Origin of the sequence: Noviherbaspirillum pedocola (assembly GCF_016632335.1) — a bacterium.
In the GTDB taxonomy this organism is placed as follows: domain Bacteria; phylum Pseudomonadota; class Gammaproteobacteria; order Burkholderiales; family Burkholderiaceae_D; genus Noviherbaspirillum_A; species Noviherbaspirillum_A pedocola.
In genome coordinates this window covers 229,759-285,260 of sequence record NZ_JAEPBG010000008.1, presented here as the reverse complement: position 1 = coordinate 285,260, position 55,502 = coordinate 229,759, and the positions used below count along the sequence as shown (strand labels likewise).

Genomic DNA, 55,502 nt, shown 5'->3' with positions numbered 1-55,502 from the left:
CGCTGAGCTGATGGCGGTCCATCATCTTGCACAGCGCCGCCGCCTCCAGCGTGGAAGGGACTTTCGGATTGACGGTCTCCATCGCTGACAGCACCGCGACGCGAACCTCCGGCAGCGTCATCGCATGCGCGAGATCGATCGCGTTCTGCACGATGTCGATCTTGTCCTCCAGCGTCGGCGCGATGTTGACTGCGGCATCGGTGATGATCAGCGGATCGGGATGGCCCGGCACATCCATCACGAAGCAATGGGACACGCGCCGCCCGGTGCGCAGACCGGAGTCTTTCTTTACGACCGCTCGCATCAGTTCATCGGTGTGCAGGCTGCCCTTCATCAAGCCCTCGGCCCGGCCTTCGCGCACGAGCTGCACCGCGAGTTCGGCGGCCGCTTCCGAGAAAGGCGCGTCCATGAGCGGGTAATCCGCGATCGACAACCCGGCTTCGCGCGCCGCTGCTTCGATGCGCTCGCGCGGGCCGACCAGGATGGGCGCGATCAGGCGCATCTGCGCGGCTTCGATTGCGCCCGTGAGCGAACTGCGATCGCAGGGATGCACGACTGCGGTCGGCAGCGGCGGCAGGTTCTTGCAGTAGTCGATCAGGCGCTGGTATTTCTGGTGGCGGGGTGTATCCATCGAAGACTCCTGTGCGGTTGCATTGATGTGTTTCAGGCTTGCCCTATCGCTTCCAGCCGCCGCTCGCGCACCGGCCTGCCGCCGAGCACGGCGCGCACCCGTTCCAGCATGGCCAGTTGCTCGGCAGTCGGCTCCACACTCTGCACATCCCTGTCCGCCATCAGCTTGTCGAGCAGCGTCAGCAGGCGTTCGCGGTCAGCGGCGTTATCGAGAAGCTTGGGCAGCGTGTCGAAGGCAAGTTCAGGGTCATAGCGGGCGATGATTTCCTGCTCGCCGCGCACGCGGCGCCACTGATCCGCCTCTACCTTCGGCAAATATTCGGCATAAGCCTGCTTCTTTTCCTCGCGCATGATCAGGCGCGCGACCGGCAGCGGTTCGCCCTTGCGCGACAGCAGATAGGCCACGCGGGCGAAGGCTTCGGTGTAACCGCCCTGGCCCGCCGAGGCCAGCGCTTCCTTGACGAAAGGCAATTCGCGCGGATCCGTGGTGACGGCCGCCCGCTTGACCTCGGTCTCATGCTTGTCGGCCAGGTACAGCGAAAAGACATTGGCGTAGATGCCGAAGAAGGTGGCCTCGGTGGCCGCATCGCGCAGGCCGCGGTACAGCTCGAGCGTCGCGCTGATCATTTCCGAGCCGGCCGTCTCGAGCTTGCGTTGCGGCGTATCCGCGTCTATTGCCTTGCGGTTGGCACCGACCCATTGCGCCGTTGCGGGCAGCCACCAGGTCCAGGGATTGAGCTGGGACAGCGACCAGCGCTGCAGGCGCAGCGGATGGAATTCGCGCAACAGCTTCGCGCTGAATTCGTTGGCCGTCGATTGCACCGTCGGCTGCGCGAAAAGTTCATAGGCGCGCTGAACGAAGTCCGAGATCGTGACGACCGCTTCGAAGGGCTTTTCATCTTCGCGCTGGAAGCGGTTCAGGCGCGAAGCCACTTCCTCCAGTTGATGCTCGCGGAAGACGACGTCGTACACCGGCTTGCCGTTCTCATCGCTGTGCTCGGTGATTTCCATGCCATACAAACCGGGCGGCAGCATTTCGATCTGTTCCAGCACCGACACGATCTGCGCATGCTCTTTCTTCGCGACCCGGCCCGAAACGAAGATGCCGAGATGGCCGATGTCCTGGTGCAGCAGGCCGACGATGACCTGGCCGCGCACCTTGATTTCATCGGTCGATTCATAGATGTCCAGTACCCAGTTGAAGGCTTGCTGCGGCGGCGTGATGTTGTCGCCCATCGAGGCAAACAGGATGATCGGCGCCTTCAAATCACGCAGATCGAAGGCCTTGCCGGCGCTGCTCTTCACATCGCCGGAGAACAGCTTGTTGCCGACAAAGAGGTTGCGCGTGATCCATTCGATCTCTTCGCGGTTCATCAGGTAATAGCCGCCCCACCAGCGTTCGAATTCGAGAAAGCGCTCCGGCTCGGTATCGATGTTGCTGTACAGGTGGTACCACTTGTCCCACAGCGAATTGGCCGGGTTCAGGTTCTCGAAGTTCTGCACCAGGTGCGCGCCGTCGAACTTGCCATTGCCGAGATCGGCGGTGAGCGAGGCGAGCCAGGTGCCGCCGAGTATGCCGCCGGCGTAGCGCATCGGATTGTCGCCTTCACCTTCGCTCCACGCGCCGCCCCAGTAGGACATCGGCGCGCCGTTGATGACCACCGGCCCGGTCTGCTCGGGATCGGAAGCGGCAAGCATCATCGCCGCCCAGCCGCCCTGGCAGTTGCCGATGATGGTCGGTTTGCCGCTCTTCGGATGCAGGCTGCGCACCTTCTTGACGAACTGCTGCTCCGCCGCGCACACATCGAGCATGGTCTGGCCCGGTTCGGGGTCGCGAAAGAAGATGACGAAGTAGACCGCGTGGCCGGCGCGCAGCGCCACCCCGACCTGCGAATCGTCCTTGAAACCGCCGATGCCGGGACCGTGGCCGGCGCGCGGATCGATGATGATGTAGGGACGCTTTTCCGGATCGATGACGACCCCGGCCTGCGGCTTGATCTTCAGCAGCGCATAGTTGACCGGACGGTCGAAGCCGCGGCCATCCATCACCATGTCGTAGTCGAAATGCAGCACCGGCTTGAGTCCGGAGATGGCGTTCTGCACGAATTCATCGCCGCGCTCGCGCAGCGTGTTCCAGAACAGGATCGAACGTTGCATCGCATCCATTGCGTAGGCGGCGTTGCCCCATCCATCCGCCATGCAGACCGCGGCGCTTGCCAGCGGCCTGGCGCCGTCGCTCTCGGTCAGCGCCTTGAGCTTGTCCGTGAACTTTTCGTATGCCTTGGCGCAGCGTTTGCGGTACAGCATCGCAATCTTGATGCCGGTCTCGTGGCTGCGCGCAATCTGTGTTGCTTGTTCCATGTTGAGTCACCTCGGTGCATGCGGGAAAGGGCTGTGCTCAGGATGGGCCGTCCTTGCCGCGGGGAGCGAAACCTGTGAAAAGTCATCTTCAAGCCGGGGGGCAGCGGCGACAATCAGACCAAGGTCCAATCCCGGCGGCATGCCGCGCCGCGTCAGCATGCGCATGCGGTGCAGCCGGCGCCGGCGGACCTTTTGTCGATGAAACGAAACGGGACTTTGCCAACATGCTCGTCCATCCGCGTCATGCGCTGCGCCATGTCGTTGCCATCGTTGCGATGCCGGCGGCGTGCGCCCTGGCGCAGGAAATGGAGCCGCGCGCCTATTCCGCGTCTCCGGTGGACACCAACTTTGCGCTGGTCAATGTCACCCGCCTGCATGGCTCGGTGCTGCCCGACCCGTCGGTGCCGATTACCGATGTTGCGGCCAGCATCGACGCGCAAACCTTCGGCTATGTGCGCACCTTCGGCGTCGGCGGCCATGCGGCTTCGCTCGGTGTCGCGCTGCCCCTGGTGCAGGGCGATGTCAGCGGCAATGTGGTCGATGCGCCGACCGCGGTGCATCGCGCAGGACCGGGTGACATGCGCGTGCGCTTCGCCCTCGGGCTGATCGGCTCGCCTGCATTGAGCGCCGCGGAATTCGCGCGACGCACGCCGGAAACGTCGCTCGGCGCGAGCCTTACCGTGATTGCGCCCACCGGGCGCTATCGTCCCGAGCGCCTGGTGAATGTCGGCAGCAACCGCTGGGCGATCAAGCCGGAGCTCGGGCTATCTCAGCCACTGGGGAAATGGTTCGTCGAAACCAGCCTGGGCGTGTGGCTGTACGGCGAGAACGATGAGTATTTCGGAGGCAGCCGGCGCGAGCAGGATCCGCTTGCGCTCGTGCAATTGCATGCCGGCTACAACTTCCGCCCCGGGATGTGGCTGGCGACGGATCTCTCATTCAGCTCGGGCGGACGCAGCCGCGTCGACGGTCTGGAGAAGCAGGACCGGCAGCAGAATTCGCGCTACGGCTTAACGTTCTCGCTGCCGCTGGGCAGCGGCTGGTCGATGAAGTTCGCATGGGCGCGCGGGCTGGTCACGCGCGTAGGCGGCAACTTCGAGAGCGTAGGGGTGAGCCTGCAGCGCGCCTGGGGCAGTCAATAAGGTGTACTCGACCTGACTGGCCCTGCGACGCCCATGCTTCGCTCAGCGCGATACCATTCCCGTCAGCGGCGCTCCCCTTTCGCTCGTCACCGTGTGCTTCACCAGAATGTCCACCGGCTTGGCAGGCGTGCCATAAAAGGCCCGGTTGCCCAGATCGTCGGCTGAAATCACCGTGCCGTTCAGGTTCAGTCCGCCATACAGACCCTTGGCGCGGGTATAGACCACCATGTCGGCCGGGATCGGGGCGCCTGTGCCGGCGCCGACCGGGCCGGCCGCGATGCTCACGTCGCCGCCAAGCTTGAAGCTGGTGGAGAGCAGGGAATCCATGCCCTTGTCCGTCATTACCAGCCCCACCATTTCCGCTGCTTCCGCGCCCGCCTGCAGGCCGATGCTGCCGCTGCCGATCTTGTAGAAGGCCGGGCCATACCAGCGGGAACCGTCGCGCGCAATCACCAGCAGATTGCCGCCCGAGCCGCCGATGACGAAGCCGGCCTGGAAAATGCGCGGCGATATCAGCACCGCTTTCGCATGTCCGATGTTCTGCTGCAGCCAGACCATGTCCGGATCACGCTGGAAATTCGATAGCGTGGTTTCCGCTTCGCGCATGGTCTGCTGCGCATCCCCGGAAGACTGCGGCGAGGCGCAGCCGCCGAGCACGGTGAACGCGATGGGCACCACGGATAGGGACAGCGCCAAAGGAACGACGGCAAAACCGCTACGCATTTTTTTATTCAGCATCGAAATCCTCCTGGGGTTGGAAAGGTCGATATGCCCGCTTGCGCCGCGCGCGCAGCAGCCAGGACCAATCGGGGACAGCTTATGGAGCCCCAATAGCGCGGGCGATTAGACCTTGGTGCCATTGTTCTTCCCTCACATGCCCTCCTAGACTTGGCACTCAAGGCGGTGTGGATTCATGACCGCGCAATGGAGGCTGATATGAAAAGCAGGGCAAGCGTAGCGGCAATGCTCGTTGTCGCTCTTGGCGCGTACGGCGTCGCATCGGGGGGCGCGCATGGCGCGGAATGCGCAAGCAATGCGCGCGGCCGCACCGCGTGCGGCAACGGCAACGAAGGCGCGATGGTGAATCGCAACACCGGCAATGTGGTGACCACCCAGAAAGGGCCTTACGGGGCCAATACCACAGAGAGCAGCCGTGGCGGCAAGGCGGTCACGAAGAACGGTAAGGGTGTCTATACCGCTCCAGGCGGCACGACGTGCGTGAGGACGGCCAACGGCCAGGAATGCAGGTAGAGGCGCTGATGACCTCTGGCATACAAGCCCGGTTAATGACGTGGAAAAGGAAGAAGAACATGAAGATGAACAGGCTCGACAGTTTTCGCTGGCGGCATGCGGGGTGCGCATGGATGGGTGCCGCAGCGCTCGTGCTGTTCGCCGACGCGGCGTCGGCGCAGTCCGAATCGTTTCCGATGATGGACAAGGTGGCGGAGCGCGTCGTTGCCCAGTACCAGAATTCCAGCTGCCAGCAGATCATGGCGAAGAAGATGACGCCGCCGTCGCCGCAGCAGATGCAGATGGAACAGAAGGCGGTGCAGTTGCTGCGCACCGATCCCGCGATGCGTCAGCATTTCATCAACAGGGTTTCCGCGCCGATCGCCAACAAGATGTTCGAGTGCGGCATGATCCCTTGAGCGCCGGAGCGCCGCCCGGTCATGGGCGGCGCAATGGCAGCGGCATGGAGTAGCGATGAAGACGGTGAACAGGTCCTGGCACGGCACAGTCCGCGTCGGCGCGGTGCTGGCGACGGCGTTGCTCGTGGCGCACGGCGCGCTTGCGCAGACTTCCCCGCCGCCAGCCGCGGAGACGGAGAGTTCGGCCGCGCAGGAACCCTCCCAAAAGACGGCGCATGAACTGCTGATGCGCATGGCGCGATTCCTCGCCGGCGCGAAGCAATTTTCCGTCACCGTGCTCGATGGCTACGATGCGGTGCAGGAGTCCGGCGAGAAGATCGAATTCGGCGCCCGCCGCAAGCTGCTGCTCGCCCGGCCCGACCATCTGCTCGTGGAAACCGAGCGCAGCGATGGCTTTCGCAGCGCGGCGGTATTCACCGGCAAGGAAATCGTGCTGACGGATTTCGTCAGCAATGTCTACGCGTCGACGCCGCAGGACGGCAATCTCGACGAAGGCATCGTGCGCCTGGTGCGCGACCTCGGCATACACCTGCCGCTGGCGCTGCTGTTGACGACGCGCGCGCCACAGGAGTTCGAAGCGCGGGTGCGCAGTATCGAGTACGTCGAAAAGACCAACCTGCTCGGCACGCCTGCGCATCACCTCGCCGCGCGCGGCGATTCGGTGGATTTCCAGGTCTGGGTCGCCGATGGCGACAAGCCGGTGCCGCTACGGATCGTCATTACTTACAAGACCGAGCCGGGCCAGCCGCAGTTCCGGGCGCAGCTTTCAGACTGGAATCTCGATCCGAAAGCCGGCGATGCAGCCTTTGCGCCCAGGGTGCCGCCAGGCGCGCAGAAGATCGCCTTTGCCGCGCAACTGGCGAAAGGTGCATCGGATACGGCGAAGGCAGCGCAGGGAGACCGGCAATGAATACCACCAGGGCGGCGTACCGCGCCGCGGCAGTCCTTGCCGCGGCTCTTGCATTGCAGCCCTTCGGCGATGCGCAGGCGCGCATCGGCGGCGGCGGAGGGGGCGGCCGCGGTGGCGGCGCGGGCGCGGGCGGATTCTCGCGCGCCGGCGCCGCCTCTTCCGGCGGTTTCTCCGGCAGCGCGGCGCCGTCCAGGAGCGCTGCAGCGCAGCCTGGCGCCGCGCAGGCGCAGCGGCAGCAGAGCGCGAGTGCGGCACAACAACAGCGCCAGCAGAGCGCAAGCGCGGCTCAGGCGCAAAGGCAAACGAACGCGAACACTGCGCAGCAGCAAAGGCAGCAGAGCGCAAGTACGGCGCAACAGCAGCGGCAGCAGAGCGCGAGCGCGGCGCAGACACAGAGACAGACCTCGGCAGCGAATGCGCAAAGCAATCGGCAGAACGTCTATGTCAATAGCGGCGGCTGCCATGACTGCAATGACTGGGATGGCGGCTCGGCGGCGGCCGGCTTTGTCGCCGGCGCGATGGTGACCGGGGCGGTGGCAGCGGCAAGCCGACCAACCTATGTCGCACCCGTGCCCGTGGTCGCTACCGCGGTGCCGGTCGCGGCCGCCCCGCCGCCGCCGGTGGCGCCACCGTGCAGTGTGGCTGCGACCATGGTCGATGGCGTGGCCTACTATCGCTGCGGCAGCACCTGGTACAGCGCCGGTTACGGCAGCGGCGGCGTGGTCTACATGCCGGTAGCGGCACCCACCGGATATTGACGCGGTAGGCAAGCCGCTGCATGCCGGAAGCCTTTTGCGCGGCCGAAAGGCATATGCGACGACGTGGCATCGCATGCCGCGCCGGCTTTTCTTTTGGTTGTCTTTCTCTCGAGCACCGACGGTAAACGGTGTAATCTACCGATTGTCTCGTTCGAATAGCGACCAACTATCTATGCGAAGCCGTTTTTATCTTCCGAGAAACATCGTTTCGGGCATGGTCGTTGCCCATCTTGCCATCTTCGCCATCATCTTATTGTCCGGAACACTGGCGCTGCACAATGCGCAGATCCAGGAAGGCGCGGCACGCAGATACATCGAGGCGGAACGGGTCGTCGACCTGATCGAACTGATTGAACAAGCGGTTACCCATGCCGAAGCCGGTCAGCGCGGCTACCTGCTGACCGGCCAGCGCGACTACCTGGAGCCGTATTGGCAGGCGGTGGACGGCAGTGCTCAATCTTCAACACATCCTCCGATCAGGGTGTTGCTGGGCGAGCTTGCGCGTTCAGCGCAAGCGCACGCACAGCTCGGCGAAGAGTTATCTACGCTCAGCGCGCATATCGACGCCAAGCTTACGGAGTTGCAGCGCACCGTCGAGCTGTATCAGGCCGGAAGGGAAAAGGAAGCGCTGGCGCTGGTGCGTTCCGGCACGGGCAAGGATGCCATGGATCACATCCGAGCCGGTCTGGCGCGCTTGAGTCATGCCATGGACGTCGAACTGCGGGAACTGGACAGAAAGCGGTCGGAAGTGGCCGCTCAGGCATATCTGTCGGCAGCCATCATTTCTCTGCTTTCCGTTGTCGCGCTTTTCGCGCTGCTGCTGGCCACGCGCAAGGTGAACCGGCGGATCGCCCAGGCACAGGCACGGGTTGGTCATTTCTTCGAATCGGACCTGTTCGGCATTACTCTGTCCGACGCGGCCGGCGGCATCGAACGGGCCAATGACGAATATCTGCGCATCATTGGCTACAGCCGGGACGACCTCGAGAACGGCGGCTTGCGCTGGGATACCATCACGCCGCCGGAGTGGCTGGAAATCGAAAGGGGCTATATCGACGAGGCGCGCAAGACCGGGCGTGGCCGGCATTACGAAAAGGAAATCGTGCGCAAGGATGGGAAGCGGGTGCCCGTGCTTCTGGGCTTGGTGTTCACCGATGAAGCGCGCCATCATTTGGTGGCCTTCGTGCTTGACATCACCGAGCAGAAGCGCAGCCAGGAGCAACTGCGGCGTCAGGAAGAAGAGCTGCAAAACGAGAATCGCCGCAAGGATGAATTCATCGCGATGCTCGCGCATGAGCTCAGAAACCCGCTGGCGCCGATCCAGACCGGCCTGGATCTGATGAGGATGTCGCCGTCCTCGTTCCCGGGCTTCGAAAATACGCTGACCATCATGGATCGCCAGCTCGGCCACCTGGTGCGGCTGATCGACGATCTGCTGGATGTCTCGCGCATCAATGCCGGCAAGCTGGAACTGCGCCTGGAATGCATCGCGGCAGTCGATGTGGTGAATGCCGCGCTGGAAGCGATCGCGCCGCAAATGGCCGAGGCGAGACAGACGCTAGACCTTGATCTGCCTGAGCACGAGCTCTTCCTCCATGCCGACCTCGTGCGCCTGACGCAGGTGCTGAACAACCTGTTGAACAATGCCGTCAGGTATACGCCGCAGGGCGGCCGGATCCGGCTCGCCGTCAGGCGCGACGGGCGGAATGCGGTTTTCGAAGTGAAAGATAATGGCATCGGTATCGAGCCGGAGATGCAGCCGATGGTGTTCGACATATTCGCCCAGGCCGGCTCCGGCCGCCGGATGCGCAGGGACGGCCTTGGCCTGGGCCTGCCGCTGGCGAAACGGCTGGTGCAGATGCATGGCGGCAGCATTGCATTGCATAGCGCGCCGGGGCAGGGCAGCAGCTTCATCGTCAGCATTCCGGCCGTGGAGGCCATCGCGCCGGCTGCCACAGAACCGGCCGGCGCGAGCGCCGCGCATGCCGAAGAAGCCGTGCCGGCGTGGCGCAGTCCCAAGCGCATTCTGGTGCTCGACGACAACGTCGATGCAGCCAATCTGCTGGGCACGCTGCTTGGCGCGCAGGGCCACCAGATCGGTTATGCGCATTGCGGCGCGGACGCCATCGCGCTTGCCGGCGAATTGCAGCCCGATATCGCATTTCTCGACATCGGTCTGCCGGATATGAGTGGGTACGATGTTGCGCGCGAGCTGCGCCGCATGCCGGCGCTTGCGCGCACCAGGCTGGTGGCACTGACGGGCTGGGGCGCCGAGCGCGACAAGCAGGCCAGCAGAGAGGCCGGCATCGATCTGCATCTGACCAAGCCGGCGCGGATCGAGGAGATCCGTGCGCTGATTCCGGAACTGGACAGCCGCGTTGCGCTGGATTGACGCAAGACCCGTGGCAAAGGACCAGAGCCATACCTACCGAGTAGCGGCGGCCTGCGAGCGGAGCGGCATTCACTGTCGCCGGTCAGGCTGCGCTCTCGTCATAGCCGCGGATCGTAAATAAATTGCCGCAGCACTGCCGCCACCAGGCGCTTTGCATCCGGATGCGCCGGATTGATCAGCACATTGCATTCTTCCGGCACCAGTACGGAGGGCACTTCAAGCAGCGCCGCCGAGCAATCCGCCAGCCAGGCATTGCCGAACTCGATGGTGCTCATGCCTGGCGGCTCGGCGCGCCAGGTCGGGTCGAGATCTTCCGACGCGATGTATTCGCGCCGCCTCCATACCGCCTGCGGCACGTCGATGCGTACCAGAAATGCGTTCCTGATCGCGATGTCGTCGCCAAGATGGGCCAGGGTTTCGAGCGTCGCCAGCGCAATGCTGCGGCTGGCATAGACGACCGCCCGGCCCTTGCCGTTCCAGCGGCCGCCAACCTTTTTGGCGCCGCCGCCGGAGAGGTCGTCGGCGCGGTAGTCGGGAGTGTGCTTGGCTATGCGCCACAGCGCCACGCTTGACGCCATTAGGAAATCACGCCGTGTTCAATGCGGCCCAGCGTGTCGAGCACCAGTTCATAGCCGGCCTCGGTGTCGAGCAGCGACAGCGGCGATTCGCCGCCGAGGGACCGGTTCTCGCGGATGATCCAGTTGCGCGCGGCTTCCTCGTCCTCGAGCACTTCATTGGCGCGCTCAAACACGCGGTTGACACGGTAGATGCGGTCCTGCTCTACCGCGGCCAGCGGCTGGCCCTTGCTGACACGGCCCTTCAGCGTGCTCTTCGGCAGGCGTAGCCGCTCGAACAGCTTGTCCTGGCTGATACCTAGCCGTTCAGCGACGCCGGAGACGATGTCGGCCGGCGCGCCCAGGCGCATCGCGCGAATGACTTGCGTGGCATCGCCGCCGAAAGCCGCGACGTCGCGGCGCTTGCCGCTGCGCATGGAAACGGTTGGCGCAGTTGCAGTGCGCTTGATGCGGCTTGCGGGGATGGACGCCCGGGAGGCGGGGGAGACGTTGTCGGTGGCCATGGCATGTCCAATTGAAGACAAAAATTTATCCAATTATAGACGAACCCGGTCGTCAGCCACCTTTCCTGCTTACCGCAGACTTCTACACCCCGAGATAGCGCGTCAGCGCCGCATGATCCGCGGCCAGCTGCGCCGACACGCCTTCCAGCACGATCCGACCCTTCTCCATCACCACCGCGCTGTCGGTATGCGCCAGCACCATGCGGTAATTGCGATCGACGATCAGCGTGGAAATGCCGGTCTCGCGCACCTGGCCGATCACGCGCCAGATTTCCTGCACCACCAGCGGCGCCAGGCCTTCGGTGGCTTCATCCAGGATCAGCAGCTTCGGATTGGTCATCAGCGCGCGGCCGATCGCCACCATCTGCTGCTCGCCGCCGGAAAGCTGTCCGCCGCCATGGCCCAGCCGCTCGGCCACGCGCGGAAACAGCGACAGCACGCGATCGAAGGTCCAGTCGCGCCTGCCATCCGGACCGGGGCGCGCGCTCATCAGCAGGTTTTCCCGCACCGACAGATTCGGAAAGATGCCGCGCCCTTCGGGCACATAGCCGATGCCCAGCCGCGCCATCTTCTCCGGCGTGGTGCCGCCGACATCGCGCCCCTCCCAGGCGATACGGCCATCGGCCAGCGGCACATAGCCCATCAGCGTCCTGATCAGCGTGGTCTTGCCCATGCCATTGCGGCCCAGAAGGCCGACCGCGCTGCCCGCAGCAATCGTCAGGCTCGCGCCCTGCAGGATGTGGCTGTCGCCGTAATACGTATGGACGCCGGAAAGCTCAAGCATGCATGGCTCCATCGGAGAAGGCATCGCCGAGATAGGCGAGCTGCACATCGGGATTGCTGCGGATCGCTTCCGGTGCGCCACTGGCGATGACGGCGCCGTTGACCATGACCGTGATGCGGTCGGCCACGCGAAACACCGCATCCATGTCGTGCTCGACCAGCAGGATTGCGTGCTCATTCCTGAGCCGCTCGAGCAGCGCCAGCATGCGCTCGCCTTCTTCCGGGCCCATGCCGGCGAGCGGCTCGTCGAGCAACAGCACGCGCGGCGCGGTTGCCAGGCACATCGCAATCTCGAGCTGGCGCTTCTGCCCATGACTGAGGCTGCCGGCCGCGCGCGCCGCATGCACCGCCAAGCCCGCGACTTCCAGCGCCTCATGCGCGATGGCCATGCTGCGCGCGCAAGCCTGCGCCGCCTGCCACACCTGCCACGGCCGCTGCAAAGCGGCCTGCGCGGCGAGGCGGCAATTTTCGATCACGGAAAACTGCGGAAAGATGGTGGTGCGCTGATAGCTGCGGCCGATGCCGGCGCGCGCGCGCTTGGGCTGCGACCAGCCGGTGGCATCGATGCCATCGAAACGCAGCCGTCCGGCAGAGGGCGCGATCTCGCCGGAAAGCATGTTGATCAGCGTCGACTTGCCGGCGCCATTGGTGCCGATGACGGCGTGCAATTCGCCCGGAGCCAGCGTGATCGACACCTCCTTCACCGCGGTCAGGCCGCCGAAGCGGCGCGTCAATCCCTCGGCTTCGAGCAGTGCGCGCGAGCTTGTCATTTCACTTTGCATGGCCTTCTCCTCGTTTCGCGCTGAAGCGTCGCCTGATGCCGATCAGTCCCTGCGGCAGCAGCGCCACGAACAGAATCATGGTCAGGCCCAGCGTCAATTGCCAACGCTCGGCGAGCGCGCCAAAGATCGCGGAGGACGCATAGAACTCCTTGAGCAGCACGAAGGCCACCGCGCCGATCACGGCGCCGCGCAGGCTGCCCAGGCCGCCGAGGATGATCATCATCAGCACGCCGCCGGACTCATGCCAGGACAGCAGCTCGGGATTGACCGCGCCATTCTTGGTCGCCATCAGAAAGCCCGCCACGCCGGCCAGCATGGCGGCGATCACGAAGGCGGCAAGCTTGTACAGATAGGTCGCATAACCGGCCGCGCGCATGCGCTGCTCGTTGACGCGTATGCCAGCAAGCGCATGGCCGAAGCGCGAGCGCAGCAGCAGCGCCAGGAAGCCATACACGGCGACCAGGCAGGCGAGAACGAAGTAATACATGTGCGGTCCGCGCTCCAGGTCCAGCAGCACGGTTTCTCCCAGTTTCCATACCGGGCGCATGGTCAGAAAGATGCCATCGCTGCCGCCGCCGACCGGCGTGTCATGGAACACGAAATAGGCCATCTGCGCGAAAGCCAGCGTCACCATGATGAAGTACACACCGCGCGTGCGCAGCGACAGCGCGCCGACCGCGAGCGCATAGATGCCGGCGCACAGCATTGCCGCCGGCAGCAGCCAGGCGATCGATGCGGCATCGTCGCCGGAAGCCAGCACGGTCACATATGCGGCGATGCCGAAGAAGCCCGCATGGCCCAGGCTCACCAGGCCGGTGGTGCCGACCAACAGCTCGAGGCTGAGCGCGAAGATCGCGTAGATCATGATGCGCACCACCAGGTCGGCGCTGTAGCTCGACAGCACCAGTGGCAGACCTGCCAACAGCGCGGCAACGATCACTGGCGTGCGCCAGGCGCGGAACCGGCTACGCGCGGGACGCGGCATCGGAAGGGCGAATTCGGTCGTCTGCATGATCAATAAGCCTTACGCAATCCCTCGGGACGCCATACCAGGATGAGCGCCATGAGCAGGTAGATGCTGATACCGCTGTACTGCTGGAAGAACACCTTGCCGAAGGTGTCGACGAAGCCGACCAGCAGCGCCGCGATCAGCGCGCCCGAGATCGATCCGATGCCGCCGATGACCACGACCACGAAGCAGATGATCAGGATCTGCCCGCCCATGCCGGGATAGATCGAGGCCGACGGCGCCGCGATCATGCCGGCCAGCGCGGCGAGCGCAACGCCGGCGGCGAAAACGATACGGTACAGCAGGCGGATATTGATGCCCAGTCCGCGCGCCATGTCGCGGTTGCTGGCGCCGGCGCGGATCATCATGCCGAGCCGGGTGCGGTTCACCACGAAGTAGAGCAGGATCGCCACGACGATGCATGCGCCGGATGCGAACAGGTTATAGACCGGATAGCTCATCAACCCGCCAAGGGAAACGCCACCCGAGAGCCACGGCGGCGCGGTTATGCCATGCACGTCGTTGCCGAACAGGATGCTGCGCACTTCCTCGAACACCAGGATCAGCGCATAGGTCATCAGCACCTGTTGCAGATGATCGCGTCCATACAGATAGCTGAAGAACAGCCATTCGAGCACGTAGCCGAGCAGGGCGGCCAGGATGACGCCGGCCACAAGCTGCAGCAGTAATTGCCCGCCGAACATCGGCGCCAGCGCGAAAGCCATGTAGGCGCCGATCATGTAGAAGCTGCCATGGGCGAGATTGATCACCCCCATGATGCCGAAGATCAGGGTCAGGCCGCTGGCGACCAGGAACAGCAGCAAGCCGTACTGGACCGCGTTGAGGCACTGGACGAGGAAAGTGGAGAGGTCCATGGTGGGGAAGTATTTTTCGTAGGGTGGGCGCAGCCCACGCGTGCCTCGCGACCGGACAAGCGCGTGGGCTGCGCCCACCCTACGCATTGCGCATTACATCCTGCAGCCCTTGGCCGGATCCGCCAGGCCCTTGACCGCCACGTTCTTCACCTCGTTCAGGTTGCCCTTCACCTGGCGCAGATAGATGTCCTGCACCGGGTTGTGCGCCTTGGACAGCTTGAACGGGCCGCGCGGGCTGTCGACCTGTGCCGCTTCCATGCCTGCCACGACCTTGTCGCGCGCTTTGATATCGCCGCCGGCCGCCTTCAGGCCCGCGGTGAGCAATTGCGCGGCGTCATAGCCCTGCACTGCATAGACGTCCGCATTGGTCTTGTAGGCTTTGGCAAAGGCCAGCCGGAACGCGTTGTCGCGCGGTGTGTTCAGATTGTCGGCGTAATGCAGCGTGGTCAGCATGCCCTGCGCGGCATCGCCCTGCGCCTCGAGCGTGCCGTCGGTGAGGAAGCCCGGGCCGTACAGCGGGATGGTCTTCATCAGGCCAGCCGCGGCGTAATCCTTGACGAACTTGACCGCGCCGCCGCCGGCGAAGAAGGCATACACCGCATCCGGCTTCTGCGCGGCGATCTGCGTGAGCAGCGCCTGGAATTCGACGTTCGGGAACGGCAGGCTCAGCGCCTGCGTCACCTTGCCGCCGCCGGCTTCGAAGCCTTCGGTGAAGCCCTTGACCGATTCATTGCCGGCCGCGTAATTCCAGGTGATCGTAACGGCCTTCTTGTGGCCGCGATCGGCCGCGACCTTGCCCATCGCATAGGCCGGCTGCCAGTTGGTGAACGAGGTGCGGAAGATATTCTTCGCGCACATCGGCCCCGTGATCGCGTCGGCGCCGGCGTTGGGCACGATCAAAAGCGTATTCGATTCCTTGGCCGCCTTGGCCATCGTCATCGCCACGCCGGAGTGCACCGTTCCCACCAGCACATCGACCGCATCGCGCTTGATCAGCTTGTTGACATTGTCGGCGGCCTTGGCCGGGTCGGATTCATCGTCGACCTTGAAGTACTGCACTTCGCGTCCCGCGAGCTTGCCGCCCTGTTCCTGCACCTGCAGCTTGAAGCCGTTCTCGATCATCGTGCCGAGGTTGGCATAGGTGCCGGTGGCCGGCAGCATGAAGCCGACCTTGATCGGCTCGCCTTGCGCATGCGCCGCGCCGGACACAGTGAATGCGGCAAAGGCGGCCAGCGCAATGGCGCGCGGAAGGAATGAACGGGTGCTTCGCATGATGTCTCCTCAAAGGCTTGTTGATATCGTTGTATTGCGTGGTCATGCTACCCGGCCGGGGCCGGCGTGATGCGGGTTCTGGCAAGTTTTTTTGCTGCGTCCTCAGCCTTCCATCGCGCGCAGCTTGAAGCGCTGTATCTTGCCGGTGGCCGTCTTCGGCAGGTCGTCGACGAAGATGAATTCGCGCGGGTACTTGTGCGGCGCCAGGCGCGTCTTGACGAAGGACTTGAGCTCGATGCACATCGCCGCATCGCCGTTCTGGCCGCCGCGCAGCACCACGTAGGCCATGGTCTTGGTCAGGCCATCCGCATCCGGCTTGCCCACCACGGCGCATTCCAGCACCGAAGGATGGGCAATGAGCGCTGACTCGACCTCGATCGGCGACACATACTGGCCGCTGACCTTGAGCATGTCGTCGCTGCGGCCGGCATAGGTGTAATAGCCGTCGCGGTCCATCACGTACTTGTCGCCGCTCTTGACCCATTCGCCCTGGAAGGTGACCCGGCTCTTGTCGCGATTGGTCCAGTACATCAGCGCCGCGCTCGGGCCGCGGATGTAGAGGTCGCCGACATCGCCGGCCGGAACCGGCCGGCCATCCTCGTCGCGCAGCTCGATGTCGTAGCCCGGCACCGGGCGGCCGGTGGTGCCGTAGCGGATGTCGCCGCTGCGATTGGACAGAAAGATATGCAGCATCTCGGTCGAACCGATGCCATCGAGAATGTCGGCGCCGAAATGCGACTTGAAGCGCTCGCCGACTTCGCGCGGCAACATTTCGCCGGCCGAGGCGCAGATGCGCAGCGCGGTATCTTCGCGCGCCGGCAGCTCGCTTGACGCCAGCATCGACACATACAGCGTCGGCACGCCGGCAAACACCGTCGGCTTGTGGCGCACCAGGCGCTGGAACACTGCCTGCGGCGTGGGCCGCTCGGCCATCAGCACCGTCGTGGCGCCGACCGACAGCGGAAAGGTCAGCGCATTGCCCAGGCCATAGGCGAAGAACAGCTTGGCCGCGGAAAACACCACGTCGTCCTCGCGCACGCCCAGCACCGGCTGGCCGTACAGCGCCGCGGTCCAGTACAGGTTCGCATGGGTATGCACCGTGCCCTTGGGCTTGCCGGTGGAGCCGGAAGAATAGAGCCAGAAAGCGATCGCATCGCGATGGGTGTCGGCATTGCCATCCTCGGGCAGCGGCCGCGCTTCCAGCAGCGCGTGGAAATCGATCGCCCCGGCCGGCAGCGCATCGCCGGCGCCGGAAACGATCAAGCGCGCGCTGCTGCCGGCATGCGCCAGCGCGCGGCTGACGCAATCGGCCAGCGGCGCCGACACGATCACGGCGCGCGCGCCGCTGTGCTGCAGCATGTAGGCATAGTCTTCCATCGGCAGCAGCGTGTTGACCGGCACCGGCACGATGCCGGCGAACAGCGCGCCGAGCAGGGCGACCGGCATGTCTACGGTGTCGTGCATCACCAGCAGCACCCGTTCTTCGAGCCGCAAATCCTGGGCGAGCAAGCCCGCGGCGCAGCGGCGCGCGCGCAATTCCAGCTCGGCATAGTCGAGGCTTTCGCGGTCGTCGATATAGGCGGTCTTGTTCGGGCGGGCGCGGTTGATGTCGAATAGGTGCCGCGCGAAATTGAAGCGCTCGGACGGGCTTTGAACTCCGGTTTCCATGCTGTCTCCTCGATAGGTCTACATGCTGTCGAGCCGCTGCGTTCGTTTCGTCCCATGCGGGTCGGCGCGGCGCGGGATGGCGACTGCCATACGCCGCCGAATCAGTTTTGCGCTCGAGCGGGCATTCATGCTGCAAGTCGATACAACGCGCAATGCGCAGGAATCAGGCTGCTCGGGTAAATTCGATCGCGCCCTGCGGCAACAGGTACAGCACCAGCGCGCGGCCTTCGGAAACAGTGGGACGATGCGCGCTGCCGGGGCCATAGACGCACCAGCCGGCTGGATGGCCATCGAAGCGCGCGCCGGGTGTCAGCGGCATGATCAGGTCGATCTCGCCATGCGGATGCACATGGTGCGGGCCGGCAAGGTCCTGCATGTCGACCACATCGACGGAAAAGCCGTGCGTCGCGTCCGTGGCCTTCAGCACCCGGCCGTAGCGGATACCGCCGCCTTCGCGATTGCACAGCCAGCCATCGCGCACGCCTTCGCGGCAGGCGGAAAAGAGGGCTTCATAGGCAGGGCTGCCGGGACCGTACTCCGCGTTCAGGCGCGCGGCCAGGGCGGTATCCAGCGGCTGGCCGGCGATGGACGAAGAGATGCCGGCGATGAGCTGTTCAAACTGGGGAACATCCACGAAAAGTCTCCTGAGACATCGCCTTTTGTTTTGCACGGCGCTTTTGTTATGCTTCGGAACTGACTTCACTGCATATGCGGCTCAGTGTAAATGCATTATCTTGCAACGGTCAAGAGCGCAAGTCATACTATAGTTCATTGCCATCAAGCGCTTTCCAGCGGTTGCAACTCCGAAGGCCACTCCCTCATGACAGACTTGTCCGAACCGATCAAGGATCCCTTTCTCGCCCAGCTTGGCGAACATGTGAAAGCGCTGCGCGCGCGGCGCGGCATGACGCGCAAGGCCTTGGCGCGGCTGGCCGAAGTTTCCGAGCGCCATCTCGCCAATGTGGAATCCGGCGTCGGCAATGCGTCGGTCGGCTTTCTGCGGCAATTGGCGCAGGTGCTCAATTGCAGCCTGGCGGAAATGATCGGCGATGAAACCGCGTCCTCGCCGGAATGGCTGATGATCCGCGAAATCCTGCGCGGCCGGCCCGAAACCGAGCTGGCGCAGGCGCGCGCGGCGCTGTCCGAACTGTTCGACACGCCGACCTCGGAAGCCGCGCGCCGCCAGCGCATCGCGCTGATCGGGCTGCGCGGCGCCGGCAAGTCCAGCATCGGCCGCATGCTCGCCGATCTGTGGATGCTGCCTTTCGTGGAACTGAACCGGGAGATCGAAACTCTGGCCGGCTGCAGCATTCCGGAAATCCATTCCCTGTATGGCGCCACCGCGTACCGGCGCTATGAATTTCGGGCGCTGGAAGAAGTGATCCGGCGCCTGCCCACCGCGGTGATCGCGACGCCAGGCGGTATCGTCTCGGACCCGGCGAGCTTCAACCTGCTGCTGTCGCATTGCTATACGGTCTGGCTGAAGGCCTCGCCGGAAGAGCATATGGCGCGGGTGCTGGCCCAGGGCGACAAGCGGCCGATGCTGGGCAACCGCGAAGCGATGGATGACCTGAAGAACATCCTCGCGAGTCGCGAAGAGTTCTATTCCAAGGCAGACCTGGTATTCGATACGAGCGACATGGCGCAGGAAGCCGCCTTCCTTGGCCTGTCCGAGCGGCTGCGCGGCAAGGTGTTGACGTCCTCGCGCGCGGCAGCCTGAGCCAGAACCAGAACGCCATCCCTGCTGCGCCGCCCGGCGCGGCAAGCCGTCATCACGGAAAACTGCAATGCATTTCAGTTCTTGACTCGCTTCGATTCATGCAATATAGTGCTTTCACCGTAACGTCACTGCACCATATTGCCTTCGAGGATGCTTCCGATGACTACCCAGCAGCAAGTGAACTACCAAACCTCCCCGGAACAGTACAAGCACTGGACGCTGGCCTGCGAAGGCCCGGTGGCCACGCTGACGATGCATGTCAATGAAGACGCCGGTCTGCGCGAAGGCTACAAGCTCAAGCTCAACTCCTATGACCTGGGCGTGGACATCGAACTGCACGACGCGGTGCAGCGCATCCGTTTCGAGCATCCCGAAGTGAAGACGGTCGTCATCACCAGCGGCCGCGACCGCATCTTCTGTTCCGGCGCGAACATCTTCATGCTGGGCAAGTCCACCCATGCCTGGAAGGTCAATTTCTGCAAGTTCACCAATGAAACGCGCAATGGCCTGGAAGATTCCAGCCGCAATGAAGGCCTGAAATTCCTTGCCGCGGTCAATGGCGCCTGCGCGGGCGGCGGCTACGAGCTGGCCGCGGCATGCGATGAGATTTTGCTGGTGGATGACCGCTCCTCGTCGGTCAGCCTGCCGGAAGTGCCGCTGCTGGGCGTGCTGCCCGGCACTGGCGGCCTGACCCGCCTGACCGACAAGAGGAAGGTGCGCCACGACCATGCCGACATCTTCTGCACCACGTCCGAAGGCGTGCGCGGCCAGCGCGCGGTGGACTGGAAACTGGTCGATGCGATTGCCAAGCCGGCGCAGTTCAAGGAAGCGGTGCAGGCGCGCGCGCAACAGCTTGCCGCGCACAGCGACCGCCCGGCCGATGCGCAGGGCATCAAACTGAATCCGCTGAACAAGACGCAAACCGAAAACGCGCTGGAATATAGCCAGGTCAGCGTCGCCATCGATCGCGCCGCGCGCACCGCTACCTTCACCGTGCGCGCGCCGCAGGGTCAGCAGCCGAACAGCGCTGCGGCAATCGTCGACGCCGGCGACGCCTGGTGGCCGCTGCGGATGGCACGCGAGCTGGACGACGCGATCCTGCACATGCGCACCAATGAAACCGAGATCGGCACCTGGCTCTTGAAGACCGCCGGCGAAGCCGATGCGGTGCTGGCGATGGATGAAGTCCTGCTCGCCAACCGCGGCCACTGGCTGGTGCGCCAGACCATCGGCCTGCTGCGCCGTACCTTCGCTCGCCTCGATGTCTCGTCGCGCTCGCTGTTTGCACTGATCGATGAAGGCTCCTGCTTTGCCGGCACGCTGCTGGAACTGGCGCTGGCCGCGGACCGCAGCTACATGCTGGCCCTGCCGGACAGCCCGGAGGCCGCGCCAAGGATTGCGGTGTCGGAAATGAATTTCTGCCTGCTGCCAATGATCACGACGCAATCGCGCCTGGCGCGCCGCTTCTACGATAGCGCCGCCGATGTCGCGCGGGTGCGCGAAGCGCTGGGCAGCAAACTCGATGCGGACGCGGCGATGGCGCTGGGCCTGATCACCGCGAATCCGGACGACATCGACTGGGCCGACGAGATCCGCATCGCCGTGGAAGAACGCGCCAGCATGTCGCCGGACGCACTGACCGGCCTCGAAGCCAACCTGCGCTTCAACGGCCCGGAAACCATGGAGACCCGCATCTTCGGCCGCCTCTCGGCCTGGCAGAACTGGATCTTCATCCGCCCCAATGCCGTCGGGGAAAAGGGCGCGCTCAAGGTCTACGGCAGCGGCAACAAGGCGCAGTTCGACATGAACCGCGTGTAAGCGCTCAGCATCAGGCAGTCAACGCATAGCCAACAGTCAACAGTCAACACACAGGGGACTACAGTGAGCACGATCAATTACAGCGAAAAGATACCGAACAACGTCAATCTCTCGGAAGACCGCACGCTGCAGCGCGCGCTCGAGCACTGGCAGCCGAACTATCTGCAATGGTGGCGCGACATGGGCCCGGAAGGCTCGGTCGACTTTGATGTGTATCTGCGCACCGCGATCAATGTCACGCCGGAAGGCTGGGCCAATTTCGATTACGTGAAGATGCCGGACTATCGCTGGGGCATCTTCCTGGCGCAGCAGGAAGGCGGCCGCAAGGTCAACTTCGGCGAGCACAAGGGCGAGGAGGCATGGCAGGAAGTGCCGGGCGAGCATCGCGCCAATCTGCGCCGCATGATCGTCACGCAAGGCGACACCGAGCCGGCATCGGTCGAGCAGCAGCGCCACCTGGGACTGACCGCGCCGTCCAACTATGACCTGCGCAACCTGTTCCAGATCAACGTGGAAGAAGGCCGCCACCTGTGGGCGATGGTCTATCTGCTGCACAAGCATTTCGGCCGCGACGGTCGCGAGGAAGCCGAAGCGCTCTTGCAGCGCAATTCCGGCGACCAGGACAATCCGCGCATCCTCGAGGCCTTCAACGAGCCGACGCCGGACTGGCTGGCTTTCTACATGTTCACCTACTTCACGGACCGCGACGGCAAGTTCCAGCTCAATGCGCTGGCCGAGTCGGGCTTCGATCCGCTGTCGCGCACCTGCCGCTTCATGCTGACCGAGGAAGCGCATCACATGTTCGTCGGCGAATCGGGCATCTCGCGCGTGCTGCAGCGCACCGCGCAGATCATGAAGCAGCATGGCATCGAAGATCCGGAAGAAGTGCGCCGCCATGGCGTAATCGATCTGCCGACGGTGCAGCGCTACCTGAACTTCCACTTCAGCGTGACCATCGACCTGTTCGGCGCGGACCAGTCGTCGAATGCCGCGACCTTCTACAGCTCGGGCCTGAAGGGCCGCTTCGAAGAGACCAAGCGCGATGACGATCACCTGCTGAAGAACAATCAGTACCGCATTCTCGATATCGCCGACGGTAAGCTGACCGAGCGCGAGGTGCCGATGTTGAATGCCCTGAATGAAGTGCTGCGCGACGACTACATCCGCGACTCGGTGGCAGGCGTCGGCCGCTGGAACCGCGTGCTGGAAAAGGCGGGGGTGAATTTCCGCCTGAGCACGCCGCATAAGGCCTTCAATCGCCACATCGGTACCTTCTCCGGACAACGCATCTCGCCGGATGGTCGCGTGATTTCCGAAGCCGAATGGCAGGCCAATGTACGCAACTGGCTGCCTTCCGAGGAAGACCGCGCCTACGTCGCTTCGCTGATGGGCCGCGTGGTCGAACCGGGCAAGATGGCCAACTGGATTGCGCCGCCGCCGGTGGGCATCAATCGCCAGCCGATCGACTTCCAGTACGTGCGCTTCAACTGAGACGGCGGGGTGGGCAAGCCATGCGTTGCTTCAAACAACGCGTGGGTTTCGACCATCCTTCGTAACGGAACCTGTAGGGTGGGGAAAGCCCACGCGGTCTTTCCCTGATCGACCGGACGCGTGGGCTGCGCCCACCCTACGCAACATCGGATTTTTCAAGCAGGTTGCCATGAACGCTCCCGAAACGATGACCCTGATCCGCCAGCATGTAATCGATCCCGAGATCTGCATTCGCTGCAACACCTGCGAAGAGACCTGCCCGATCGATGCGATCACGCACGACGACCGCAACTACGTGGTCAAGGCGGACGTCTGCAATGCCTGCGGCGCCTGCATATCGCCGTGCCCGACCGGCGCCATCGACAACTGGCGCACGATGCCGAAGGCCCAAGCCTACAGCCTGGCGGACCAGTACGGCTGGGATGATCTGCCGCCGGAAAAGACCTTCGAGCAAAGCCTGCTGGACGCGGTGGGCGCCGAGCATGCGGCCGAAGCCGAACAGGAAGTCGTGCAGGAGAATGCCGCGGCTGCGCGCTCCTCGACCTGCCCGCCCTGGTCGGCCGCGCATCCGTATGTGAACCTGTACACGCTGAAGGAGCCGATCACGGCCACTGTTGCCGGCAACTACCGTCTGACCTCCACGGAAACGCAGAGCGATATCCATCACATCGTGCTCGACTTCGGCACGCAGCTCTTTCCGGTGCTGGAAGGCCAGTCCATCGGCATCATCCCGCCCGGTGTGGATGCGAGCGGCAAGCCGCATTACCTGCGCATGTATTCGATCGCCAGCCCGCGCAACGGCGAGCGCGAAGGCTACAACAACCTGTCGCTGACGGTGAAGCGGGTGGTGTCGGATCACGAGGGCAAGCCGGTCGCGGGCGTGGCCTCGAATTACCTGTGCGACCTGCAGAAGGGCGACACGGTGCAGGTGACCGGTCCCTTCGGCGCGAACTACCTGATGCCGAATCATCCCGGCTCCAACATCCTGATGATCTGCACCGGCACCGGCTCGGCGCCGATGCGCGCGATGACGGAATTCCGCCGCCGCCACTTCGTCAAGGGACAGGCCGTGCCGGGCAAGCTGATGCTGTTCTTCGGCGCGAGGACGCCCGAAGAGCTGCCGTACTTCGGCCCGCTGCGCAAGCTGCCGGCCGAGCTGATGGAAACGCACCTGGCCTTCTCGCGCATGCCGGACCAGCCGCGCGCCTATGTGCAGGACAAGATGCGCCAGGCCGGCGCGGCCGTGGCCGAGCTGCTGAAGGGTGATACCTATGTCTACATCTGCGGCCTGAAGGGCATGGAGGAGGGCGTGATGGATGCGATGGCCGACATCTGCAATGCGCATGGCGTTGACTGGGCGGCGCTGCATCCGCGGATGGTGAAGGAAGGGCGCTTTCAGGTGGAGACGTATTGATAATCCGGAAGCTTGCGTGGATTGGGTTCTCATTCCCAGCTTGCTCGCGGCCCATGGACATTTCACGTTGAGTTTTGCAGTTGCAGTGCCTTTGTAGTTACTGTTGCTGTTGTCGTTGCTGTTGCCGTTGCCGTTGCTTTTAACCCCCGTTGATTGCGCCGTGTCGCCGAACCCTGAAGCGGGGCGCGGCTAAACTCGCTACGCTGCGCTTCGCTCAAACAGACGCCGCACCTTATCCGCTTCAGGGCCCGGCGCCACGGCGCGATCAACGGGATTAAAAGCAACGACAACGACAAAAGCTAAAACCAACTGCAACTGCAACTGCAACTGCAACTGCAACTGCAAAGGAAAGTGCTGGCTTCGCAGCTCACCCTACGCCCTCATTGGAGCACACCATGAACAGCATCCCCGTCGACACCGACAACTTCCGCGTCGACATCGACGACGCCGGCATCGCGCATCTGGTATTCGGCCCGGTCGGCGCCATGCCGGTGACAGATGCGCGCGGTCATGCGGCGCTGGCGACGATCTGGCGCCGGCTCGATGAGCACCCCGGCGTGCGCGCAATCCTGGTGCGCAGCGAAGGCAAGGCCTTCTGCGCCGGCGGCGCAATCAGCATGGTGGAAGAGATGCTCGATGCGGCATCAGCGCGCCAGCGCGTCATGCGCGAAGCGCGCGACATCGTCGCCGGCATGCTCGCCTGCGAAAAGCCCATCGTGTCCGCGATCCATGGCGCAGCCGTGGGCGCGGGACTCGCGGTGGCCTTGATGGCCGACATCCCGATAGCGGCGCGCAATGCGAAACTGATCGACGGCCACACCAAGCTCGGCGTGGCCGCCGGCGACCACGCTGCCCTGATCTGGCCGCTCCTGTGCGGCATGGCCAAGGCCAAGTACTACCTGCTGCTGTGCGAGACCGTCAGCGGCGAGGAAGCCGAGCGCATCGGCCTCGTGGCCCGCGTCGTCGACGCCGAGACGCTGCAGGAAGACGCGCTGCAGATCGCGCAGCGCCTGGCCGCCGGCAGCGCAACGGCGATCGCCGGCACCAAGCGCGCGCTCAATGGGTGGCTGCACGCGGCCTGGCCGGCGTTTGAAGCGTCGCTGGCCGCCGAGATGATCGGCTTTGGCGAAACGGATGCGCGCGAGGGCCTGGCGGCCATACGCGAAAAGCGCGCGCCGCGCTTCGGAGGCGCCGCTTGAAGTTCGCCGATATCGTAGCGGGCAGGCGTTTTCAGCTCGGCCCGGTCCGTGTCGAAGAGGAAGAGGTCATCGATTTCGCCAGGCGCTATGACGACCAGTGGTTCCACACCGACCCGGAAGCGGCTGAGCGCGGACCCTTCCAGGGTTTGATCGCCAGCGGCTGGCATACCTGCGCGCTGGCCATGCGCCTGGTGTCGCGCGAGATACTGCAGGGATCGGAATCGTTCGCCTCGCCCGGGCTGTCCCATGTGCGCTGGCCGCATCCGGTACGGCCGGGCGACGAGCTGACGCTGGAAGTCGTCGTGCATGAATCGCGCACCTCGGCTTCACGGCCGACGCTGGGCGTGGTGCGCTGGCAATGGCTGATGCGCAACGGGCACGGCACGCTGGTGCTTGATCTGGAAGCGACCAGCATGTTCCGGCTCGCCGCGGCGTGAACGACGGCCTCGCAATCGGATGCGGCGGCGCCCGCAGCATCCGTTCTGAAACTGGAAGGAAAGCATGCAATGACAGACCACACCCTCTCCGCCGTTGAGGCCCGCGACGCCTGGGTCGAGCATCCTCTGGGCAAGCTGTTCGCCCGCGTCTGGACGCCGACCGACACCCCGGCATCGTCGGATCGCGCGCCGATCGTGCTGTTCCATGACTCGCTGGGATGCGTGGATTTATGGCGCGACTTTCCCGGAGCATTGAGCCTGGCGACCGGGCGCGAGGTGATCGCCTACGACAGGCTCGGCTTTGGCAAATCCGATCCCCGCGGCGACATGCCGGCAGTGGACTTTGTTGCCGACGAGGCACGGCGCTGGTTTCCCGCGGTACGCGAGCGTTTTGGATTAAGTCGCTACATTGCCTTCGGCCACAGCGTCGGCGGCGGCATGGCGGTCAATTGCGCCGCCGCCGAACCGGATGCCTGCGTCGCCCTGATCACCGAATCGGCGCAGGCCTTTCCGGAAGAGCGCACGCTGCACAGCATTGCGGTGGCGAAAGAGCAGTTTCGGGATGACAGCCAGCGCCAGCGGCTCGTGAAGTATCACGGCGATAAGGCGGAGTGGGTGCTCCATGCCTGGACCGATTCCTGGCTGGATCCGGCCTTTCATTCCTGGTCACTGGCTCCGGTGCTGCCGAAGGTGCGCTGCCCGGTGCTGGCAATCCATGGCGAATACGATGAATACGGTTCTTCCATCCATCCCGAGATGATCACGGGCCTGTGCGGCGGCGTCTCGCAAATGGAGCTTCTGGCCGATACCCACCATGTGCCGCATCGCGAGCGCGACGGCGAAGTGCTCGCTCTGGTATCCAGGTTTCTCGCATCCTCGCCCTGAGGCTGAATGGCAACTGCCTCATTGATCGGCTGGCTCAGGGCATGCGGTCCGGGTCGAGCCGCTGATCCAGCGTGAAATAGCCGGACCACGGGTCTTCCCTGCGTTTGGCCATGCGTTGCCGCACCGTGAGCACGGTCAGACTGTCCGGATGCAGCGAAGCATCGAGTTCCTCCCAGGCCAGCGGCGTCGATACCGGCGCATGCGGCTTTGCGCGCGGCGAATACGGCGCCACCGCGGTCGCTTCGATGGCGTTGCGCAGATAGTCGATGAAGATCCTGCCGTCGCGCTTGCTCTTGCTCATGTCCGACACAAAACGCTCCGGCCATCTCGCCTCGACGCGCTCGGCCACCGCGCGTGACCATGCCCTGACCGCTTCCCAACCATGCTCGGGCACGATGGGCAGCACCAGGTGCAGGCCCTTGCCGCCAGTGGTCTTGACGTAGCTTTGCATGCCGCATCTGCGCAGCAGTTCGCGCAGCAGCCGCGCCGACGCCACGGTATCGGACCAGGGCACATCGGGGGCCGGATCGAGGTCGAAGATGATGCGATCCGGCTGCTCCAGGCGCGGCGCGCTCGCGCCCCAGGTATGCCATTCCAGCGCGCTGATCTGTACCAGGCCGACCAGGGCCGCGCTCGAGTTGGCCATCATGTACCAGGTCTGCGCCTGCTTCGCATCCGGCACCGCGATGCGCTCGATCCCATCGGGCAAGGTTTCCTGCGCATGCTTCTGAAAAAAGCAGGCATGGTCGGCGCCCTGCGGGCAGCGCACCAGCGTCAGCGGCCGTCTTTCGATATGCGGCAGGATCCATGCGGCCATGTCCTGCGCATAGCGCGCCAGATCGAGCTTGGTCAGTCCGGCCTGTGGATACAGCAGGCGCTCGGGATGGGTCAGGCGCACGCCGGCGACAGCAGCATCCGGCGCCGGGCTGGTATTCGACTTCATGCGGCAGGCCTCCTCTGCTTGCGGCGCCACGAATGCGGCGTCCGAAGGAGTCAGTATTTCAGATTGCCCGCGGCAGGGGCTTGATCGCGATACAGCAAAGCGCGTCAAGTCACGTGCGTCGCCGTGGCCGCCTGGGCCAGGACCGTCTGCAGCGCAGTCAGATCGAAAGGCTTGGGCAGCGTGGCGTATTCAAACTCGAAACCTTCCGCCATCGATGCCCCATGGCCCGAGGAGAACACGATGCGCCGGAATTGGTGTCCTGCGCGCACCGCACGTCGCGCCATTTCCAGTCCGGACATGCCGGGCAGGGTGATGTCAGTCAGCAGCACATCGACGCTGCGCTCCTGAAGCAGTGCGAGCGCATCCTCGGCATTGCCCGCGCTTTCGACACGGTGCCCGAGCGCCGTGAGCAATTCCACCAGCATCAGGCGCGCATCCCGGTTGTCCTCTACCACCAGTACGCTCAGAGCGGCGGCCTCCTTCGGTATGGCTAGCGTGGAAGCATGATTCGGCACGGCCAGCGCAACGGCATGATTCGGCGCGGCCAGCGCCGAGGCGGCAGTCGCGATGTCGGCCTGCTGTGCCACAGCGGGATATAACGCCGGCTGCGGCCCTCTGCTGCCCAATATTTGCCGGATCTTGCGAGCCAGGTCTTCGCGACGATAGGGCTTGCTGATCAATTCCACGCCCGGATCGAGCCGGCCGCCGTGCACGATCGCATTCTGGGTATAGCCCGAAGTGAACAGCACCGCGATATCCGGGAACATCTGCCTGGCCTGGCGCGCCATGTCGACGCTGCGCACCGGCCCCGGCATGACCACGTCGGTAAACACCAGGTCCACCGGGATGCCGCTTCGCAGAATGGTCAATGCGCTCTGGCCATCGTTCGCCTTGAGCACGCGATAGCCCAGGCCCTGAAGCATGTCGACGACCGTGGCCTGCACCACCGCGTCGTCCTCGACCACCAGAATGGTCTCGTTGCCGCCGACGATCGGCGCGGCGCGGTTGTTTGCCGCTTCGACTTCGGGCTGCATCGAGCGCGGCAGATAGATCTTGATCGTGGTGCCGCTGCCGACTTCGCTGTAGATGCGAATGTGGCCATTGCTCTGCTTGACGAAGCCGTAGGCCATCGACAGCCCCAGGCCGGTGCCTTCGCCTTCGCGTTTGGTGGTGAAGAATGGCTCGAAGGCGCGCGCCATGACTTCCGGCGTCATGCCGCAGCCGGTGTCGGAAATGGCCAGCAGCACATACTGGCCGGGCGCGACATCCGGTTCGGAAGCGATGTAATTGTCGTCCAGCATCGCATTGCCCAGTTCCAGGGTCAGACGCCCCGAGCCCGCCATCGCATCGCGCGCATTGATGGCCAGGTTCAGGATCACGTTCTCGAGCTGATGCGGATCGACCATCGTTGTCCACAACCCGCCGGCGACGACGGTTTCGATGTGGATCGATTCGCCGAGCGCGCGCCGCAGCAGATCGTCCATGCCGCGCAGGGTGCGGCCGACATTGGTCGACATCGGCTGCAGCGGCTGGCGCCGCGCGAAGGCCAGCAGCTGCGCGGCCAGCTTGGCGCCGCGATCGGCGGCGAAGGCCGCGGTCTCCAGGCGGCGCTGCGCTTCCGGATTGCCGGCGAAGCTCATCTGCAGCAGCTGCAGATTGCCGGCGATGACCTGCAGCACATTGTTGAAGTCGTGCGCGACGCCACCGGTAAGCTGGCCCACCGCTTCCAGCTTCTGCGATTGCCGCAACTGCGCATGCGCGCGCTCCAGGTCGCGGGTGCGTTCGGCGATGCGCTCTTCCAGCGTGCCGTTGAGCTGGCGCAGCGCTTCCTCCGCCGCCATCCGCTCGCGCATCTCGCGCTGCAGCGTCGCATTCGATTGCTCCAGCGCCTGCGCCCGTTCGCCGACCTCGGACAGCATGGTGTTGAAGGCATCGACCAGAATGCCGACCTCGTCGTTGCTGCGCTTTTCCACGCGCAGCGAAAAGTCGCGCCCGCTGATCACCCGGTTTGCGGCCGCCGTCAGCGCCAGGATCGGCCGCGTCACCGATCCCTGCAGCCAGCTCGACACCAGCAGGGCGAACAGCAGGCTGCCTGCCATGACCGCAGACAGGATCATCAGATGACGTCCCATCTGGGCGCCGATCGGGTATTGCGCGGTGAGCCAGACATAGCCCAGTGTTTCGCCACCACCGTGGGTCACCGGCTTCATCACGCGGACCGCGCCCATCGACACGCTTGAGCGGGCTCCCGGCGGCAGTTTCGGCGACTCGGCGGCCGCGCCCTTGCGCACATAGCTTGCGAAGGGCTCGCCATCCGGCTTGAGTATCGTGGCGGCGACGATCTGCTGGCGCACTTCCAGCTGCGCCAGGCTTTCCGCGGCTGCCTGCGCATCGCCGAATTCCAGCGCCGGCAGGTTGGCGCCGGCCAGGATGTCGGCCTGCGATTGCAGGTCGTCGAGCCAGCCGGTCTGGTAACTGCGCAAATCAAGCGCCAGCATGGCGATGCTGGCTACCAGCAGCGCCGCGCAGGTGGTAGCCAGCATGGCCAGCATGAACTTGCGCTTGATCGATCCACGGTTTGCTGCTGTGAGCATCAGCGGTTGCCTTTCACGACATTGATTGCCACGCCGAGCAGGCGGGCGCTGAGCTTCAGGCCCGCGCGCTCCGCGGCGTCCAGTGAGACTTCGAAGCGCACCCGGTTGTCGACGATGCGGAAATTGATGATGCTGCCCATGTCGAGCCCGCCTTCGCCCGCCGTCACGGTAAGCACTGGCTGCGTGCGCAAGCGCGCCAGCAGCGCCGTCGCCCCGGCGCGGTCGCTGCGGCCGACGAAGAGCATGTCGATGTCATTCATCGAGTCATTCGCGCCGGGCCGGCTCACGACTATCGGCCTGTTGTCGATGGTCTTGCCCGCGCTGGCCCGCGCCATTTCCTCGGCCACCGCGGCGTCGCCGACTACGGCGATGCGATACGGCGCATCGGGCGCCGGAAACGCGGACGCCGGCCATTCGACGTAATTCAGGAATTTGAGCATGTAGGCCGCCTCCAGCTTCTCTTCGCTGGCTTCCATACCCACCGCCTGCGCATGCACCCACGCGGGTTGACCCAGCGCGCCGAAGCACAGCGCCCACAGCAGCGCCACGCGGCGTGCGCGGGCGAAGCGCTTATGCCGGCGTGGTCGCATGCTGTGGATGTCGGCTGGAGCGCTCAAGGCCGCGCCTCATTGCCGCCAGACCAGCTTCACATACAGCGCGCGCTCATAGAGCGCACGTCCGGGCGCGGCGCCGAATTCGGCATGCTTCGCATCGAACAGGTTCTGGCCCAGCAGCGACAGCTCGAGATCGCGCCGCAGTTTCCAGCCGTAGCGCATGTCGATGGCGGTATAGGCCGGCAGCGCCGGACTCGACAGCGCGCCGACGTGGCGCATCATCACATCGAGCTCCTTGCCTTCGGCGATGTCGATGGATGAGCGCAGCTGCCAGAAATTGCTCGGATCGCTGGTGGCCAGGCCGGTGGTGCCGGTCTGGTCCCGGCTGTCGGCGTCGAGTTCGGTTTCCACGCGCTGCACCACCAGTCCCGCCGACAGCCGCCAACGTGGCAGCGCCTGCCAGTTGCCCCACATTTCCACGCCGCTATTGCGTCCGCGCGCGCGATTCTCGAAGACCAGGCCGGCGCCGACCGGGTTGGGCTCGGTGGTGCGCAGCCTGCGGTACTGGCTGTAGAACGCCGTGACCGAATACGACAGCGTGGCAAGCGGCTGCGCGCGGTATCCGACTTCGAGCACATCGGCCACCTCGGACGCGAAGTTCGGCCCGCCGGCGATGGCATACTGCGGCACGCCGTTGACCGTCTTCGGATTTGTCGGCGAGAAGAGGTCGCGGTCGATGCGCGATGGCGCGCGCACCGAGCGCGACAGCGCGCTCCATGCCAGCGAAGTCGGATTCGGCTTGTAGGCCAGACGCAGCGTTGGCAGGGTTTCGACGCCGGTGTAGTTGTTCCGCTCGAGCTTCAGGCCGCCGGTGAGCTTGAGCTTGTCGGACAGGGCGATCTCATCCTGCGCAAAGATATTGGCCCAGTTCATGTTGAGATCGCCGGGAAGAAAGCCGAAAGCGACGCCGTTGTCGACCCGATCTCGCGCCAGGCGGTAGCCACCGCCCCAGACCAATTGCTGGGCGCTGCCGAGCTGCAGCGCGTGCTGCGCCTGCAGATCAAAGGTATCGAGTCGTTCGGCGAAGGCGAGCGGCTGGTTGCGCTCGGTATGGTCCCAGTAGGCCTGCAGATTCAGCTTCGACCCGCCATCGAGAATGCGGTTGATGCGGCCGATCAGATTCGCGCCCGACACCTGGATGTCCGCCGTTCTGGCCTGGTGCAGCGCGCCGTCATAGGCATCGCCCTGAATCGTGTAGCCGCTGCCGGGATTGCCCCAGTCGGCGCGAAAGCCGGCCTGTTTGCGGTGCCAGCCGGTCAGCGACTGGCCGCCCGCTTCGTTGCGCAGGTCCTCGTTGCTGTCGGCCTTGCCGTAGACGCGGTAGTGGCCGCCGTTGGAAAGTTCGCCGCCATATCGCGCCGCGCCGCTGCGGCTGAATTTGCTGCCACCGACGGACGCCAGCGCGCCCTGCGTATCGGCAGCCGAGCGGGTGATGATGTTGATCACGCCATTGACCGCGTTCGCGCCCCACAGCGTGGCGCCGGGTCCGCTGACGACCTCGATCCGCTCCACGTCCTCGAGCATCACGCTTTGCACATCCCAGAACACGCCGGAAAACAGCGGCGTGTACACGGTGCGGCCGTCGATCAGCACCAGCAGCTTGTTCTCGAAAGGACTGTTGAAACCGCGCGCCGTGATCGCGTAATTGCGCGCGTCCACTTGCGCGATCTGCAGATTCGGCGCCAGGCGCAATGCCTCGGGCAGGGAGGTCGCGCCTGAGCGGCGGATGTCATTGTTCGTGATGACATAAATCGATGCCGGCGCATCTGACAGCGGCTGCGCGCGCTTGGATACCGAGGTCACCTCGATATTCGCCAGTTCTTCCAGGCTCAGGTCGGCAAGTTCTGCTCCATGGGCATGGGCGCAAAAGGCTGCAAGCAGCAGGCCCAGTGGTGCCAGACGCTGCGCGGGTGCGGCGCGCGGCGGAACGGCTGGCCGCACGATTCTGTGTTCGTCTTGGCAAGCGGGCATGATTGTTATGGTTTTCGGAACAGGGAAGGGCGTGTGCCCTGGGGCGCAGCGCGGCGCTGGATATTAGGCCGTGATGCTAGCCCAAGATGCTCGCTTACCACAAGGCAATGATGAAGATTCGTTCCAGAAAAAATATGGATTAACTAAAAGTAATATTTTTGCCGCGCCATTTCTTACTGCATCCGGTGCCGGGTGAACTGGACCGCCAGGAATATCTCGCGCAGAAACACCGCCAGACCGGCGACGAAGGACGCCATCGCGAGGATGAACATCAGCGCGATGGCGAGCGCGAGATTGGCGCCAAGCGCGGCGCTGACAAAGCCCGCGGCAATCAACAGGCCAACGAAGAGCGCGCAGCACACCTCGAAGGCAAGCGCGAGATAGATCAGCCACAGCCGGTGGCGCAAGTTGATGCGCTCGGGCTCGTTGACCGGGTCGGCTTGAGCGCCGGCGCGGCCATCGACTTCATCGAGCTTGCGGCCGCGGTCGACGACGCGCGCGAGCCGGCTGGTCAGCACATTGATGATGCTGCCGACCGCGGTGAGCAGGAACACCGGAGCGATGGCGAGCTGGATCAGGCGGCTGACATCGCTGATGTCGCTCAGCGAGGCGACGCCGTGCAGCGCCACCTCAGGCGCCTTTCTCCCGCACCCGCACGATGGTCATCAGCACCACGCCCTCGCCGCCGTCGCCTTCCAGCTGGTAAGGCGCGCGCGCGGCGACATACATCAGCTTGCCGGGCGCCAGCGCCTGCGTGGCGCCATGGGCGCTGACCCGCACCGCGCCCGACAGGCATTGCAGCGTCATGTCGCCGTCCACGCAGTGCTCGGGCACCTTTTCGCCGGCGCGCAGCACGCGGCGTATGACTTCGATGTCGTCGGTACGGAAAAGCGCGGTCGATTGGCTGTTGGGCACTTCCTGCTGCGGATGGGCCAGATCGAAGACCTCGCCGGGGCGAGCGTGGTGGATTGCCATGGTGTGCCTGTCTTTATCCGTTGTCGATATTCCATAGATCGCGCCGCATGGCCGGCGTTCCATCCTGCGCAGCGTCGCAGGCGGATGGCATCAAGAAATGAGCATTGCCACTCCGGTCATGCAGGAGGCGAAGATGCGCCCGCCCCGCGCTTCACTCGCCATGGCCGAGCCACTCATGCAGCTGCCGCGCAGCGAAGATCAGCGCACAGGATTCCGCCACGGTGCGCGAGCAATGCCGGTATTCGCGGCGCACATCGATCATCAGCAATCCGCCGCGCTCCACGCGGCACAGCACCTGCCAGACGCCGCCCTGCTGCTGCGCGGCGCTGGATACCCGATACCCTTCGATGATGATGGCTTGCGGCATGGCCGGCTCCATGGAACGCTGGATGAAGTCGCATCGACCGCAAAAGTGTGTCGTCATTCGCATTGCGCATGGACGCTTGCGAACACGATCTTGCGCCGGATCAAACGCGCCTCTCGCTGCGCACGCTCGCATGCCGGCGCCGGTTCTGGCAAGGCTGGCGCAAACCGGCTACATTGCTGCTCTGCCAATCACCCAAACAACAAAGGAGACATGAATGCATACCCTCGAAGGCAAGGTCGCCTGGATCACCGGCGCCGGATCGGGCATCGGCCTGGCCGGTGCGAAGGAGCTGGCTGCGGCCGGCGCACTGGTCGTGCTGTCGGGCCGGCGCGAGGAGCTGGTGCAGCAGCAGGCGGCAAGCATCATCGCCGAAGGCGGCAAGGCCGATGCGATCGCCCTGGACGTGGCCGATGCGCAAGCGGTCAATGCGGCGGCGCAAGCCATTCTGGCAAAGCACGGCAGGATAGACATCCTCGTCAACAGCGCCGGCCTGAACGTGCCGAACCGCGCATGGGACCGGCAGACCACGGCGGGCTGGGACCAGGTCATCCGCGTCAACCTCGATGGCAGCTACTACTGCATCGCCGCGGTGTTGCCGGGGATGCGTGAACGCAGGGAAGGCTTGATCATCAATATCTCATCCTGGGCCGGCAAGTATCTTTCTCCCGTCACCGGGCCGGCCTACAGCGCGGCCAAGCATGCGGTCGTGGCCATGAGCGAGAACCTGAACCTCGAGGAATGCGTGAACGGCATCCGCGCCTGCGCGATCTGCCCGGCCGAAGTGGCCACGCCGATTCTGGACAAACGTCCGGTGCCGCCGCCGCCCGAAGAAAGAGCGCGCATGCTGCAGGCCGAAGACCTGGGACGCACGATACGCTTCGTCGCCGAGATGCCGGCGCATGCCTGCATCAATGAGATCGTCATCAGCCCGACGTGGAATCGCAGCTACGTCGGGGCGATTCCGGGACGGGGTTGAGCAGCATCGGCAACACAGGCCGGACGGGCGCGCTGGCAACCGGCGCGTCGTCTTCAATCGCGATGGGATTGTTCTCCCAGGCATTGCCATCAGCAGCTGTAGCTTGATGAGTACAAAAGGCACACAGCGTGATAGCATCGCCACATGAAACCCTTTCGATGGAACGCTCAGAAAAACGAGACGCTCAAAGCTGAGCGCGGCGTGTCATTCGAAAGTATCGTTGTCGCTATCGAAGCCGGCGGTCTGCTGGACATTCTGGCGCATCCGAATTCTGAAAAATATCCAGGGCAACGCATTCTCATGGTTGAACTCTGTAACTATGCCTACCTGGTTCCGTACGTTGAGGAGACCTCGTACTACTTTCTGAAGACGGCAATACCCAGTCGCAAGGCAACACGCGACTATTTGAAACAAGGAGCAGCAGATGACGCCGGCAATGGATGAATATGACGACGATATCCTTCAAGCCTATGAAAAGGGCAAGCTGAAGTCCGTGGCAACAAAGGGCGAGCTGGCAAAACTCAAAGCGGCTGCGCGTGCAACGGCAGTCAAGGACAAACGGGTAAATATTCGCTTGTCCTCGGTTGACCTCACGGACATTCAAGCCAGGGCGCTGGAAGAAGGCATTCCGTATCAAACCCTGATCGCCAGCGTGCTGCACAAATATGTGACCGGCCGCCTCACTGAGCGTCCCGGAAGAAGCGCCAAACCCAGGGGCGGGGCGCAAGCGAAGCGAAACTCCACGCCCTGATTTCCTCGGACCACGAACGTGATTTCGCCAAGGAGAGCTCCATGGAAAAACTGTCACCCGAATCCGCGCAAGCAGCGCTCGCCGATCTGCCCGACTGGCAATACGATGCCGAGCGAAGCGCCATCACCCGGCGCTTCCGCTTCGCCGATTTTGTAGAGGCTTTCGGTTTCATGACGCAGATCGCGCTGGCGGCCGAGAAGCACGACCACCATCCTGAATGGAGCAATGTCTACAACAGCGTGACGATGACCTGGACCACGCATGACGCCGGCGGTCTCACCGAGCGCGACCTGCGGCTGGCGCGCATCGCCGATGCGGCCTATGCGCGCTGCGCGCCGCAGCCCTGAGCGCTGTGGCCCACGAGGAGAATGGTATGGACTTTCAGGACAGAACCGTCGTCATCACCGGCGCGGCCGGCAACCTCGGCAGGGCGGTGGCCGGGGCTTTCGCGCGGCGCGGCGCGCGGCTGGCGCTGGTGGCGCGTGAACGCGAGCAGTTGGCGCAAGCCTATGGCGAGGAGCATGAGCGCATGCTGTTCGCCTCGGCGGACCTGACCCAGCTTGCCGAGGTCGAAGCCGCGGTGCATGCGACGCTGCAGCGCTGCGGCCGCATTGATGTGCTGTGCAATTTGGCCGGCGCCTTTCGCATGGGCACGACGGTGCATGAGACCACCGATGCCGACTGGAATCTGCTGTTCGACGCCAACATGAAAAGCATGCTGCACATGGCGCGCGCCATTGTGCCGGCCATGATTGCCGCGGGTGGCGGCAAGATCGTCAATGTCGCGGCGAGTTCGGCGGGACGGGGCCTGGCGCGCATGGGCGCGTACTGCGCCAGCAAGGATACGGTGATCCGCATCACCGAATCGATGGCGGCCGAGCTGCGGGAAAAGGGCATCAACGTCAACTGCGTGCTGCCCAGCATCATCGACACGCCGGAAAACCGTGCGGCGATGCCGAATGCCGATCCCTCGCACTGGGTGGATCCGGATGCGCTGGCGGATACGATCCTGTTCCTGGCATCAGATGCCGCGCGCGCGATTCATGGCGCAGCCTTGCCGGTGGTCGGGCTCAGCTGACTCAGTTGGAATAGCGGCACTAGCGATTCAAGCGGCTCCGGCCGACTTTGAGCGCCTAACAAAACGCCCCATGTCGTCGTTGCGGCACCTTGCCGTACAAGTTGACCTGTCTGCGGTGCCGCGCCTAGCCCTGGAGCGTTTTGTTAGGCGCTCTTCGACAACACCACCCGGCGCGTGACCTGCGCCGGCTGCGTCACATGGTTCAGCGGCAACGCATGCGTTTCCTTGATGCGCTTCAACGCGATGTTGGACTTCACATTGACCACGCCGGGCAGGCGCAGCAGCCGCTTCATCATGAATTCGGAAAATGAGGCCAGGTCGGTGGCAACGACGCGCAGGATGTAATCGGCTTCGCCGGTCACGGACAGGCATTCGAGCACCTCGGGCATGTCGGCCACGGCCTGCTCGAAGGCATCGCCCTGGGTTTCGCCATGGCGGCCCAGCGTGACCGAGGTGATCGCCAGCACGCCCAGCCCGAGCACTTCGCTGTCGAGCAGCGCCGCGTACTGGCGGATGACGCCGCTTTCCTCGAGGCGCTGGATGCGCCTGCTGACCTGGGACATCGACAGATGCACCCGCTCGCCGAGTGCGCCGTTGGTGGCGCGGCCGTTGCGCTGCAGTTCGGACAGAATTTCCAGGTCGTATCGGTCGACGGTAATGGCGGACATTTCTCGCTCTTGCTGGTTGGATTCAGGAGATTTCTTGCGCAGGCCCAGCAATATAGCGCATAACATGCGCACTCTGTGCGCAGGGCGCGGACTATGATCTTGGGGTCATTCACACCAATCCAGGAGACGCGCCATGTCCGACCTCTTCGACAATCCGATGGGCTTGATGGGCTTTGAATTCGTCGAGTTCGCTTCGCCCACGCCCGGCGTGCTCGAGCCGGTATTCGAGGCCATGGGCTTCACCCGGGTCGCGGTCCATCGTTCCAAGGACGTGGCGCTGTACCGGCAGGGCGACATCAATTTCATCGTCAACAATGAACCCAACAGCGTGGCGTCCTACTTCGCCGCCGAGCATGGCCCGTCGGCCTGCGGCATGGGCTTTCGCGTGAAGAATTCCCACAAGGCCTATGCCTACGCGCTCGAACACGGCGCGCAGCCGGTCGAGATTCCGACCGGGCCGATGGAGTTGCGGCTGCCGGCGATCAAGGGCATAGGCGGCGCGCCGCTGTACCTGATCGACCGCTTCGAAGATGGCAAGTCGATCTATGACATCGACTTCGAGTTCATCGATGGCGTCGACCGTCATCCGAAGGGCGCCGGGCTGAAGATCATCGATCACCTGACCCACAATGTGTATCGCGGCCGCATGGCCTACTGGGCCAATTTCTACGAGAAGCTGTTCAACTTCCGCGAGATCCGCTACTTCGACATCACCGGCGAATACACCGGCCTGACCTCGAAGGCGATGACGGCGCCGGACGGCCTGATCCGCATTCCGCTGAACGAGGAAGCGAAGAAGGGCGGCGGCCAGATCGAGGAATTCCTGATGCAGTTCAACGGCGAAGGTATACAGCACATCGCGCTGTTGACCGACGATTTGATGCAGACGCTGGATGAGCTCAAGATGGCCGGCGTGCCTTTCACGCCGGCGCCGCCAGACACCTATTACGAGATGCTGGAAGAGCGCCTGCCCGGCCATGGCGAGAACGTGGCGGAATTGAAGACGCGCGGCATCCTGCTCGATGGTGCGACCAAGGATGGCAGCCGGCGGCTATTGCTGCAGATCTTTTCGCAGCCGGTATTCGGGCCCGTGTTCTTCGAGTTCATCCAGCGCAAGGGCGACGAGGGTTTCGGCGAAGGCAACTTCAAGGCCTTGTTCGAATCGATGGAGCGCGATCAGATCCGGCGCGGCGCGCTGGTGGTCGAGGAAGCCTGAGGCCTTGCATCGCGGCGCAGTTTGCATGCGCTGCGATGCGTAGCAATACATGAGGTCCAAGAGCAACGCGTATTGCATCGCAAGCGGGAGTAAATCGGGCAAGGTTCATTCGTGCGCGACTGGCGCTGTTCCCGCTTCGCACGCCAGACATTTATCCCAGCACAATATTCCGCCGGATGCCGCTGGTACTGTCGAGTACAAACGTCCTTCGATGAAAGAGCGGCGATATGGAGCAGGCGCGTGCAACAGGTGTCCAGGTGGAGGCCGCACCCTTGGTGCTGCTGGTGCATTTCGGCGATGCGCAGTTCCGCGGCAGCGAGCGCTGCCTGCTGAATGCAGCCAAGGGTATTGCCGAATGCGGATATGAGCTCGTGTTGTGGACCAATCATGCGACGCTCGCTGCCATGGTGGCGCCGCTCGCGCGCGAAATCCTTCTTTCCGATTTTTCCGCGCCGATAGGCTTTGGCGCAGGCAGCGGCAAGGTGCGCAGCGTCGCCGCATTGATGGGATTGATCCGCCAGGCCAGGGCGCTGATTCGCCGCCTGCGCCCGAATCTCATTCTCTGCAACAGCCTGGCGCCATGCCAGTGGATGATCCCGGCGAGCCTGCTCACCGGCACGCCGACGCTGGCCTACATCCATACCAGCTACCGGCCGAAGCTGCGCCTGCTGTCCTTTGCCTACGGCGCTTCTCACCTGATCGGCGTGTCGGCCTATGCATTGCAGAACTTCGTGCGCGACGGCTTTCCGGAAGGGCGCTTCTCCATCGTCTACAACGGCGTCGACGATCTCGCCGAAGCCAGGAAGGGCGCCATGGCAAACATGCGCGCCACCCTTGGCATTGCCGAGAACGAATTCGTTATCGCCAGCCTGAGCGCGCTGGTTGAATGGAAGCGGGTCGACCTCATCGTCGAAGCGTTCAAACTTGCCTCGACAAGCCCCGGCCGGAACCTCACGCTGATCGTCGTTGGCGACGGCCCCTGCCTGCCACGCTTGAAGGAAGCGGCCGGAGGGGCGCGCGTGATCTTCTGCGGCTGGTGCGACGACGTCGCCGCTATTCTCGGCGCTGCCGATTGCGTGGTATCGGCCGCGGAGCAGGAAGCGTTCGCGTTGTCCCTGCTCGAGGCCGCGTCCATGGGCGTCCCGGTCATCGGCGCGCGCGCCGGCGGCACGGTCGAAGCCATCGTGGATGGCGAAACCGGCTTGTTCGCCGAACCGGGCTCGGCCGCCTCCTTCGCCTCATGCATGCTCCGGCTGCGCGATGATCCCGAACTGCGGCAACGCCTGGGAGCCAGCGCACGGCAGGCATTCCAGGAGCGTTACCAGGTGCGGCGCATGCAGCGCGACATCAATACGCTGGTCAACAGCTATTCGCGCCGCGAAAGGCGTCTCGGGGAAGGCATGCTAGCCCGCGCCTGGCGCCTGGCCTGGTACAGCGTCAAGCTGAGCGCCTGGCGCGTGCAGAACGCCTGGCGCGGCAAGCCTCCCAAGGCCTTGACGTAGCGCATGACGTCCTTGCCGGGGTATGCGCATGCTGAACGCTTTCGATTGCGCACCATGCGAGGCAAGCGATGAAACTTCTTTCCGACAAGAGCAAGGCGGCTCTGCAAGCCATTCCCCACGCCGGCATGCCGGCAACCAGGCATGCGCTTCCGGGCTGGTCGCCCGCGTCCTTTCTGCGTTTCACCTGCACATCGCAGCAATTGCATGTCCAGGAAGGCCAGGCATGGATGAAAGCAGAACAGCTGAGCTACGAAGATGGCAGGCTCAGCGTCGAGCGCTTCGAAGGGCAATTGCCGATGGCAACGTATCAGCAGGCAGTGGCGGACGCGCAAAGCATGTCCGCGGGACAGACGATGTTTTTCCTCGAGCAGTGCACCTCGCTGCTGAGCATGTTGCTGTCGAGCCCGGGCCCCCGGGACCGGCAGCGTGATTGAACCTCCGCTATCGGCGCTGCTCCAAACCTGCTCCATGCGGCCGATTCCGCGCATCGCGCGGCGCGGCCGCACCCAGCAATCGCCTTTGCCGGAGGTTCAGCATGATCCCCATCATGGTTGAGATGCCCACCGTGTCGCAATGCTCGGTGCGCGAATGCGCCTACAACACCGAAGATGCCTGTCACGCCCGCGCCATCACGGTCGGCGACGGTGTGCATCCCGGGTGCGATACCTATTTCGGCGCCGAAGCGCATACGCATGCCGCAGAGCGCCGCGCCGGCGTTGGCGCATGCAAGGTGTCGGTATGCCGGCACAACGATGACTATGAATGCAGCGCCGAAAGCATCGTCGTCGGCAAGTCGAGCAATTCCGTTTGCTGCCAGACGTTTTCCCCGCGCTAGGAGCGGTGCGGCAGCGAGCGCTTCTCATGCGGCCTTGATCGCGCGGGCTGATCTCCTATGCTGAACGCGGAACCCTGCAGTTCCGATCGACAGCATCCATACCAAGGAGACAGCCGCAATGAAACCGCAAGCCTTTGTCGTCATGCCCGACGACCACGCCCGCGCATGGAATGTGGTGGGGGAGCGCATCACCGTGCTCGCGCCGAATGCAGCCACTGGGAGCGACGAGGTGTTTCTACAGCAGGGAGAAGAGGGAAGCGGGCCGCCGCCGCATAGTCATGCCTGGGATGAATCCTTCTATGTCACCCGTGGCTGCGTCGACATCAGCTATGGCGATCGGACCGTCCGTGCCACGCCCGGCGCCTTCGTGCATCTTCCCGCCGGCACAGTGCATGGCTTTCGATTCGGCCCCGGCGGCGGCGAAATGATCTCGATCGCCGGCCGCGAGGGCAATGCGTCGCGCCTGTTCGCGGCGATCGACCGCGACATCCCGGTCGGCGAGCCAGACGTGGCGAAGCTGATCGCCATCGCCGGAGAGTGCGGCGTGTGCGTGGCCGCTGCGCCTGACGTATCGCATCCTATCCAGAGCGCTGGAGCGGAAGCGTCCTGAGAAAGGGATGCGGGGCGATGCGCCGGATCACTGTCCGCTGCATCGCCCCGCATCCATCGCTTCGCTTTCGTATCCGGATCAGATCCGCATCCACGCGCCCTTGTACATCACCGGCCCGCTCGGCGCACGCGGATTCGGCGAGCCGCCCCTGGGCTCCATGCTGACTGCCAGTAGCGGCATGGTCGAAGGCGTCACGTTCGGCGGCATGCGGATCGTTACCACGCCGTTCGCATCGATCAGGCCCAGCGATTGCGGCGCGCCCTGCGCCGGTATTGCCCACAACTCCAGGCTGCGGTCCGGTGCCATCGGCACCGCGCCGACCACGCGCACCGTAAGTTGTTGCTTATTGGCGCTGACGGCAACCATGGGCTCGCCATTGGCCGAAGCCAGCATCGCCATGCTCGAGGGTGCGGGCGCCGAGGCTGGCGGCTGCAGCATCAGCACGGCCAGCAACACTGCGGCGACCGCGGTGCTCGCGAGCGACAGGCCGCGCCAGAATGACAGGCTGTCGCGCAGCCGCTGCCATGCCGATGTGCGCGCAGGCCGAGCCTCCAGACCGAGCCGCGCTTCGATGGCTTGCCAGGCGCGCGCCGGCGGCGGCGCAGACGGCGCGAATTCAGCCATCGGCCCGAGCCGGCCTTCCCAGTCGGATACGGTCTGCGCCAGCACCGCATCGCGCGCGATCCAGGCTTCGAAGCGGCGACGCGCGCCACCCTTCAGCGTGCCGAGCACATACGCTGATGCCAGATGTTCGCGCAGTCTGTCGTTGTCCTGCAGCTTGCGATGATTCATGCGCTCTCCCGTTTCGACAGGCACAGGCGCAGCCGTTCGAGCCCGCGTCGTATCCAGGTCTTGATCGTGCCTATCGGCAGTTCCATGCGCTCGGCAACCTCGCTGTGTGACAGGTCATGGTAATAAGCCAGCGCGATCGCCTGCCGGTGCAGCGCTTCCAGCCGGCTCAGGCAATGCGCCAGCGCTTCGGCGTCCGCCGAGAGTTCCAGCGCGGCCAATGGCGTCGGATCCGGACTTTCCAGCGCCTGCGCCACTTCCTGGGCAAAGCCGTCAGCATCGATTTCCACGTTGGCGTCATGCCGGCGCAGCGCGTCGAAAGCCTTGTTGCGCGCGATCGTCGTCATCCAGGTCATCGGCGCGGCCAGCGCCGCCTGATAGCTCGCGGCATTGTTCCAGACACTCACATAAGTTTCCTGCAGCACTTCCTCCGCCCATTCGCTCTTGTTCAATATACGTTGCAGAAAGCCGAACAGTTTCGGCGATGTGGCGTCATACAGCTGCCGGAAGGCCGCGCCGTCGCGTTTCGCGACGGCGACGAGCCAGCTTTTGAGCTGCGTCTGGTACGGGTCTGGTGTGGGCATCGGCGTCCTGGAAGGTCATTGCCATCGGTGCTCGGACGCCGGCCATTCCATTTGGCAAGCGTCCAAAGCTGGCAAAGATACCATTTTTGCCCGGTCGGGCTGCAGCGGATTTGGAACAGAATGCAGAACGATATTCCGGCGGGCAGTGCAAGCGGCCGGCAACCCGATTCGGGGAAACATGCGTAGGTTGGGCTGCCAAGCCCAACACGAAGCCCGATCCCGTGCGGACTTTCGTTGGGCTTCCTTCGTCAGCCCAACCTACGGGTCAGGCCGGCTTTGAACCCTTGCGATGCGCCTTCGGCTTCGGCGCATCGCTGCTGCGCTTGACCGGCTTGGTGCTCGGCTTGCCGCCGAAAGATCTTTGGCTCGGCTTTCCATCCGCTTGCCTGGGGCCTGATGCGGAATCGAAGCGTTTGCCAGCGCCACGCGGCGCTTCCTGCGGCTGCTGCGTGGAGCGGCTGAGGCGCAGCGCTTGCCCGGAAACCATCACCGTTTGCAACTGCTGGAATACCTCTTTCGGCATGCCCTCCGGCAAATCGAGCAGGCTGTAGTCGTCGTGGATGTCGATGCGGCCGATGTGTTTCGCCTCGAGGCCGGCTTCATTGGCAATGGCGCCGACGATATTGGCCGGCTTGACGCCATGCACCCGGCCCACCTCGATGCGATACGCCTGCATGCCGTGCGCGCTGCGCTCGCGCTGGCGCGCCGGCCGGTCCGCTTCATCAGACGGTTCGGTCTCTTCCCTGCGCGCTTGCCGCTCGGCGGCTGGACCGCTGGCGCGCGGCGCGGGGCTGCGCATCGGCTTGTCCGTGCCGCCCGATACTGCCGGCGCGCCTTCGCGGCGTATGCGCAGTTGCTGGCCAGCGACCCACACCGTCTGCAGATGCGCGAGCAGATCGCCGGGCAGGTCGTCCGGCAGGTCCAGCAGACTGTAGTCGTCGTAAATGTCGATGCGACCGATGTGCTTCGAATCCAGTCCCGCTTCGTTGGCGATGGCGCCGACGATATTGCCGGGCTTGACGCCGTGCATATGGCCGACCGCGATGCGAAAGCGCTGTTTGCCCGCCTCGGGCGCGCGCTCCACGCGTTCCTTTCTCGGGAAGGCGGGCCGTTCAGCCGCATGCCCGTGTTCCGGCCTGTTGCCCGATTCGAAACCATGCCTGCCGCGTTCAGGGCCCGCCGCCTGATCCATCCTGGTCGGCCTGCGCTCGGACCTCGTGTCATCCTCCGGCTGCGTGCCACCGGCTTTATCCAGCAGCAGCGGCACATCGCCACGTGCCAGTTTCGCCAGCGCGGCGGCAATCTCGATGGCCGGGACATTTTTCTCGCGCTCAAAGTCCTCGATCAGGGACTGATAGATTTCCAGGTCACCCGCGGCCAGCGTCTCGCTGATGCTGTCCTTGAACCGGGCAATGCGCACATCATTCACCGCCTGGATGCTGGGCAATGCCAGTTGCGCCACCGGCTGGCGCGTGGCGCGCTCGATGGCCTTCAGCAGATTGCGTTCGCGCGGCGCGATGAACAGGATCGCTTCGCCGCTGCGTCCGGCGCGCCCGGTGCGGCCGATGCGGTGCGTATAGCTTTCCGGATCGTGCGGCACGTCGTAATTGATCACATGGCTGATGCGTTCGACATCCAGCCCGCGCGCGGCGACATCGGTGGCCACCAGGATGTCGATGGCGCCATCCTTGAGCAGCTGTATCGTGCGTTCCCGCTGCTGCTGGGCCATGTCGCCATTGATCGCGGCTGCCGAGAAGCCGCGCGCCTGCAGACGTGTCGCCAGATCTTCCGTGCCGAGCTTGGTGCGGGCGAAGATGATCATGCCGTCGAAGGGTTCGGCTTCCAGGATGCGCGTGAGCGCATCGAGCTTGTGCATGCCGCTGACCAGCCAGTAGCGCTGGCGGATGTTGTCCGCCGTGCCGGTCTTGGCCGCGATCGTGACTTCGGCGGGATCGCGCAGATGAGTCTGCGCAATGCGACGGATCGCCGACGGCATCGTCGCCGAGAACAGGGCGGTCTGGCGCGACGCCGGGGTTCTCTGCAATATCGTTTCCACATCGTCGATGAATCCCATGCGCAGCATCTCGTCTGCTTCATCGAGCACCAGCGTCTTCAGCTGCGACAGGTCCAGCGATTCCCTTTCGATATGGTCGATCACGCGGCCGGGCGTGCCCACCACCACGTGCACGCCGCGCCGCAGCGCGTTCAGTTGCGGGCCATAACTTTGTCCGCCGTAAATCGGCAGCACATGAAAGTTCGGGATATGCGTCGCATAACGCTGGAAGGCTTCGGCCACCTGTATCGCCAGCTCGCGGGTCGGCGCCAGCACCAGGGCCTGCGGCGCGCTCGCCTTGATGTCGATGCGATCGAGGATAGGCAAGGCAAAGGCCGCGGTCTTGCCGGTGCCGGTCTGCGCCTGTCCGAGCACATCGCGCCCCTCGCGCAGCAAGGGAATCGTGGCGGCCTGAATCGGCGAAGGGGATTCATAGCCGAGTTCCTGCAATACGCGCAGCAATGGCGCATGCAGTTTCAGGTCGGCGAATAGGGGGAATGCGGTATCGGACATCGTGTCTTTCATGGGTGGCGTGGGGGCCGCAGCGGGCAGGGCGCTGATGACTATGTGGCAGCGCCCGTTGGAGATGCTTGCAAGTCTCGCGGCCACGCATGCCTGGCCTGGCGATACTTCAGCGCAATCGTCAGTCGTTCAATGCGGCTTTTGCCGCTTCTTCCGGAGACAGGCCGTCATAGTACAGGTCGGTGAACCACTCGACCTGTTCTTCGATATGGTCCTGCGCCTCTTGCAGCGTAGCGCCGCCGGCAACCAGAAAGCCTTCCACCTCGATACACCACGCGATCAACGCGGCGGTTTCCGGATCGAGCTTTTCTTTCTTGGCCATGGGGCTTTCCTTGTGATGGTGAAGTGTGACCGCGACGTACGGCGGAATAAAGATATTTCGTCCGGAGCAGCCCCAGCCAGCGGATAAGGGGAGAGGGGCGCAGGGACGGACGGAATCGCGCAGTTTACCCGGACGACAGCGCGTCGCGCAGCAATTCCGACTGTTCGCGGTCGCTCATGGCTTCCCAGGTGTCCGCGGGAATATCCATCAGCGCCTGCGCGCGTTGCCCGGCGTCGCGCCATGCATCCGCGATCGCTTCCTGTTCGGTCGGCTGATTCTCGGTCGAGCTCGCGTCATCCGTGCTCCAGGACCAGCCGGACTTTTTGGTGATGCTGTCGAAGACATAGCCGACTTCCTCGAGGAGCTCTTTCTTTCCGCCCGCGCCCGAGGAAACCTTGCCGCTCTTGAAGCTGGAACCGCCTTTGGATTTCTTGAACATGGTTGATCCGGTGCCCTTTCGTCTATTTCATCTGTACGCCAAGAGCTGCGTAGATGGGGGCGATCCGGCATGAATCAACGTTGTCGGCTCGTGGCGTGGAGAAAATGCGAAGTGGTTTCCCGGACATGGAAGTCGGCGACTCCGCGCTGCGGGGCGACAAGGTGAACAGGAAACGCAGGGAGCCTACTCTTCGGCGCGCAGGCTCCCGGTGCGTCGATTTTCTGCGAGCACACCACTCACCCCGTTCGTGCTGAGTAGCCGGCGCAGCCGGCGTATCGAAGCATGGCATGCCCGTCGACTTGCCTTGCGTCTTTTCCTGCAAGAAGGACGCGGAGTGCTCGTAGCGCCGGACCTTGTCGCCACCGCGAGCGCCCCGCGGCAAGCCATCGCGCGTTCAGTCCCCGCGTTCCCTGATCATTGCATTCGCAAACCGCCTGGCGGCTTCAATGGCATCGTCGTAGCTGTCCCACGAGTGTGCCGCGACCGGTTCCTTCTCCACCACGTTGACGAAGTCCTGCGTGGCATCGTCGAACCGGGACATCGTCAGGAAGGCATCCCACTTCGTCGTCCCCGGCACCTCGTAAGCCAGAAGGTGTATCTGGTACTTTCCTACGGTTTCAATCGCCATGGGTTCTGTCCTCCTCTGCATTACGGTGTAGTGACGCAGCTTGCCATGAAGCCCACAGGCCCGGGGACGATGCATTGCCGAGTCTTGCGCTTTCCCTACTGCGCGGTCCAGGCGCCGTCGATGGGCAGGGCCGCGCCGCGCAGTTGCGCCGCGGCATCCGAGCACAAAAAGGCTGTGAGCGCGGCGATCTGCTCGGGCGTGGCGAAGTCGCCCGATGGCTGCTTCTCGGCCAGCAGGCGGCGCTGCGCCTCGTCCTTGGTTATGCCTTCACGCGCGGCCAGGTCATCGATCTGGCGCTGCACCAGCGGCGTCAATACCCAGCCCGGGCAGATCGCGTTGCAGGTCACGCCAGTCTGCGCCATTTCCAGTGCGGTGACCTTGGTCAGGCCGACCACGCCATGCTTGGCTGCGACATAAGCCGACTTGTTGATGGATCCCACCAGGCCGTGCACCGAAGCAATGTTGACGATGCGGCCCCAGTTCGCCGCGCGCATGATCGGCAGCACGGCCTTGGTCGCATGAAACACCGCCGACAGGTTGACCGCAATCACCGCGTCCCAGCGCTCTTCCGGGAAGTCCGCCACCGAGGCGGTGTGCTGGATGCCGGCATTGTTGACCAGGATATCGACACCGCCGAACTCGCTCGCGGCAAAGGTCACCATGTCGCGGATTTCCGCGGGCTGCGACATGTCCGCGCCATGAAACCTCACCTCGATGCCATGCGCTTCGGCAAGCTGCGCGCAGACGCGGCGGGTTTCGCGCGCATCACCGAAGCCGTTGATCAGCAGGTTCGCGCCCTGCGCCGCCAGGCCGCGGGCGATGCCCAGGCCGATGCCGCTGGTGGATCCGGTGACGATGGCGGTTCTGTTCTTCAGCATGATGTTGTCCCTCGTGATCAGTGGATCAGTAGATGCCCAGCAGGTAATAGGTCGCGATCGCAACGAAGACCGCGGCGGTCTTGATCACGGTGACGGCGAAGATGTCCTTGTACGAAGTCTTGTGCGTGAGCCCGGTGACGGCCAGCAGCGTGATCACCGCGCCGTTATGCGGCAGCGTATCCATGCCGCCGGAAGCCATCGCGGCAATGCGGTGCAGCACTTCCATCGGGATGTGTGCGGCGTTGGCGGCCTGGATGAAGGTGTCCGACATCGCGGCAAGCGCAATGCTCATGCCGCCCGAGGCGGAGCCGGTGATGCCGGCCAGCGCGGTGACGGTGATGGCTTCATTGACCAGCGGATTCGGAATGCCCTTCAGCGCGTCGGCAATGATGGCAAAGCCCGGCAGTGCGGCGATCACGCCGCCGAAGCCGTATTCAGTTGCGGTGTTCATCGCCGCCAGCAGCGCGCCGCCGACCGCGGCCTTCGAACCCTCGCCGAAACGCGCGGCCACTTCGCGCCAGGCGAAGGCCAGCACCATCAGGATGCCGACCAGCAAGGCGCCTTCGACTGCCCAGATGCCGAGGTTGGGCGTCACATCGACAGCCAGCGGATGCCCGGCAAGCGGCACCGTGATCTTCGAACCGAATGCCTTGGGAATCGCCACCGTGAACAGCTTGTTGAAGACGCCGACGGCCACCAGCGGCAGCAGCGCGATGATGGGATTGGCAAGCCGGCCACCCTTGATTTGCTCCGGCTCGTTCAGATGGTCGAAGCCATAGCCTTCGCCGGCCCGCTGCGCCGCGCGCCGACGCCACGACAGGTACAGCATGCCCACCGCCAGGATGAAGAGCGAGCCGATGATGCCCAGCCACGGCGCGGCATAGGTATTGGTCTTGAAGAAGGTAGTCGGGATGATGTTCTGGATCTGCGGCGTGCCGGGCAGCGAATCCATCGTGAAGGTAAAGGCGCCCAGTGCGATGGTGCCCGGAATCAGGCGCTTTGGTATATCGCTCTGGCGGAACATCTCGGCGGCGAACGGATAGACCGCGAACACCACCACGAACAGCGACACGCCGCCATAGGTCAGGAGCGCGCAGACCAGCACGATGGACAGCATCGCGCGCGCCTGCCCGAGCACGCCGATCACCGCGGAGACGATGGAGCGCGAAAAGCCGGAGAGCTCGATCACCTTGCCGAAGACGGCGCCGAGCAGGAACACCGGGAAATACAGCTTGACGAAGCCGACCAGCTTCTCCATGAAGATGCCGGAGAACATCGGCAGCACATACGACGGATCGGTGAACAGCACCGCGAGCATCGCGCATACCGGCGCGAACAGGATCACGCTGTAGCCGCGGTAGGCGACCAGCATGAGCAGGAGGAGTGATGCGAGGACAATCGCAAAATTCATAACGGTTCCCAAGGATGTAGCGACAAGCGCAGTCTCTTGCCATGCCATGACTGCATGGAAAGAGCGCGTGTTGTCTTTGTTGATGATGCGCGCGCGGTATGCCGGACCGGATCGTGCGCGCCGTTCGGCTGCGGTCTTTCGCCTGAGAAGGAACTTGCCGCTTCGCTTTCCGGTGCGCGATGCCTCCTGGAACTAAAGTGCTGCGGTGAGAATCGTTACAGGAGTCGGCACGAAGCGTAACAGTGGCGCGAGCGCTGAAAAAGTGAATTATTCCTATATACTCCATGCCCTTTTGGCATGGAATCGAGGCGGTGATGGACCTGAGGTGCTTGCGCTATTTCGTCGCGGTGGCCAAGGCCGGCAGCTTTTCCCGCGCGGCCGGGGAGCTGCATGTGACCCAGCCGACGCTGAGCAAGGCCATCGGCCAGCTCGAAGCGGAACTCGATGTCAGCCTGCTGGAGCGCGGCCGGCGCGGCGTGTCGGTGCGTCTGACCCCGGCTGGCGAGCTCACCTTCGGCCATGCATGCGCGCTGCTAGACCGGCGCCGTCAGCTGGTTTCCGAGCTGGCAGCAATGCGCGAACTCGGCACCGGCGAGCTCGCGCTCGGCGTGGCGCCCTTGGGCGGCGCCGAAATCTTCGCGCCGATGCTGGCGCGCTTTCGCCGCAGTTATCCGGGCATCGAAGTCAAGATCGTGCAGAGCGGCAGCCGCCGGCTGGAACAGGGCGTGCTCGACGGTACGCTGGAACTGGCCACCACGCTGTTGCCGCTGCGTCCCGAATTCGATTTCGTGATGCTGCGCGACGATGCGATGGCGGTGCTGTTGCCGGCGGGCCACCACCTCGTCGGCCGGCCGCAGTTGAGCCTTGCCGAGATGGAAGACCTGCCTCTGGTCATGTTCGACAAGACTTTCGTGATTGCGCACATGCTGCGCACCGCTTTCCGCGATGAAGGCTTGCGCCTGAAGGAAGTCACGCATACCGATCATCTCGATTTCGCGCTTGCGCTGGTGACGGCCGAAGCTGGCGGCCTGGTGTTGCCGAGCTTCATTGCGCAGCAGGTGGCCAACGACAGATTGGCCGTGGTGCCGCTGGCGCATCCGACGCTGCGCTGGCGCCTGGTGCTGGCCTGGCGCCGGGATGCGCCGCTGTCGGCGGCTGCGCAGGCCTGGCTCGGCGTGGTGCGCGCGATGACGCAGCCGGGGATGCCGCAGCAGAACATGTCGCCGCAGAATCTTCCCTCGCAGAATCTTCCTTCGTACTGACTGCATTCCCGAGGTCAATGTTGACCGTATCGGCATCGGCGAACTTCGTCGTCCTGTCATGCTCGAAAAGAAACCGCCGGTTCCTGCACGGTGCATAACGCGCAGGCCCGGCCACTACTTCACCGACAAGGCAGAACAATATGAACAAGCATCGCCACGTGATCCTGTTTGCGCTTGCCTGCAGCGTCGCCGGCGCGGCCCTCGCAGCGCCCGGGCACAGACAGGATGCTGAGAAGACCGCGCATCACCACAAGCCTGCGCAGCATGCGAAGGCGCATGCGCACAAGCCGACGCAGCATGCGAAGACAACCCATATCGACCGCTCCGGCAAGGCGCGCAAGGGCATGGCTTCGTATTACAACGGCAAGGGCAGGAAGATGGCCGACGGCAAACGCTTTGATCCGCAGGCGAAGACCGCGGCGAGCAAGACGCTGCCGCTGGGCACAAAGGCGCGTGTCACCAATCTCGAAACCGGCAAGAGCGCCACCGTTGAAGTGCGCGACCGCGGCCCGTATGTCGACGGTCGCATTGTCGATGTCACGCCCAAGGTGGCCCAGGATCTCGGCATGAAGAAGGAGGGCGTGGCGCCGGTTGAGGTCAAGCCGGTGGAATTGCCACCGCCTGATGCTACCGAGGCCCAACGCTAGTGCGCACTGGTCGCTACGAGTGTACGTGCCACTGCAGCCGGGATTTCAGCCTTCGGCTTTCAGATAGCACGTGCCGAAGCAGTCGGCCCGGCCATCGCCGCGAAAGCTGCCGCTCAACTCGACGATGAGCCTTCCTTCCCTTTCCCGCGCCGTGAGTGCCGGAGCGCTCTCCCACTCTTCGCTGCGGTAGACGAGCTTGCACAGGCAGGCCTGATAGCGATTGCCATCGCTGCGGCTGACGGTGCCCTTGGCCAGGAAGCGCAGCGTCGCTTCGCCCTGTGGCTCGCGGTCCGCATTGGCCATTGCTTCGATTTCATACATTCCCGAGGGGCCGAGCGGCTTCAAGGCGAGCCGGAGCGATATCGATCCGTTGCGATGCGGCGCCCGGATTTGCAGTGGCGCGACGCAGCGGCGCGTGTAGCCGGCGCCATCCGACGCGTCCCGCTGCGCTACGCCGATGCCGGCATTCCAGAAGTGGCGCGCCTCGGCAAGGTAGACGTTGCTGGCCAGGAAGCGGCCACTGCTCGCAGGCTGAACCGTGCGGCCATCATGGTTGTAGAAGCGCACCGGATCGATGCGGGCAAAGATGTCGCCGATGCTTACCAGCAGCTTGGAGGCATCGTTGTAGCAGTGCCGCAAGCCGGCACGGTCGACGTAATGATTGCCGGTCGAAACGATCTGGTCGCCATGGGAACCGAATTTTGCGAGGAGATCGGCAAGCAGCGTATTGCCCGGCCCGAATACTGCGGCCGCTACGCCGCTGGTAATGTCATCAATGACGACTTCATTCTCGAAGTAGTTGCCCGTACAGACAAAACCCATGAAGCCCTTGCGGAACACGGAAGGACCGCCATAGACGTGGTTGCCCTGGAATAGCAGGCCGGCTGCGGTGTCGAACTCGAGCACGCTCTGCGTCGCCCCGCTGATGTAATTCTGCTGGAACAGGATATCGGTCGCCTTGTTGGCCGACGGATCGAAAAGCCTCACCACATGCCGCGGCAGCCTGAGGCGATGGTCGTCGGCGCCGCCGAACCAGTTGCCGATGAAGCGGTTGTTCACCATGGAGCCATTCGGCATCGCTGCGCCGCCAGCCCCCGGTGTGGCGATCAGCAGGTCGGCATCGTTTGCGCCGAAGATGCGGCAGCCCGACACCCGGCCATAAAAGGCGCGCCATGCCAGCGCGACGGCTTTCAAGTTCGCGGCATTGACTACCAGGGACTCGAGTTCGCAGCCTTCATCCGCCGTCGCCGGGACATTGGCGGCATAGCTGGCCGTGGCAAGGAAGTAGCCCGGATCGCCGCTGTTGATGGCTTTCAGCACGGCGGCGCCTTCGCCCTGCAGCCGCACGCCGGGCTTCAGCGCCAGGTTGGAAGCGAGATAGGTGCGTCCTCCCGGGAAGTACACCACGCCGCCCGCCGGACAGCCGTTGATTGCCGCCTGCAGGCTGCGCGTGTCGTCGGTCCTGCCATCGCCCACCGCGCCATGGGCCAGCACATTCACGCCGGCCGCAGCCGGCCCCTGTGCTCGCGCGCCTGCTGGTACGAGCGCGGGCAGCGCAGCCAGCAGGGCGAGGCTGCGACGTCGCTCGTTCATCACCCGCGCCGTCACGCTGACTGGCGCAGATACCTGCGAAACACGATGTGACGCAGCGATACCGGGGCGACGAATACCATTGCCCGGGCCAGGCCGTCCGCCAGCGAAGCCAGCGTCGACTTGATGCCGTTCTTGCGCAGGAACCATTGCAGGGCGATCTCGGATTTGGCATACCCGATGCCGCCGCGACGGGTCACCATGTCGCGTCCTGCACGGGCGCGCACCACGACATCCGGCATGTTGGCTACCCGCGCGCCGGCGGCGACCGCCTTCGCCCATAGGGCATAGTCTTCCTTCAGCGGGATGTCCGGATAGCCGCCGATCCTCTCGATGAAGGATTTGCGATAGCAAACCGTCATGTGATTGAAGGGATTCCTGCGGCGCAGAAAGCGGCGTATGTCGGCGGGCTGGCACGGCACCTTCCTGACGCCGGTAACGGCCAGCGTCGCCGGGTCGCATTCCTGGATCTGGCCGCCGACGATATCGAGCGCGCCGCAGCTGATCGCCGCCCATTGCAGCGCCGCCCTCCCCGGAAGACAAAGGTCATCCGCATCGAAGCGAAACACCCATTCCGAGCGGCAGTGCGCCAGTCCGGCGTTCAGTGCCCGAGCCAGCCCAACGTTTTGCGGAAGCGGCACTTCTCTTATCGGCAGCGCGTCGCGGTACGAAGCGATGACGGCTTCCAGTTCGGCGCCTATCGGGCCATCCTTGACCATCACTACCTCGCGGATGTACTGCAGCTGGCGCACCAGGGAGCCGAGGGCTTCGGAAAAATAGACGGGATCGTCCTTGCGATAGACAGATATCAGTACGCTAAACATGCTTTTCCTCGCTGGTGAAGGCGGGAACACCGCTCCCGCCGGACTCGTGAATCGAAGCCTCGCCGCGCTGCGTTGGCTGCGGCCGCCTTTCCTTCTGCAGGCGGGTCGCAACGCTGCGCGCAACCTCCCACTTCAGGGAACGCTTTCTCTGCGTGCGGGCACGATGCCGCTGCTTGATCAGGTGAAGCGGCTTTTCAGGCAAGCGCGGCGCAAAGAGGTAGAAGCCGGACACACAGCGCTCGCCGCCGAGCCGGGTCCAGAAGCCGTCGTAATCGAAGCTGACTTCATGCGCCAGGGCACCGTGCCTGGAAAGCTGGCGGTCATTGCCGACTGCGGCGATCGCCTCGACCTGCAACGATGCGGCCAGGCCTTCGAGCGCGGCCAGCAGCAGGTAAGCGGGCGGGGTGTCGCAGAACACCCTGGTGCTGTGCCGGATCTGCTCGAAGCAGCCGCGCGCGCCCTGAACATTCGTGATCAGCAGCGCCTGGCCGCAATCGCGCCGCAGGAACGTCCCCTGGACCAGCGTAGCCGTCATCATGTACAGCAGCGCATCCCCACATCGGAATTCCAGGCGCATCTCGCCTTCGAAGTCATGGCCTCCGCGCGGAAAGGTCAGGACAATCGCATAGTCGCCTTCGGGCGAGGTGCGGCGCCATAGCAGCTGCCCCTCATCAAAGAGCCGGTGCAGGAAGCTCGTACGAAAGAGGCGCGCCAGGCTGGCGTAATGGTTGACCAGCATGGCAAGCCGTTCTTCGCGACCAAGGTTCGCCGCCAGATAGTTCACGTGCAGGTACTTGAACAGCACCAGCGGCCGCCGCCGGAGAAGGCGGACATTGCCGCTGCCTGCCATTACGCGCAGCAGGCGCAGATGCCCGGTCAGATCGAGGAACAGGCACATGACGCGCAGGCAGCGCGCCAGCCGGCGCAGCCTGATGCCGGCCGCGACGGCTGCCCTGCTCAACGCATTGCCGGCCGCGGCGATTTCGTGGCCATTCGCATAACGCGGCTCGCAGTGCGAATGCGGCTTCATGGCGCGCCTCCGTGATCGCACATTGCCCGCCGTTGGCCCCGCATCGCTGCCTGCACCCGGCAATTGATGCGATACGAGCATGGCGCCGATATGAACAGCACCGGCAGCAGATAGCTCACGCCAGCGCCAAGAGCGCCCCAGGCGCCCACGAGAAAGGGCAGGATGCATGGCGTGATGAGCGCAATGATCAGCGAGGAAACAAGCAACGGCTCGCGCTTCTGCGCCCGCGCAAAGACCGCCACTGTCAGGATGTATTGCTGCAGCACGGCTGCAAGCAGCAGCACCGCCAGGGTCGTCATGGCTGGGATGCGCGCGCCAAGGGCGGGATCCACCTCCTTGAGCAGGGTCACGAGCAGCAGCGCCGCGCTTCCCGCCAGAATGGCCACCGCCAGCGCATTGCGCTTGGTCGAGCGGAACAGCGCACGCAGCTCGTCATGGCGCTGGCCTGCCGTCAGCGAGGAAATGAGCGGCACCTTGCAGTTGAGCCAGACGCTCATGAATCCCGCGACCGAATTGGCGATCGACAGGCCGAGGCCGAAACGGCCGGCCGCCTCGGCGCCCTGAAAATGAAATACGGCGGGGTTGAACAGGTTCAGCACGAGCAGGGTGCTCAGCGTCGAGATCGCGTACTTCCACTGGAACGGCCACACCTGCGCTTTCCAGTCCCATGCCCCCCGGTTTGCGCGTGCCGCCGCAGCGAGATGGTGGAACAGCTTGTGGAAGCGGCGCAGATATATCGCAAGAGGCACCGCGAACAGCAGTCCGGCCGAAGCCACCATGCCGTACAGCGCGCCGCCGGCCAGCATGATGATCCACATGGCGACGGTGCCCGAGACCAGTCCGGCCAAGCGCGCCCGGGCCACCAGCTCGACTCTGCCCAATCCTTCGAGCGTGCCTTCGACCGAAAGCAGCAGGATGCGCAGCGTCGTCAGCAGGCATACGAGGAGCCAGGGAAGGAGCCAGTCGCCGCGCGCGATGCGACCGTCGCTGCCAAACAGCCAGTATCCCGTCACAAGCGCGAAGACGAGAAAGGCCATGGCCAGCGCCAGCACCCGCGGCGCCGCCTGGCCCAGCAGCGCGCCGACGCGCGCGCGTACCGCCGTATCCGCGGACAGCGTCTCGGCGCCATCCGGCAGGCGCGAAAGCTGTG

General features: G+C 64.3%; 57 protein-coding genes (2 of these 57 only partly in view). 25 read left to right on the top strand and 32 right to left on the bottom strand.

The annotated features are described in order from the left end of the window. Both JJB74_RS19240 and JJB74_RS19235 read right to left on the bottom strand, forming a co-directional pair. Positions 1-658: the 5' portion of a phosphate acetyltransferase gene (locus tag JJB74_RS19240; RefSeq protein WP_325170145.1), read on the bottom strand. Its footprint begins 311 nt before the window's first position; the window shows 658 of its 969 coding nt (coding positions 1-658); it begins with the start codon at positions 656-658; its stop codon lies off the left edge, out of view. Positions 659-663: 5 nt separating this feature from the next. Further along, the gene (locus JJB74_RS19235) at positions 664-2,991 is read right to left on the bottom strand and encodes a DUF3141 domain-containing protein (RefSeq protein ID WP_200594490.1); all 2,328 of its coding nucleotides are present in this window, start codon (positions 2,989-2,991) and stop codon (positions 664-666) included. A gap of 224 nt (positions 2,992-3,215) precedes the next feature. Between JJB74_RS19235 and JJB74_RS19230 the strand changes: the two genes are divergently transcribed. Then, complete coding sequence (locus JJB74_RS19230; protein ID WP_234484295.1) at positions 3,216-4,133, top strand: transporter; 918 nt, start codon at positions 3,216-3,218, stop codon at positions 4,131-4,133. Between the two features lie 42 nt (positions 4,134-4,175). Here the strand turns inward: JJB74_RS19230 and JJB74_RS19225 are convergent, their stop codons facing one another. Beyond that, positions 4,176-4,871 carry a lipid-binding SYLF domain-containing protein gene (locus JJB74_RS19225; protein ID WP_200594488.1) on the bottom strand — a complete coding sequence of 232 codons (696 nt, stop codon included), beginning with the start codon at positions 4,869-4,871 and terminating at the stop codon, positions 4,176-4,178. Between the two features lie 198 nt (positions 4,872-5,069). Between JJB74_RS19225 and JJB74_RS19220 the strand changes: the two genes are divergently transcribed. From JJB74_RS19220 to JJB74_RS19200, 5 genes are all read left to right on the top strand, one after another. Then, on the top strand, positions 5,070-5,384 hold the full coding sequence (locus JJB74_RS19220; protein WP_234484294.1) for a hypothetical protein: 315 nt from the start codon (positions 5,070-5,072) through the stop codon (positions 5,382-5,384). Positions 5,385-5,443: 59 nt separating this feature from the next. Continuing rightward, on the top strand, positions 5,444-5,782 hold the full coding sequence (locus JJB74_RS19215; RefSeq protein ID WP_234484293.1) for a hypothetical protein: 339 nt from the start codon (positions 5,444-5,446) through the stop codon (positions 5,780-5,782). A gap of 55 nt (positions 5,783-5,837) precedes the next feature. Beyond that, on the top strand, positions 5,838-6,692 hold the full coding sequence (locus JJB74_RS19210; protein ID WP_234484292.1) for a DUF2092 domain-containing protein: 855 nt from the start codon (positions 5,838-5,840) through the stop codon (positions 6,690-6,692). After that, positions 6,689-7,450, top strand: coding sequence for a hypothetical protein (locus JJB74_RS19205; RefSeq protein ID WP_200594486.1), 762 nt, complete (start codon positions 6,689-6,691; stop codon positions 7,448-7,450). Before JJB74_RS19210 ends, JJB74_RS19205 begins: the two co-directional genes overlap by 4 nt. Before the next feature lie 172 nt (positions 7,451-7,622). Next, entirely contained in the window at positions 7,623-9,842 is a 2,220-nt protein-coding gene (locus tag JJB74_RS19200) for a hybrid sensor histidine kinase/response regulator (protein ID WP_200594484.1), read from the top strand. 98 nt (positions 9,843-9,940) lie between these two features. Here JJB74_RS19200 and JJB74_RS19195 read toward each other — a convergent pair whose 3' ends face one another. The 9 genes from JJB74_RS19195 to JJB74_RS19155 form a co-directional block, all read right to left on the bottom strand. Then, on the bottom strand, positions 9,941-10,420 hold the full coding sequence (locus JJB74_RS19195; RefSeq protein WP_200594483.1) for an RES family NAD+ phosphorylase: 480 nt from the start codon (positions 10,418-10,420) through the stop codon (positions 9,941-9,943). Beyond that, positions 10,420-10,920 carry a type II RES/Xre toxin-antitoxin system antitoxin gene (gene parS / locus JJB74_RS19190; RefSeq protein WP_200594481.1) on the bottom strand — a complete coding sequence of 167 codons (501 nt, stop codon included), beginning with the start codon at positions 10,918-10,920 and terminating at the stop codon, positions 10,420-10,422. Before parS ends, JJB74_RS19195 begins: the two co-directional genes overlap by 1 nt. An 82-nt stretch (positions 10,921-11,002) precedes the next feature. Further along, entirely contained in the window at positions 11,003-11,704 is a 702-nt protein-coding gene (locus JJB74_RS19185; protein WP_200594479.1) for an ABC transporter ATP-binding protein, read from the bottom strand. Then, a complete protein-coding gene (locus JJB74_RS19180; protein ID WP_234484291.1) occupies positions 11,697-12,485 on the bottom strand; it encodes an ABC transporter ATP-binding protein in 789 nt (262 codons plus the stop codon). The genes JJB74_RS19185 and JJB74_RS19180 overlap by 8 nt, the downstream gene beginning before the upstream one ends. After that, positions 12,475-13,497: a branched-chain amino acid ABC transporter permease gene (locus tag JJB74_RS19175; protein WP_234484290.1), complete on the bottom strand. Its 1,023-nt coding sequence runs from the start codon at positions 13,495-13,497 to the stop codon at positions 12,475-12,477. Before JJB74_RS19175 ends, JJB74_RS19180 begins: the two co-directional genes overlap by 11 nt. A 2-nt stretch (positions 13,498-13,499) precedes the next feature. Then, complete coding sequence (locus tag JJB74_RS19170) at positions 13,500-14,369, bottom strand: branched-chain amino acid ABC transporter permease (RefSeq protein WP_200594477.1); 870 nt, start codon at positions 14,367-14,369, stop codon at positions 13,500-13,502. 93 nt (positions 14,370-14,462) lie between these two features. Continuing rightward, positions 14,463-15,641 (bottom strand): ABC transporter substrate-binding protein, encoded by a 1,179-nt coding sequence (locus tag JJB74_RS19165; RefSeq protein WP_200594475.1) that lies wholly within the window; start codon positions 15,639-15,641, stop codon positions 14,463-14,465. Positions 15,642-15,743: 102 nt separating this feature from the next. Then, entirely contained in the window at positions 15,744-17,309 is a 1,566-nt protein-coding gene (locus JJB74_RS19160; protein WP_200594473.1) for a benzoate-CoA ligase family protein, read from the bottom strand. Between the two features lie 163 nt (positions 17,310-17,472). Then, on the bottom strand, positions 17,473-17,943 hold the full coding sequence (locus tag JJB74_RS19155; RefSeq protein ID WP_200594471.1) for a DUF4863 family protein: 471 nt from the start codon (positions 17,941-17,943) through the stop codon (positions 17,473-17,475). Positions 17,944-18,129: 186 nt separating this feature from the next. Between JJB74_RS19155 and JJB74_RS19150 the strand changes: the two genes are divergently transcribed. From JJB74_RS19150 to JJB74_RS19120, 7 genes are all read left to right on the top strand, one after another. Next, on the top strand, positions 18,130-19,029 hold the full coding sequence (locus tag JJB74_RS19150; protein ID WP_200594469.1) for a helix-turn-helix transcriptional regulator: 900 nt from the start codon (positions 18,130-18,132) through the stop codon (positions 19,027-19,029). Between the two features lie 159 nt (positions 19,030-19,188). After that, positions 19,189-20,847, top strand: coding sequence for a 2,3-epoxybenzoyl-CoA dihydrolase (gene boxC, locus JJB74_RS19145; RefSeq protein WP_200594466.1), 1,659 nt, complete (start codon positions 19,189-19,191; stop codon positions 20,845-20,847). Positions 20,848-20,910: 63 nt separating this feature from the next. After that, positions 20,911-22,338: a benzoyl-CoA 2,3-epoxidase subunit BoxB gene (boxB, locus tag JJB74_RS19140; protein WP_200594465.1), complete on the top strand. Its 1,428-nt coding sequence runs from the start codon at positions 20,911-20,913 to the stop codon at positions 22,336-22,338. Between the two features lie 169 nt (positions 22,339-22,507). Further along, on the top strand, positions 22,508-23,752 hold the full coding sequence (boxA, locus tag JJB74_RS19135; RefSeq protein ID WP_200594463.1) for a benzoyl-CoA 2,3-epoxidase subunit BoxA: 1,245 nt from the start codon (positions 22,508-22,510) through the stop codon (positions 23,750-23,752). Between the two features lie 395 nt (positions 23,753-24,147). Then, complete coding sequence (locus JJB74_RS19130) at positions 24,148-24,951, top strand: enoyl-CoA hydratase/isomerase family protein (protein WP_200594461.1); 804 nt, start codon at positions 24,148-24,150, stop codon at positions 24,949-24,951. After that, positions 24,948-25,388, top strand: a complete 441-nt coding sequence (locus tag JJB74_RS19125; RefSeq protein ID WP_200594459.1) for a MaoC family dehydratase — start codon at positions 24,948-24,950, stop codon at positions 25,386-25,388. Before JJB74_RS19130 ends, JJB74_RS19125 begins: the two co-directional genes overlap by 4 nt. Before the next feature lie 69 nt (positions 25,389-25,457). Beyond that, complete coding sequence (locus JJB74_RS19120) at positions 25,458-26,273, top strand: alpha/beta fold hydrolase (RefSeq protein ID WP_200594457.1); 816 nt, start codon at positions 25,458-25,460, stop codon at positions 26,271-26,273. A 34-nt stretch (positions 26,274-26,307) separates the two neighbouring features. Here JJB74_RS19120 and ligD read toward each other — a convergent pair whose 3' ends face one another. From ligD to JJB74_RS19085, 7 genes are all read right to left on the bottom strand, one after another. Continuing rightward, positions 26,308-27,216, bottom strand: a complete 909-nt coding sequence (gene ligD, locus JJB74_RS19115; protein ID WP_200594455.1) for a non-homologous end-joining DNA ligase — start codon at positions 27,214-27,216, stop codon at positions 26,308-26,310. Positions 27,217-27,320: 104 nt separating this feature from the next. Further along, positions 27,321-29,810 carry a response regulator gene (locus JJB74_RS19110; RefSeq protein ID WP_200594453.1) on the bottom strand — a complete coding sequence of 830 codons (2,490 nt, stop codon included), beginning with the start codon at positions 29,808-29,810 and terminating at the stop codon, positions 27,321-27,323. Then, positions 29,810-30,427, bottom strand: coding sequence for a YfiR family protein (locus tag JJB74_RS19105; protein ID WP_200594451.1), 618 nt, complete (start codon positions 30,425-30,427; stop codon positions 29,810-29,812). Before JJB74_RS19105 ends, JJB74_RS19110 begins: the two co-directional genes overlap by 1 nt. 9 nt (positions 30,428-30,436) lie before the next feature. Further along, positions 30,437-32,365, bottom strand: a complete 1,929-nt coding sequence (locus tag JJB74_RS19100) for a TonB-dependent receptor plug domain-containing protein (protein ID WP_325170142.1) — start codon at positions 32,363-32,365, stop codon at positions 30,437-30,439. A gap of 203 nt (positions 32,366-32,568) precedes the next feature. Beyond that, on the bottom strand, positions 32,569-33,024 hold the full coding sequence (locus JJB74_RS19095; RefSeq protein WP_200594447.1) for a DUF2721 domain-containing protein: 456 nt from the start codon (positions 33,022-33,024) through the stop codon (positions 32,569-32,571). A 1-nt stretch (position 33,025) separates the two neighbouring features. Further along, on the bottom strand, positions 33,026-33,370 hold the full coding sequence (locus JJB74_RS19090) for a cupin domain-containing protein (RefSeq protein ID WP_200594445.1): 345 nt from the start codon (positions 33,368-33,370) through the stop codon (positions 33,026-33,028). Between the two features lie 151 nt (positions 33,371-33,521). Continuing rightward, positions 33,522-33,737: a hypothetical protein gene (locus JJB74_RS19085; protein ID WP_200594443.1), complete on the bottom strand. Its 216-nt coding sequence runs from the start codon at positions 33,735-33,737 to the stop codon at positions 33,522-33,524. Positions 33,738-33,951: 214 nt separating this feature from the next. Between JJB74_RS19085 and JJB74_RS19080 the strand changes: the two genes are divergently transcribed. The 5 genes from JJB74_RS19080 (at position 33,952) to JJB74_RS19060 (ending at position 36,542) form a co-directional block, all read left to right on the top strand. Continuing rightward, entirely contained in the window at positions 33,952-34,713 is a 762-nt protein-coding gene (locus JJB74_RS19080; RefSeq protein ID WP_200594441.1) for an SDR family oxidoreductase, read from the top strand. A gap of 144 nt (positions 34,714-34,857) precedes the next feature. Next, positions 34,858-35,157: a BrnT family toxin gene (locus JJB74_RS19075; RefSeq protein ID WP_200594439.1), complete on the top strand. Its 300-nt coding sequence runs from the start codon at positions 34,858-34,860 to the stop codon at positions 35,155-35,157. Further along, positions 35,138-35,464: a hypothetical protein gene (locus JJB74_RS19070; RefSeq protein WP_200594437.1), complete on the top strand. Its 327-nt coding sequence runs from the start codon at positions 35,138-35,140 to the stop codon at positions 35,462-35,464. The genes JJB74_RS19075 and JJB74_RS19070 overlap by 20 nt, the downstream gene beginning before the upstream one ends. A gap of 41 nt (positions 35,465-35,505) precedes the next feature. Next, the gene (locus JJB74_RS19065; RefSeq protein WP_200594435.1) at positions 35,506-35,811 is read left to right on the top strand and encodes a 4a-hydroxytetrahydrobiopterin dehydratase; all 306 of its coding nucleotides are present in this window, start codon (positions 35,506-35,508) and stop codon (positions 35,809-35,811) included. Between the two features lie 26 nt (positions 35,812-35,837). Further along, positions 35,838-36,542 carry an SDR family NAD(P)-dependent oxidoreductase gene (locus JJB74_RS19060; protein ID WP_200594433.1) on the top strand — a complete coding sequence of 235 codons (705 nt, stop codon included), beginning with the start codon at positions 35,838-35,840 and terminating at the stop codon, positions 36,540-36,542. 143 nt (positions 36,543-36,685) lie between these two features. Here the strand turns inward: JJB74_RS19060 and JJB74_RS19055 are convergent, their stop codons facing one another. Beyond that, positions 36,686-37,210: an Lrp/AsnC family transcriptional regulator gene (locus JJB74_RS19055; RefSeq protein WP_200594431.1), complete on the bottom strand. Its 525-nt coding sequence runs from the start codon at positions 37,208-37,210 to the stop codon at positions 36,686-36,688. A gap of 133 nt (positions 37,211-37,343) precedes the next feature. Here JJB74_RS19055 and hppD point away from each other — a divergent pair, with 133 nt between their 5' ends. The 5 genes from hppD (at position 37,344) to JJB74_RS19030 (ending at position 41,373) form a co-directional block, all read left to right on the top strand. Beyond that, complete coding sequence (hppD, locus tag JJB74_RS19050) at positions 37,344-38,426, top strand: 4-hydroxyphenylpyruvate dioxygenase (RefSeq protein ID WP_200594429.1); 1,083 nt, start codon at positions 37,344-37,346, stop codon at positions 38,424-38,426. 227 nt (positions 38,427-38,653) lie between these two features. Further along, complete coding sequence (locus JJB74_RS19045; RefSeq protein ID WP_200594428.1) at positions 38,654-39,928, top strand: glycosyltransferase family 4 protein; 1,275 nt, start codon at positions 38,654-38,656, stop codon at positions 39,926-39,928. Between the two features lie 68 nt (positions 39,929-39,996). After that, positions 39,997-40,362 carry a hypothetical protein gene (locus JJB74_RS19040; protein WP_200594426.1) on the top strand — a complete coding sequence of 122 codons (366 nt, stop codon included), beginning with the start codon at positions 39,997-39,999 and terminating at the stop codon, positions 40,360-40,362. Between the two features lie 101 nt (positions 40,363-40,463). Then, on the top strand, positions 40,464-40,763 hold the full coding sequence (locus JJB74_RS19035) for a DUF1540 domain-containing protein (protein WP_200594424.1): 300 nt from the start codon (positions 40,464-40,466) through the stop codon (positions 40,761-40,763). Positions 40,764-40,881: 118 nt separating this feature from the next. Beyond that, positions 40,882-41,373 carry a cupin domain-containing protein gene (locus tag JJB74_RS19030; RefSeq protein WP_200594423.1) on the top strand — a complete coding sequence of 164 codons (492 nt, stop codon included), beginning with the start codon at positions 40,882-40,884 and terminating at the stop codon, positions 41,371-41,373. A gap of 78 nt (positions 41,374-41,451) precedes the next feature. On the opposite strand, the gene JJB74_RS19025 is transcribed toward JJB74_RS19030, so the two are convergent. From JJB74_RS19025 to JJB74_RS18990, 8 genes are all read right to left on the bottom strand, one after another. After that, positions 41,452-42,165 (bottom strand): anti-sigma factor, encoded by a 714-nt coding sequence (locus tag JJB74_RS19025; protein WP_200594421.1) that lies wholly within the window; start codon positions 42,163-42,165, stop codon positions 41,452-41,454. After that, a complete protein-coding gene (locus tag JJB74_RS19020) occupies positions 42,162-42,746 on the bottom strand; it encodes a sigma-70 family RNA polymerase sigma factor (RefSeq protein WP_200594419.1) in 585 nt (194 codons plus the stop codon). The genes JJB74_RS19025 and JJB74_RS19020 overlap by 4 nt, the downstream gene beginning before the upstream one ends. Positions 42,747-43,011: 265 nt before the next feature. After that, positions 43,012-45,312: a DEAD/DEAH box helicase gene (locus tag JJB74_RS19015; protein WP_200594417.1), complete on the bottom strand. Its 2,301-nt coding sequence runs from the start codon at positions 45,310-45,312 to the stop codon at positions 43,012-43,014. Positions 45,313-45,442: 130 nt separating this feature from the next. Beyond that, a complete protein-coding gene (locus JJB74_RS19010) occupies positions 45,443-45,643 on the bottom strand; it encodes a hypothetical protein (protein WP_200594415.1) in 201 nt (66 codons plus the stop codon). Positions 45,644-45,767: 124 nt separating this feature from the next. Continuing rightward, positions 45,768-46,082 (bottom strand): hypothetical protein, encoded by a 315-nt coding sequence (locus JJB74_RS19005; protein ID WP_200594413.1) that lies wholly within the window; start codon positions 46,080-46,082, stop codon positions 45,768-45,770. A gap of 394 nt (positions 46,083-46,476) precedes the next feature. Continuing rightward, entirely contained in the window at positions 46,477-46,710 is a 234-nt protein-coding gene (locus tag JJB74_RS19000; protein ID WP_200594411.1) for a hypothetical protein, read from the bottom strand. A 95-nt stretch (positions 46,711-46,805) separates the two neighbouring features. Further along, a complete protein-coding gene (locus JJB74_RS18995; RefSeq protein WP_234484289.1) occupies positions 46,806-47,588 on the bottom strand; it encodes a 3-hydroxybutyrate dehydrogenase in 783 nt (260 codons plus the stop codon). 25 nt (positions 47,589-47,613) lie between these two features. Then, positions 47,614-48,999 (bottom strand): GntP family permease, encoded by a 1,386-nt coding sequence (locus JJB74_RS18990; RefSeq protein ID WP_200594409.1) that lies wholly within the window; start codon positions 48,997-48,999, stop codon positions 47,614-47,616. Positions 49,000-49,313: 314 nt separating this feature from the next. Here JJB74_RS18990 and JJB74_RS18985 point away from each other — a divergent pair, with 314 nt between their 5' ends. Together JJB74_RS18985 and JJB74_RS18980 are read left to right on the top strand one after the other, a co-directional pair. Then, the gene (locus JJB74_RS18985; RefSeq protein WP_200594407.1) at positions 49,314-50,261 is read left to right on the top strand and encodes a LysR family transcriptional regulator; all 948 of its coding nucleotides are present in this window, start codon (positions 49,314-49,316) and stop codon (positions 50,259-50,261) included. A gap of 140 nt (positions 50,262-50,401) precedes the next feature. Further along, positions 50,402-50,908, top strand: a complete 507-nt coding sequence (locus JJB74_RS18980) for a septal ring lytic transglycosylase RlpA family protein (RefSeq protein WP_200594405.1) — start codon at positions 50,402-50,404, stop codon at positions 50,906-50,908. Positions 50,909-50,953: 45 nt separating this feature from the next. Here JJB74_RS18980 and JJB74_RS18975 read toward each other — a convergent pair whose 3' ends face one another. The 4 genes in view from JJB74_RS18975 to JJB74_RS18960 are tightly spaced (at most 11 nt apart) and all read right to left on the bottom strand, a layout consistent with a single transcriptional unit that may run on beyond the window. Further along, positions 50,954-52,501 (bottom strand): glycosyl hydrolase family 28-related protein, encoded by a 1,548-nt coding sequence (locus JJB74_RS18975; protein WP_200594403.1) that lies wholly within the window; start codon positions 52,499-52,501, stop codon positions 50,954-50,956. An 11-nt stretch (positions 52,502-52,512) separates the two neighbouring features. Next, positions 52,513-53,322, bottom strand: a complete 810-nt coding sequence (locus tag JJB74_RS18970; protein WP_200594401.1) for a glycosyltransferase — start codon at positions 53,320-53,322, stop codon at positions 52,513-52,515. Beyond that, on the bottom strand, positions 53,315-54,352 hold the full coding sequence (locus tag JJB74_RS18965) for a DUF535 family protein (RefSeq protein WP_200594399.1): 1,038 nt from the start codon (positions 54,350-54,352) through the stop codon (positions 53,315-53,317). The genes JJB74_RS18970 and JJB74_RS18965 overlap by 8 nt, the downstream gene beginning before the upstream one ends. Next, a protein-coding gene (locus JJB74_RS18960; RefSeq protein WP_200594397.1) for a hypothetical protein crosses the window boundary here: on the bottom strand, positions 54,349-55,502 show its 3' portion. Its footprint extends 256 nt past the window's final position; only the last 1,154 of its 1,410 coding nucleotides appear in the window; the start codon falls outside the window, past its right edge; it ends in the stop codon at positions 54,349-54,351. The genes JJB74_RS18965 and JJB74_RS18960 overlap by 4 nt, the downstream gene beginning before the upstream one ends.

Excerpts from the sequence above, each read along its gene's own strand:
- JJB74_RS19235 (WP_200594490.1), bottom strand. The coding sequence starts at position 2,991 with ATGGAACAAGCAACACAGATTGCGCGCAGCCACGAGACCGGCATCAAG.
- JJB74_RS19230 (WP_234484295.1), top strand. The coding sequence starts at position 3,216 with ATGCTCGTCCATCCGCGTCATGCGCTGCGCCATGTCGTTGCCATCGTT.
- JJB74_RS19225 (WP_200594488.1), bottom strand. The coding sequence starts at position 4,871 with ATGCTGAATAAAAAAATGCGTAGCGGTTTTGCCGTCGTTCCTTTGGCG.
- JJB74_RS19220 (WP_234484294.1), top strand. The coding sequence starts at position 5,070 with ATGAAAAGCAGGGCAAGCGTAGCGGCAATGCTCGTTGTCGCTCTTGGC.
- JJB74_RS19215 (WP_234484293.1), top strand. The coding sequence starts at position 5,444 with ATGAAGATGAACAGGCTCGACAGTTTTCGCTGGCGGCATGCGGGGTGC.
- JJB74_RS19210 (WP_234484292.1), top strand. The coding sequence starts at position 5,838 with ATGAAGACGGTGAACAGGTCCTGGCACGGCACAGTCCGCGTCGGCGCG.
- JJB74_RS19205 (WP_200594486.1), top strand. The coding sequence starts at position 6,689 with ATGAATACCACCAGGGCGGCGTACCGCGCCGCGGCAGTCCTTGCCGCG.
- JJB74_RS19200 (WP_200594484.1), top strand. The coding sequence starts at position 7,623 with ATGCGAAGCCGTTTTTATCTTCCGAGAAACATCGTTTCGGGCATGGTC.
- JJB74_RS19195 (WP_200594483.1), bottom strand. The coding sequence starts at position 10,420 with ATGGCGTCAAGCGTGGCGCTGTGGCGCATAGCCAAGCACACTCCCGAC.
- parS (WP_200594481.1), bottom strand. The coding sequence starts at position 10,920 with ATGGCCACCGACAACGTCTCCCCCGCCTCCCGGGCGTCCATCCCCGCA.
- JJB74_RS19185 (WP_200594479.1), bottom strand. The coding sequence starts at position 11,704 with ATGCTTGAGCTTTCCGGCGTCCATACGTATTACGGCGACAGCCACATC.
- JJB74_RS19180 (WP_234484291.1), bottom strand. The coding sequence starts at position 12,485 with ATGCAAAGTGAAATGACAAGCTCGCGCGCACTGCTCGAAGCCGAGGGA.
- JJB74_RS19175 (WP_234484290.1), bottom strand. The coding sequence starts at position 13,497 with ATGCAGACGACCGAATTCGCCCTTCCGATGCCGCGTCCCGCGCGTAGC.
- JJB74_RS19170 (WP_200594477.1), bottom strand. The coding sequence starts at position 14,369 with ATGGACCTCTCCACTTTCCTCGTCCAGTGCCTCAACGCGGTCCAGTAC.
- JJB74_RS19165 (WP_200594475.1), bottom strand. The coding sequence starts at position 15,641 with ATGCGAAGCACCCGTTCATTCCTTCCGCGCGCCATTGCGCTGGCCGCC.
- JJB74_RS19160 (WP_200594473.1), bottom strand. The coding sequence starts at position 17,309 with ATGGAAACCGGAGTTCAAAGCCCGTCCGAGCGCTTCAATTTCGCGCGG.
- JJB74_RS19150 (WP_200594469.1), top strand. The coding sequence starts at position 18,130 with ATGACAGACTTGTCCGAACCGATCAAGGATCCCTTTCTCGCCCAGCTT.
- boxC (WP_200594466.1), top strand. The coding sequence starts at position 19,189 with ATGACTACCCAGCAGCAAGTGAACTACCAAACCTCCCCGGAACAGTAC.
- boxA (WP_200594463.1), top strand. The coding sequence starts at position 22,508 with ATGAACGCTCCCGAAACGATGACCCTGATCCGCCAGCATGTAATCGAT.
- JJB74_RS19130 (WP_200594461.1), top strand. The coding sequence starts at position 24,148 with ATGAACAGCATCCCCGTCGACACCGACAACTTCCGCGTCGACATCGAC.
- JJB74_RS19120 (WP_200594457.1), top strand. The coding sequence starts at position 25,458 with ATGACAGACCACACCCTCTCCGCCGTTGAGGCCCGCGACGCCTGGGTC.
- ligD (WP_200594455.1), bottom strand. The coding sequence starts at position 27,216 with ATGAAGTCGAATACCAGCCCGGCGCCGGATGCTGCTGTCGCCGGCGTG.
- JJB74_RS19110 (WP_200594453.1), bottom strand. The coding sequence starts at position 29,810 with ATGCTCACAGCAGCAAACCGTGGATCGATCAAGCGCAAGTTCATGCTG.
- JJB74_RS19090 (WP_200594445.1), bottom strand. The coding sequence starts at position 33,370 with ATGGCAATCCACCACGCTCGCCCCGGCGAGGTCTTCGATCTGGCCCAT.
- JJB74_RS19085 (WP_200594443.1), bottom strand. The coding sequence starts at position 33,737 with ATGCCGCAAGCCATCATCATCGAAGGGTATCGGGTATCCAGCGCCGCG.
- JJB74_RS19080 (WP_200594441.1), top strand. The coding sequence starts at position 33,952 with ATGCATACCCTCGAAGGCAAGGTCGCCTGGATCACCGGCGCCGGATCG.
- JJB74_RS19075 (WP_200594439.1), top strand. The coding sequence starts at position 34,858 with ATGAAACCCTTTCGATGGAACGCTCAGAAAAACGAGACGCTCAAAGCT.
- JJB74_RS19070 (WP_200594437.1), top strand. The coding sequence starts at position 35,138 with ATGACGCCGGCAATGGATGAATATGACGACGATATCCTTCAAGCCTAT.
- JJB74_RS19065 (WP_200594435.1), top strand. The coding sequence starts at position 35,506 with ATGGAAAAACTGTCACCCGAATCCGCGCAAGCAGCGCTCGCCGATCTG.
- JJB74_RS19060 (WP_200594433.1), top strand. The coding sequence starts at position 35,838 with ATGGACTTTCAGGACAGAACCGTCGTCATCACCGGCGCGGCCGGCAAC.
- JJB74_RS19055 (WP_200594431.1), bottom strand. The coding sequence starts at position 37,210 with ATGTCCGCCATTACCGTCGACCGATACGACCTGGAAATTCTGTCCGAA.
- hppD (WP_200594429.1), top strand. The coding sequence starts at position 37,344 with ATGTCCGACCTCTTCGACAATCCGATGGGCTTGATGGGCTTTGAATTC.
- JJB74_RS19045 (WP_200594428.1), top strand. The coding sequence starts at position 38,654 with ATGGAGCAGGCGCGTGCAACAGGTGTCCAGGTGGAGGCCGCACCCTTG.
- JJB74_RS19040 (WP_200594426.1), top strand. The coding sequence starts at position 39,997 with ATGAAACTTCTTTCCGACAAGAGCAAGGCGGCTCTGCAAGCCATTCCC.
- JJB74_RS19035 (WP_200594424.1), top strand. The coding sequence starts at position 40,464 with ATGATCCCCATCATGGTTGAGATGCCCACCGTGTCGCAATGCTCGGTG.
- JJB74_RS19030 (WP_200594423.1), top strand. The coding sequence starts at position 40,882 with ATGAAACCGCAAGCCTTTGTCGTCATGCCCGACGACCACGCCCGCGCA.
- JJB74_RS19025 (WP_200594421.1), bottom strand. The coding sequence starts at position 42,165 with ATGAATCATCGCAAGCTGCAGGACAACGACAGACTGCGCGAACATCTG.
- JJB74_RS19020 (WP_200594419.1), bottom strand. The coding sequence starts at position 42,746 with ATGCCCACACCAGACCCGTACCAGACGCAGCTCAAAAGCTGGCTCGTC.
- JJB74_RS19015 (WP_200594417.1), bottom strand. The coding sequence starts at position 45,312 with ATGTCCGATACCGCATTCCCCCTATTCGCCGACCTGAAACTGCATGCG.
- JJB74_RS19010 (WP_200594415.1), bottom strand. The coding sequence starts at position 45,643 with ATGGCCAAGAAAGAAAAGCTCGATCCGGAAACCGCCGCGTTGATCGCG.
- JJB74_RS19005 (WP_200594413.1), bottom strand. The coding sequence starts at position 46,082 with ATGTTCAAGAAATCCAAAGGCGGTTCCAGCTTCAAGAGCGGCAAGGTT.
- JJB74_RS19000 (WP_200594411.1), bottom strand. The coding sequence starts at position 46,710 with ATGGCGATTGAAACCGTAGGAAAGTACCAGATACACCTTCTGGCTTAC.
- JJB74_RS18995 (WP_234484289.1), bottom strand. The coding sequence starts at position 47,588 with ATGCTGAAGAACAGAACCGCCATCGTCACCGGATCCACCAGCGGCATC.
- JJB74_RS18990 (WP_200594409.1), bottom strand. The coding sequence starts at position 48,999 with ATGAATTTTGCGATTGTCCTCGCATCACTCCTCCTGCTCATGCTGGTC.
- JJB74_RS18985 (WP_200594407.1), top strand. The coding sequence starts at position 49,314 with ATGGACCTGAGGTGCTTGCGCTATTTCGTCGCGGTGGCCAAGGCCGGC.
- JJB74_RS18980 (WP_200594405.1), top strand. The coding sequence starts at position 50,402 with ATGAACAAGCATCGCCACGTGATCCTGTTTGCGCTTGCCTGCAGCGTC.
- JJB74_RS18975 (WP_200594403.1), bottom strand. The coding sequence starts at position 52,501 with ATGAACGAGCGACGTCGCAGCCTCGCCCTGCTGGCTGCGCTGCCCGCG.
- JJB74_RS18970 (WP_200594401.1), bottom strand. The coding sequence starts at position 53,322 with ATGTTTAGCGTACTGATATCTGTCTATCGCAAGGACGATCCCGTCTAT.
- JJB74_RS18965 (WP_200594399.1), bottom strand. The coding sequence starts at position 54,352 with ATGAAGCCGCATTCGCACTGCGAGCCGCGTTATGCGAATGGCCACGAA.